Genomic DNA, 57,671 nt, shown 5'->3' with positions numbered 1-57,671 from the left:
ACTTCGTGCTGCACAACAGCCTGTTCCTGATTGCGCACTTCCATAACGTGATCATTGGCGGCGTGGTGTTCGGTTACCTGGCAGGTCTGACCTACTGGTTCCCGAAGGCGTTCGGCTTCAAGCTCAACGAAAAGCTGGGCAAGGCATCGTTCTGGTGCTGGATCATTGGTTTCTTCGTGGCCTTCATGCCTCTGTATGTGCTCGGCTTCATGGGCATGACCCGTCGCATGAACACCTACAACCACCCCGAGTGGGCGCCGTGGCTGTACGTGGCTGCGGTGGGTGCTGCAATCATCGGCATGGGTATCTTCTTGAACCTGGTGCAGATCGGTTACAGCGTGTGGAAGCGCAAGGAGCACATGGATTACACCGGCGATCCGTGGGATGGCCGTACGCTGGAGTGGGCAACCTCGTCGCCGCCGCCGTTCTACAACTTCGCCGTGCTGCCGCACATCGACGACCGCGACCAGTTCTGGGCCGACAAACAGAATGGCAAGGGCTGGGTGCGTCCGTCCAAGTATGAAGCGATCCACATGCCGCGTAACACCGGCGCAGGCGTCTACATCGGTGCCTTCAGTGTGCTGCTGGGCTTCGGTCTGATCTGGCACATCTGGTGGCTGGCCATCATCGGCCTGGTGGGCATGATCGGCAGCTTCATCGCACGTACGTTCGATGACGACATCGATTACTGGGTGCCGGCCGACGAAGTGGAGCGCATCGAAAACGCACGTTTCGCCCTGCTCGAACAGCAACAGGCGGCGCAGGCCGCGAAGGTGGTATGACCATGGCTTCCTCGACCACGCTTGACCACGCCGCCCACGCGGGCGGCCACGATCACGACCACGAGCATCACGACGGCGGTGGCAACACCGTCTTCGGGTTCTGGGTCTATCTGATGAGCGACTGCCTGCTGTTTGCCGGTCTGTTCGCCACCTATGCGGTGCTCTCCGGGGCCACGGTGGACGGGCCGACTGCCAAAGAGCTGTTCGACCTGAAGTTCGTGCTGGTGGAAACCTTCCTGCTGTTGTTCAGCAGCTTGAGCTTCGGCTTCGCGATGATTGCCGCGCACAAGCGCAAGATGGGCGGCCTGTACGGCTGGCTGGCCGTCACCGCGCTGCTGGGTATCGGCTTCTTATGCATGGAAGTCTGGGAGTTCAACCACCTGATCCATGAAGGTGCCGGCCCGAGCCGCAGTGCGTTCCTGTCGGCGTTCTTCACCCTGGTGGGCACGCACGGTCTGCACGTGGCCTCCGGCCTGCTGTGGATGGCGGTGCTGGTGATCCAGATCTCCAAGAACGGTCTGACCGCGCGCAACAGCACGCGTCTGGCCTGCCTGAGCCTGTTCTGGCACTTCCTGGACATCATCTGGATCGGTGTGTTTACCGTCGTCTATCTGCTGGGAGCGTTGTAATGGCCAATCACCACCACACCGAAACCGCTGCCGACGCACACGCCGGCGGGTTGAAGTCCTACCTGATCGGCTTTGTGATGGCCGTGATCCTCACCGTCATCCCGTTTGCGATGGTGATGAGCGGCGCGTTCTCCAAGGGCGTCACTGTCGTCGTGATCTCGGTCATGGCCGCGGTGCAGATGTTGGTGCACATGGTGTACTTCCTGCATATGGACCGCACCCCGGAGCAGCGTTCCAACGTGCAGGTGGGCTTGTTCTCGCTGCTGATCATTGGCATCGTGATCGTCGGCTCGCTGTGGGTGCTGCACAACATGAACGTCAACATGATGCATTGAGACGGCGCTACGCCGGATCGCAGCAATGTTGAAGAAGAGGCCGCCAAGTGATTGGCGGCCTTTTTTTTTACGGTCAATCGCCCGCAACATGACCAATGGCATACGGGGAAGCACAGGCAGGCGCTTAGCATCGTGGGCTTGCCTGTTCCAGGTCACCTGCGGAGTTGCGATGAAAATGCCCACCCTGTTGTCCATGTCGTTGTTGGCGGCGTTGTCGCTGCCTGCGGCTGCGCAAACCGCACCGCCGCAGGACGTGCCGTTCGACGGCACCTTGAAGATCGACGTGGATGCCACCGATCTGGCCCACCGCATCTTCAAGGTCAAGACCACTATGCCGGCCAAGCCGGGCTCGATGACGCTGCTATACCCGCAGTGGATTCCCGGCAATCATTCGCCGACCGGGCCGATCGACAAGCTCGCCGGTCTGGTGATCAAGGTCGATGGCAAGGTCGTGCCATGGAAACGCGACCAGTTCGATGTCTATGCATTCAAGGTGGACGTGCCGCAGGGCGCTACCGAGCTGACCGCCGAGTTCAAATTCCTCTCGCCGCAGGCCGGCAACCAGGGCCGGGTGATGATGACCCCGGAGATGCTCAACCTGCAGTGGAACACTACCGCGCTGTACCCGGCCGGTTATTTCGCGCGCAACATCAAGGCGCAGGCCAGCGTCACGCTGCCTGCTGGTTGGAGCTATGCCACCGCACTGGAAACCGATCGTCGTGTTGGCGACACGGTGACTTTCAAGCCGATCGATTTCGACGACCTGGTCGATTCGCCGATGTTCGCCGGCAAGTACTACAAGCGCGTGGAGTTGAGCACCGGCAAGCAGCCGGTCTATCTCAATGTGTTCGCCGATGAAGCCAAATCGCTGGAGGCCAAGCCTGAGCAGATCAAGGCGCACGCCGCGCTGGTGCAGCAGATGGACAAGTTGTACGGCGCGCGTCACTTCGACCATTACGAATTCCTGCTGGCGCTGACCAAGAAGCTGGGCGGTATCGGCCTGGAACATCACCGTTCCAGCGAAAATAGCGGCCCGCCGAACTACTTCACCGAGTGGGACAAGAGCTGGACCGGCCGCGATTTGCTGTCGCATGAGTTCAATCACTCCTGGAACGGCAAGTACCGCCGTGGCGCCGACCTGGCAACGCCGAACTTCAATGTGCCGATGGGCGACAGCCTGCTGTGGTTGTACGAAGGCCAGACCCAGTTCTGGGGCGAAGTGGTGGCTGCCCGTTCAGGCCTGTGGACGCAGGACCAGGCACGCGACATGCTGGCCGGCGTCGCGGCAACGTATGAGCGTGGCCGCCCCGGTATGACCTGGCGCACGGTGCAGGACACCACCAACGACCCGACCATGTCGATGCGGCGGTCGAAGGCGTACCGCAGCTATCAGATGAGCGAGGACTATTACTCCGGCGGCCAGATGATGTGGCTAGAAGTAGATAGCAAGCTGCGCGCGCTCACCAACAACAAGCGTTCCATCGACGATTTCGCCAAGGCGTTCTTCGGCATGAAGAACGGCGATTGGGACGTCAACCCATACACCTTCGACGACATCGTGAGCACGCTCAACGGCGTGGTGGCCTACGATTGGGCCAGCCTGTTGCGCGAGCGCATGGACGGGCACGGCTCGTTGAATGGCGGTATCGAAGCCAACGGCTGGAAGCTGGTCTACAACGACGAGCCGAACCTGGTCATCAAGACCTACGAGAGCAACGAAAACGACGTCAGCCTGACCTATTCGCTGGGCCTTTCGCTGGAGGGGTCGGGCGAGGTCAGCGAGGTGTTGTGGGACAGCCCGGCGTTCAATGCCGGCATCATCAATGGTAATAGCATCGTTGCAGTCAACGGCCGCGCCTTTAGCGCAGATGTGATCAAGGATGCGATCAAGGCGGCCAAGGGCACCACCGCGCCGATTGAACTGCTGGTCAAGCGCGGCGACCGCTACGAGACCGTGCGCCTGGATTACCACGGCGGTCTGTTGTATCCGCATTTGGAACGCATCGCCGGCAAACCGGATCGCCTGAGCGAGTTGTACAAGGCGCGCTAAGTGGCGCACTCCCACGTCGTTGACCGGCGTGGGATCATTGGAATCCAAGCGGCATGGCCGGTCGTCACCGGTCATGCCGTTGTTGTGTGAGCGCAGCTGGTAAACATTGCGCGATACCTCAGCACGTCGCCGATTCCCGATTCCCGATGCCGCAAAGCCCTGCGTCGCGCACGCTGAGACCGTCAGCCACTATCCTGCTGCTTCAGCAACGATGGGCAAAAACAATGGCGAAGGCGAAAACGGCCTATGTCTGCGGCGAGTGCGGCGCCGAGTACAACAAGTGGCAGGGGCAGTGCACCGAATGTGGGGTCTGGAACACGCTGAGCGAAATCGTGCTTGAAAGCGCGACGCCGGGCGGCAAGGCATCGCCAGCAGCATCGCGGCGTAGCGGCTGGGCCGGCAAGGCCGAAGCGCCCAAGATCACTGCGCTCAAGGACGTGCAGCAGTCCGAGCAGGCGCGCGTCTCCACGGGCATTGGCGAATTCGATCGGGTGCTGGGCGGCGGACTGGTGGAAGGGGCGGTGGTGCTGATCGGCGGCGACCCGGGCATCGGCAAGTCGACGCTGCTGCTGCAGGCGCTGGCGAGCATGGCCTCCACGTTGCCGGTGTTGTATGTCACCGGCGAAGAATCGCTTGCCCAGGTGGCCGGGCGTGCGGTGCGCCTGGATCTGCCGCTGGAAGGCCTGAACGCCCTGGCCGAAACCGGTATCGAGAACATCCTGCAGCACGCCAGCGTGGCGCGGCCTAAGCTGATCGTGGCCGACTCGGTGCAGACGTTGTGGACCGAATCGCTGACCGCAGCGCCCGGCTCGGTAAGTCAGGTGCGCGAGAGCGCAGCGCGGCTGGTGCGCTATGCCAAGGAAACCGGCACCGCCGTGTTTCTGGTCGGCCATGTGACCAAGGAAGGCGGCATTGCCGGCCCGCGCGTGCTCGAGCACATGGTCGATGCGGTGCTGTACTTCGAAGGCGAAAGTGGTAGCCGCTTCCGCTTGTTACGCGCGTTCAAGAACCGCTTCGGTGCAGTCAACGAGCTAGGCGTGTTCGCGATGGGTGAGAAGGGACTCAAGGAAGTCTCCAACCCATCGGCAATCTTCCTGTCCGGCGGCAGCACCCAGCAACCGGGCAGTTGCGTGATGGTCACCCGCGAAGGCACCCGTCCGCTGATGGTGGAGGTGCAGGCGCTGGTGGATGCGTCGCCATTGTCCAATCCGCGTCGTGTGGCGGTGGGGCTGGAGCAGAACCGGCTGGCCATGTTGCTGGCAGTGCTGCACCGGCATGGCGGCATCGTGGTGGGCGATCAGGACGTGTTCGTCAATGTGGTGGGCGGCATCCGTGTGCAGGAAACCGCGGCCGATTTGCCGGTGCTGCTGGCGGTGCTGTCGTCGCTACGCGACCGGCCATTGTCCGAAAAGACCATCGCGTTCGGCGAAGTGGGGCTGTCCGGCGAAATCCGCCCGGTGCCTAACGGCGAGGATCGCCTGAAGGAAGCCGCGACGCATGGCTTCAAGCGCGCCATCGTGCCGCGCGCCAATGCGCCCAAGACCACCAGCATCAAGGGGATGGAGATCATTGCGGTGGAGCGCTTGAGCCAGGCGCTGGAAGCGGCGGCCGACTGACGCTTATGCGGTCCGCTGCGGCGCGGACTTTGCAATTGGTGAGTTCAGCAACCTGCCGACAATGGCCGAGGCGCTGCCTCGGCCATTGTCGGCAGCGGCGTACTGGCATCGCTCCGGCCGGCTGCGGTCCGGTCATCGAAGATCGGTCGGCTAGCTGATAACCGCGGTTGCGGTGGCGATCCCCGGAACCGGCGGGCGAGAAATACACGGCGCGCCTCCAGGCGCCCCGAGGTCAGTGGATTGCCTTCGTTCGTTGCTTGCGATCAGACGCCCGCAAGCCGTTTGTCGGACAATCGCCAGAATTTGCATTTGCCTGTTGAGAAAGCGTTTTCAGAAAGAGTGCGGCTATGGCAACATGCGCAGCCCGTTGCACTGTGCACCGGATCACAGACACCGCTCACTGCCGTTTTCAGGAGAATCACGATGGAATGGATGTTGCTGCCGCTCAAGCGCTACGCCGACTTCAATGGTCGCTCGCGTCGCAAGGAATATTGGATGTTCGCGCTGATGCAGACGTTGGTGCTGATCGTGCTTGGCGGCCTGTTTGGCGTCGCAGCAGCATTGATGGGCGGCGAAAATGGTCCCGGCGCGCTGGCATGGCTGATCCTGGCGGTGATCATGCTCTTTGTGTTGGCGTTGATCGTGCCGGGCATCGCGGTGACGGTGCGTCGCTTGCACGATCAGGACAAGTCCGGCTGGTTTTATTTGATCTGCCTGGTGCCGTACGTCGGTGCGTTCGTCTTGCTGGTTTTCATGTGCATCGAAGGCACGCCCGGCCCGAACCAGTACGGCGAGAATCCCAAGCAGTAACTCGCGTTTCATGAAAACAAACAACGGCGCAGGGAATTCCCTGCGCCTTTGTCGTTTGTGGGGTACGCGGATCGGGCTGCTGCGCGGCGGCGGGTGTAGGCGCAACATCACTGCTTTGCACTCACGTTCGCCAGTAAGGCCGCGCTTTGCAGATCGGTACGTCCGCATCGGACCACAATAAAGGCACACGGCGACGCAGCCGCGTGCTCGCCGCAAGTTTGAATTTGGAGTCTCGTCGCAGCAGGTGGCGTCATTCGTCACTGCCATGCGCATTAGCAATCCACTGATGCAGCAATGCTGATCAGCAAGCGTACCGGGCTGTGTAATGAGCGATGCAGCTGAGTGGGTACAGACCGCACTGGATTCACGGCGCAGCACGCGGATGAAATGCGCCTGCAAATTATCCTGTCGTCGTTAGCGTGCCAACGCACGCAGTGTCATCGAAACGCTCGCTGCAGCGCACGCAAAGGTGAGCCATCGCAAGAGTACGCACCCCCAGATCGCACCTGCAGCGGTGGGCTTGCTCAGCAGGCAGCTGTGCGATGTGCCGGGCTGAGACTCGGGCTGACAGCCTTGCTCATCGTCGTTGCATCTTTGTCGTGCAGCGCGAGCTCCAACTTGTAGCCATGCGAATACACGGTTCTGATACGCACTGCGCCGTTGTGATTGCTGAGCTGCAATTTCTTGCGCAGCTTGTAGATGTGCTGCTCCATGGTGCGGTCGGTGAATTCGGTGTGGCTGCCCCACACTGCCTTGGCCAGCTGGCAACGCCGGAAGCACACGCCGGGGCTGGAAAACAGCAGCCATGCAATCGAGAACTCGCGTGCGGTCAACACGATCGGCGTGCCATGCAGGTACACCGTATTTTCGTCGCGTATCAACTGGTATGGGCCAACGCTGAGTTGCTGCGTTTCCGGGCAGGCATGCGTCACCGGTGACACCGCCAGGGCCGCACGCACTTGCAATTCGTGCGAATTGACGGGGAGTGCAAGTACCTCCTGCGCGCCCGCGCTATACCAGCTAAGAATGTCGTTGGCGCAATCGAAGCGTCCGAGCACGATCAACGGCGTGGGTTGACCGCTATGGCAGCGCTGCCAGGCCAGCAGCGAGCTGTCGTCGGAGGCAACGCAGCTGGCATCGAAGATCAGCAGCTCGCAAGGCGAATGTCGCAGCGAACGCAGGAGCTCCAGTTCATCGGAAAACACCGATACATTGCGCGACAGCGGTGCAAGGCTGGCGTTGACCTGTGAGGCCAGGCGCGCGTCCTGCGTCAACAGGAACGCCGACCCGTGTTTGGGGGGGCAATGGTCGTGCATCAGCCGGCCCTCCCGTGGCAGCGCACATTCCGCTCGCAGGCCGGATGCCCATGCAGTGCCGCCGATGCCATGACAAAACCCATATGAAGAGATCGATGCATCGTGGGACCAGTCGGCTGTCGAAGGGAGGTCCGGCGGAACCGGATGAATGGTATGTACCATTGCGAGAGCGGAAAGTTTCACCCTTGCGCACGCTTCTTCTGATTTGTGAGCAGCGGCTTTAGCCTGCGCTCATTTAGGCGTAACAGAGCTATTACATAAAGGGCATGTCTGGCTGGGCGCCTTGCTGCGCAGGCGTACTGGCGCTGCAGCGGTGACGGGTGCAACCAGAGACTTGGCTTACCAAGGTCTAGACCAATCTATTACGATTCGTGTAGCGATTGCGCGTTCCAGGAATATGTCGGTCGCGATGCGCCGGCGCGATATGCCTGCTCCCTTCGATCAAGCCAACTCCCCGGGCATGCGTGCGCGCAGTAGTCGGACATCGACACGACTGTGGCCGACGACGGCGATTGCGCACACAAGACGCGTGTTCGCAGACGTTGTCGGGGGGGGACGCATTATTAGCGCAAAAAGACATCCTCAATACTCGTCCGAATGGCGCGAGATGTCTGATGCGCGATACCGCAGGTGGTATGCAAAAAATCCCCGCATCCCGCGAAACGCACGACGTGCTTATTCGAGGGCAGAGTGAGATTTTTTGATTTTTTCAGTGTCTTCAAGTGAGAAATTCCATTGGATCCGCTGCATACAATCGTTTGCGCCAGCGAGCTCGGCGCCTGTTGTCTATTGCACCGCCCCCCCAAGAGAGAGACCGGCATGATCCTTTCCACCTACTTTGCAGCGATCTCTGCGTTGTCTTACGCAGAACGTCTTCCTACCTATACGAGCAGGATGTTAGTTGGTGCTTGGCCGCAGGGACTGCAACACCTCCAGCAGCGACGCGATGGACAGGGCACAGCCGATGGCGCCGACGATGAGGTCAGCCTGTTCGGGGCCAGCGGCGATGCGCTGCTGATCCTGGAATATCAAGAAGAGGCCGAAGACGCGTATCGGCAGGCCTTGAAGGCAATGCGCGGCCATCAGCGCCAATTACGCCTGCTGTCGTGTCGCAACACGGCCTGGTTGATGCTGAGCCAGCGGCGCCTGAGTGCGGCGCTGAATTGCTTCGCGCAGCTGGCAATGGATCGCGAAACGCCACCCACCTTGTGCGGCGAGAGTCTGCTGGGCAAGGCGCTCACTCACTTCCATCTGGGCCAGAGCACGCTGGCCTTGCAGACTCTGGAGCGCGCCAACGAGGTGCTGGCCGAACTGGAGATCGGTGCTTCCGATTGGTTGCGTATCGTCACTGCGCTGCGTCTGGACATGATTGCGCAGCTGCGCATCCGCCGCTCCGATCGCATGAGCGACCATGTGTTCTGGCAGGCGACATTGCGGCAGGAAGACGCCGCGCATGCCTTTGAACCCAACGACCTGCGCGCCTGCATCGCCGACCTGGCCGAGACCATTCCGGTGCTTGCGCAGCGCATGCGGCATGTGCGCAACGTGCTGCGCATCGCAGGCGGCGACACCTTTGGCTTCGATGCGCAGATCGATGCGCTTCCGGCTGCGGCCACCGGATGCCCGCCATGCGCGCGTCAGGACGCGCAGGTGGAGCTGGCGCTTGCCGCGTTGGCGGTAGGGCGGGCCGATCTGGCCGAACGCGCGCTGGCTGGTGCCGGCCGGCATCATGCGCCGCGCTGGAACCTGGAGTTCGAGTACTGCCAGGCCAAGATCAGCCAGGCGTTGGGACGCACGGAACAAGCCTTGTTGCTCTACAACCGCTATGCGCTGGGCGCGGTGCAATGCCTGCGCAGCGAAGTGCAGGCGCCGCGCTTGCTGGAAAGTGGCACCCCGGCACATGTCAGCGACGATATTTCCGCCCGCTTGCCGGCCAAATACCGGCGCGCCTACAGCTACATGATCACCAACGCGCACCGCTCGGATCTGTCGATCAATGAAGTGGCCGCACAGATCGGGGTGACCGGGCGCGCGCTGCAGCAGGCGTTTAAGTCCGCTACCGGGCTGTCGCCGACCCAGGTGCTGCGTCGTTACCGCATGCAGAGCATCCGCGACGAATTGCTGGCCGAAGGCGGCTGCGGCAGCGTGTTGCAGGCAGCCAGCCGCTGGGGCGTGGGCAGCCGTTCGGCATTGGCCAAGGGCTATCGCCAGCACTTCAACGAAGCACCGATGGAAACCTTGCAACGGTAATCTCTGCACGCCACGGCTTGGTAGCGCTACCGGCCGTGGCGGTTCGTTTTCGGCGGATGATGCGGCGGGCGTCACGGTGCGCAATGTAGGGCAGGAGCCGAATCTAGACGTGCGTGCGAGGTGGCTTGCGGCTATCCTTTCCGGCTGGCACTGGCATCCAGGGGGCGCGTCCGAGATGGGCGTCGTCGCCAAGGAAACGACGACCGATCATGCAAGATCACACTCCCGAGGCGACCGACGCCGCGCAGATCCGCCGTGCAGGCGTGGATCTCAATGGACTGATGTCGGTCCTCAGCAAGCATCTGTATTCCACCCCGGTGGTTGCGCTGCGCGAGCTGGTGCAGAACGCGCACGATTCCATCCTGCGCCGCCGTCTGGAACAACCCGATTGGCAAGGCGAATCGCGCATTGAAGTGCATGCCGATGCTGCCCAGGGCATCGTGCGCATCGTCGATACCGGCGCTGGGCTGACCCAGCAGGAAATCCACGATTACCTGGCCACCGTAGGCGTGGGTTACACGCGTGGGCTCCGCCAGGGCGGGCACGAGGACAGCGGGCTGATCGGCATGTTCGGGCTGGGCTTTTTGTCTGCCTTCGTGCTGGCGCGGCGGGTGACCGTGCGCACCACTTCGTACCAGTCCCCGACGTTGGGCCATTGCTACATCTCCAGCAACGCCGAGCAGTACACGGTCAGTCCGATTCCTGCGCGTGCGCAGGTGGGCACCGAGGTGGTGCTGGAATTGCACAGCAATTATCTGTCGTTGGCGCAGGAGGGGCGGCTGCGCGAGATTCTGTCGCGCTACTGCGCGCTTTTGCGCGAGCCGATCTGGATCGGCGCCGATGCGCAGCCGATCAATCCCGAGCCGCCGCCGTGGCGCATGCAGGACGCCGTGCCGTTGCATCCGGTGCAGGCCTGGCGCCGGCAACGCGAGTTCGCCGCGCGCTTCGAGCGCAATTTCGAACCGTTGTGCTGCATGCCGGTACGTGCGGAAGAGGGCAGCGATGCGGTCGGCTTGTTGTGGGTGCAGGACGGTGCCACCTATGGCACCAGCGACAACCGCAATCTGTCGGTATTCCTGCGCGGCATGTTGCTGGACGACAACGCGCGCGAACTGCTGCCGCCGTGGGCAGGTTTCATCGGTGGGGTGATTGAATCCAACCGGTTGACGCCCACCGCAAGCCGCGAGGATCTGCAGCGCGATACGGTCTACAGCGCGGTGCAGCACGCCTTGTCCGAAGCACTGGTGCAAGGCCTGGCCGATGTCGCCCGCCAGCAACCGGAGGCATGGCGACGCATCTTGCTGCGCCATAACGAAGCCCTGCTGGGCGCGGCGTTGTGCGATGAGCGCCTGTTTGTATTGCTGCTGGAACACGTGCGCGTGCCGACCTCGCAAGGCGATCTGCCGGCGCAGCAATTGCCGTCGCGTGGCGCGGTGCATGTGATCCTGGATAGCGACAGCGGTTTTGAAGAAATGCTGTTCCGCGCGATGGGCGTGCCGGTGGCCTATGGCAACCGCTATGCGGTGGTGCCGTTTTTGCGGCGCTGGGCGCAAGCCAAGGGTGTGCGCCTGGTCGAGCTGGGCACCGAACACGGCAACCGCCAGTTGTTCCATCTGGACACGCTGCCTGCTGACGAACTGGCGTGGCTGGAACAGCATCTGGGCGATGGCGAAGCGCTGGTGCCGGCGCGTTTCAGCCCGCAGGAATTGCCGCTGGTGGTGGTGCCCGATCGCGAGGCCGAGCTCAAACGTCGCCTGGAGCAGGACGAGAACGACAAGCGTGTCTCCACCGCCGCGTTGCGGCTGGCGCGGCAATTCACCGCGCGTATCGAAGCACGGCAGACCCAGCGCCTGTATCTGAATCTCGATAATCCGGCGCTGCAGGCCTTGCTGGCCGCGCAGCGTGCGGGCAATCCGCAGGCGGCGGTGGCGGCGCGCTTGCTGCGTTCGCTGAAGGTGATCGTCTCCGCGCAAGGGCGCACGCAGCCGCAGCCGCAGCCGGGCAGTACCGAAGCAGGCGTTTCCGAACTCAATAAGGCCTTCGGCGATTTTGTCGAGGCCGTGACCCAATTGCTGGCGCGCTAAGCGCCGCATCGCAGGAGCGACACGATGGAAATCTGGAACTGGGTAGAAAAACTGCAGGACGATCTGGGCGAAGCCGGGCAGCCGCAAAATGCGCAGCTGCTAACGCGGCTGACCGATTATATCTGCGATCTACAGATCGAACGCGCCGAGGCCTTGTTGCCGGAGGCGCGTGCGCTGGGCAAGACGCTTGCCAATCCGTGGCTGGAGGTGTTCGTCGGGCATTGGGAAATGCGTAACCGCGTCGGCAATCTATGCGAAGGCGAGCGCGCGTTGGGCGATGCGGTGGCACTGTTCGAACGTGCGCATCGCGCCGACGCAGTGGAGTGCCCGCAATCGGTCTGCGTGACCCAGGATCTGGCCGCGTGCTACGCCAACATCGATGGCCCGGGCTGGGTGGAGGAGCGCATCGAGGTGTGCGACGAAACCCTGGGCCGCATTGACCCAAGCTGGTCGTGTTACCAGTGCCTGAGCTGCGAAAAAGCCGATGCCTTGCTCGATGACGGGCGCGGCGACGCGGCACTGGATTATCTGGAGCAGCAATCACAGACCATCCTGGCGCACGGCGGAGAAATCTACGACGGCGTGCCGGACATGCGCATCTCGATCCTGCTTGCGCTCGGGCGTGCGCAGGACGCGCTGGCGCTGGTGGAGCAACGCGAACGCGACGCTGCGCGCGAAGGCGCCGAGTGGGCCAACTGCAGTCAGCCGCGACGCCTGCAGAAAGCGCGCGCGCTGGCGCTGTTGCAGCGCAACGATGAAGCCATGGAAGCGCTGCTGCCATGGCGCGAAGTTGCCCCGCGTTACCGCCTGCATTGGTTGCGTGCAGTGGCGGTGCTGGTGTCGCGTGCGCCGGAGCGCAATAGCTGGGATCTGGGCAGCCGCGTGCAGCTGATGCTCGATCATTACGCGCAGGTCGGCGCGCATCGCATGCTGATCGAAGCCGCTGAGCTGGCGATGCAGTTGGCGCTGCAGCGTGGCGCAGTGTGGACCGCGCGCCGGCATCTGGCGCTTGCGCGTGCGCATCTGCCCAAGCTACGTCAGGACCGCGGCGCCACCCAGTTGCTGGATGGGTTGGCCGCACGTATCGACGCCGCGCCTGCGGGCCAAGCCGCGCCGGTGCCAGCCGCACAATTGCTGGAATGGGTGAACGCGCGAGGCGACGATGTCGTGCGCAATCCCGAGCGCGAAGCGCAGTGGCTGCTGCAGGCCTTAGCGGAATGTCCGGACGATGCGGAGCTTGTCGACACCACTGCATCGGCATTGAGTGCTTGTGCGGCTGACGAGGAAGCGATCGCGTTGCTGTGGTCATTCGTGCAGCGGCATGCCGATCGCGAAACCAGCGCCACCTTCCGGCTGATAAATCTGTTGCTGGCCCGCGGCGATGAAGCAGGTGTGCGCCGGCTGGCGCAGCTGTACCGCCCGCAGGTGCCGGTGGCGGCGTTGTGGTGCGAGGCGCAACTGGCGCAGCGGTTGGCCGACTGGCCGGCGCTGGAACAGGCCTGCACCGCACTGCTTGAGCTGTCGCCTGGCTCGCATGGCGCGCGCGGCCTGTTGGCGCGCATGTACCTCAACACGGGCCGGTTTGCCGAGGCCGCCGCGGTCTACCGGCAACTCACCGAGCTGCTGGAAGAGCCGCGTTCTGCGCATTGGGATCACATGACGGCGGCCAGCGCGGCGCAGGATTGGGATGCGGTGCGTGCCTCTGCGCAGGCCATCGGCATGGAGCTGAGCAGCACCAGCGGCGTGGTCGAAGAGACCTGGGGCTGGGTGATCATTCGTTGCGTGGATGATGGCGAAGTGGCCGAGTATTACGCACGCCGCACCGGTCCGGTGACTGCGCGCATCATCGAAAACGCGCCTGCGCATCGGCGCCAGCACGTCGGCGACTGGGTGGTGTTCGATGCGGAGCTACTGTATCCGCCGCCGGAAGACAAGGCCGAACGCGAGCGCTTCGTGCCGACCTACGCGCAGGTGTATGTGTTGCAAGCCGGCGGCTATGCCAACAGCTGGCTGGTGGACGGCGTGCATCCCGGCGAAGAAGCGATCGATGCGCTGCGCGAAGATATCGAAGCACGCGGTTGGAAGCTGTGGTTGCACAGCCGCGACGACTATCGGTTGATCAACCCGGAAGATCCGGACGGCTTCGATCCGGAAGTGGCAGGCTCGGGTTTGCCGGGCGTGCTGTTTACCGTGGCCTTGCCGGAAGCGGCTGCGCCGCTGGAATTGCATCGCGCCTTGCTCGCAGCAACAGCGCAGTGGCCACACCCGATGTGCTGGCTGCGACTTGCCGAGGCCTGCGGCCAGGATCCGCAGCCGCATCTGGATGCGGTGGATCGTTACGGGTTGTAGGGCGGCGATTCGCTTTATATGGTGGCGGCCGATCATGCGATCGCCGCCGCGATTGAGGATTGGGCATTTGGGATTCGTGGCGTGCGCTCTGGCGTCACTTTTGATGCGTAGCGATGCATCTGGTGTCCGGGGATCCTGCCAATCCATCCATGGATCTGCCGGCGGCGTTCATGCCGCCACGCGGCGCCGCCCTGGCTGCAACACCGCGCTTTCAGCGTGCCTGCTGAATTGAGCGCATTGCGTTCGAGCGCAACGCGCAGCGAGATCGCCTCGTCGTTGCCGTAGCGCTTCGGTCCATGCGCCTACACCGGCGACAGCCGCCGCAATGGGCGGATGCTCGGCCTAGCGACAACACGCCGGTGAACTCCGCACTGCAGGCGAATGCGAGATGGGTTTGGCGGTTGTCTGCGGATAGTTGTCGTTTCGCCAGGTGCGTGCAGCGGCACAGCGCATATCCGCAGGCGTGGACCGGCGCACGTTCGGCGCGTGCGCTGCAATGTCACACTGCGCGCGATGCGGCGCGGATAACTGCTACAGGTTGGGTCGCTGGTTGCCCAATCTGAATTGCTTTACTCTGCTGCGCATCGGCGTGGGGGCGCCGCGTCAGTCAGGGCGCAGTCCAGCCCGCATGCCCAACCTCTTCTTCTTTTGGTGGGTGATCTCATGGTGGCATTGCAACAGCGCTCGATCGATGCGATTCGTGGCCAGGAAAGTGCGTTGTTGGCCGCATGGCTGGGTTCTAGCCTGGGCAACGATGCGCGTCTGTCGCGGCAGGAGTTCGAAGCGCAGGCTGGCGAATTCTTGCGCTTGCTGGTGACCTCGTTGAAAGACGATGGTAGCAGCCTGGACAGTGCCGAGTGGAGCGAAGTGCGCCGCTTCCTGGAAAATCTATCGCGCGACCGCGCCACCCGCGGCTTCGATTCGCAGGAAACCGCCAACTTCATCTTCTCGCTCAAGCGCGTGTTGTTTGCGCTGGTGCAGCGCGAGTACGCCGGCACGCCGGAAGACCTTGGCCAGCAGTTGTGGGCGTTGTCGGAATTGCTCGACCGCCTGGGCCTGTACACCGTCAAGGCGTTCCAGAAGACCCGCGAAGACATCATCGTGCGTCAGCAGGAAGAGATGCTGGAACTGTCCACGCCGGTGGTGAAACTGTGGGACGGCGTGCTGGCGTTGCCGATGATCGGCACGCTGGATTCGCAACGCACCCAGGTGGTGATGGAATCGCTATTGCAGCGCATTGTCGACACCGGCTCGGAAATCGCCATCATCGACATCACCGGCGTGCCCACTGTAGACACGCTGGTGGCGCAGCACTTGCTCAAGACCGTCACCGCCATCCGCCTGATGGGCGCCGATGCCATCATCAGCGGCGTGCGCCCGCAGATTGCGCAGACCATCGTGCATCTGGGCCTGGATCTGCAAGGCATCGTCACCAAGGCCAACCTGGCCGATGCGCTGGCGCTGGCGCTCAAGCGCACCGGCGTAAGCGTGAGCAAGGCGAGCTGACATGGAGCGCATCCCGATCTTGCGGATGGGCGATCTGCTGCTGGTCACCATCCAGGTAGACATGCACGACCAGCTCGCGCTGCAGCTGCAGGAAGATCTGTCGGAAAAGATCAGCAACACCTCCGCGCGTGGCGTGCTGATCGATATTTCCGCGCTGGACATCGTCGACTCCTTCATCGGCCGCATGATCAGCACCATCTCCGGGCTGGCCGCGATCATGGACGCCAAGACCGTGGTGGTGGGCATGCAGCCGGCCGTGGCGATCACGCTGGTCGAGCTGGGCCTGACCTTGCCCTCGGTTCGCACTGCGCTCAATGTCGAACGCGGCATGCGCCTGTTGCAGCAACCCGACGAGGCGGCATGACGACCGGCTCGCAACCGGTGCGTACCGAACAGGATGTGGTGCTCGCACGGCAGACCGTGCGCAAGCTGGTGGTGCAATGCGGCCTGCGGCTGGTCGATCAGACCAAGCTGGTCACCGCGGCCAGCGAGTTGGCGCGCAACACCGTGATTTACGGCGGCGGCGGCGACATGGATTGGGCGCTGGTGGAAAGCGGCATCCGCAAGGGCGTGCAGCTGACCTTTCGCGACCAGGGGCCTGGCATTCCCGATCTGGACCTGGCACTGACCGACGGCTGGACCTCCGGCGGCGGACTGGGCCTTGGCCTGTCCGGTAGCCGCCGGCTGGTGGACGACTTCGTCCTCGACACAGCGCCAGGCCAGGGCACACGCATCACCATCACCAAATGGAAGTGAATGTTGCCGGCCTGGTGACCCGTTCGTTTCGTGTCGACGAAACCAGCCAGGTCGGGCAGGCGCGCCGCGAAGCGACCGCCTTGGCGCAGACGCTGGCCTTCGATGAAGCCAGCTGTGGCCGCGTGGCGCTAGTCGCCACCGAACTTGCCACCAACATGGTCAAGCACGGGCGTGGCGGCGGCCTGCAGCTGTCCACGGTGGCCGCGCGCGACGGCGGCAGGGGCGTGGAGTTGTGTGCCATCGATGATGGCCCAGGCTTCGCGCTTGCAGATGGCCTGCGCGATGGCTATTCCACTGCCGGCACGCCGGGCACCGGCTTGGGTGCGATCAAGCGCCAGGCGCAGCTGCTGGATGCGTATTGCGATGCCAAGGGCGCGATTGTGCTGGCACGCGTGTTCGCTCAGCCGCGTGCAGAATTGGATCTGCCCTACGGCGCGCTGCGCGTTCCGCTGCATAACGAAGTGGTGTGCGGCGATGGCTGGCACCTGGCGATCGATGCGCAACGGGTGACCGTCAGCGTGATCGACGGCTTGGGCCACGGGCCAGGCGCGGCCGATGCCGCCGATGCCGGCACGCGCGCTGCGGCGCTGGCCGGTGGCGAACCCGGCCAGCGCATCGCGCGCCTGCATGCGGGCATGAGCGGCACGCGCGGTGGCGCAGCGGCAGTGATGCAGTTCGATGCCAGCAGCGGCCAGGTGCGCTTTGCCGGTCTCGGCAATATTGTCGCGTCGCTATGCGATGGCGATGGCGTGCGCGGCATGCCATCGCATCCGGGCATCGTCGGGGCGCAATTTCGCAAGGCGCAACCATTCGACTTTCCGCATGCGGCCGGCAAGTTGCTGGTGATGCACAGCGATGGCCTGCAATCGCGCTGGAACCTGCGCGATCACCCTGGCCTTTTCTCGCGTCACCCACGCATCGTGGCGGCGCTGCTATTACGCGATTACGCGCGCGGCCGTGATGATTGCTGTGTGTTTGTCATGCGCTTAGGAGGCATGCAATGAATCCCACCACGGATGTGCCGGCTCTCGATGCAACGGCAGAACTGGAACGCTTGCGACAGCAGAATCAGGCCTTGCGCGAGGAGCTGGAAGAAACCAACCAGGGCGTGCTGGCGCTGTATGCCGAGCTCGACCAGCAGGCCGAACAGCTGCGCGATGTGTCCGAACTCAAGAGCCGTTTCCTGTCGTACATGAGCCATGAGTTTCGTACACCGCTGGGGTCGATCCTGAGCATCACCCGCTTGCTGGAAGACGGCATGGACGGCCCGCTCAACGCCGAGCAGCTCAAGCAGGTGCGCTTTGTCAGCGGGTCGGCGCGCGAGCTCACCGAGATGGTGGACGACCTGCTCGATCTGGCCAAGATCGAGGCCGGGCGCATCACCATCTCGCCGGGCTGGTTCGATCTGATGGACCTGTTCGCGGCCTTGCGCGGGATGTTCCGCCCGCTCACCGATACCGGCAAGACCATGTTGGTCTTTGACGATCCACCGGTGTTGCCGATGCTCTACACCGACGACAAGAAGCTGGCGCAGATCCTGCGCAACTTCATTTCCAACGCGCTCAAATTTACCCCGCAGGGGCATGTGCGCGTGTTCGCTCAGCTGGAAGGCGACACCCACGTGCGTTTTGGCGTGCAAGATACCGGCATCGGTATTGCGGCCGAGCTTCACGAGGCCTTGTTCGAAGATTTTGTACAGGTGGACTCGCCGCTGCAAAAACGCCTGACCGGCACCGGTTTGGGGTTGTCGATCTGCAAGCGGTTCGCCGAGTTGCTGGGCGGCCGGGTGGGCGTCAACAGCGTGCCCGGGCAGGGCTCGGAATTTTACGTGGTGCTGCCGGTGACGCTGGCAGCGGAGGATGCACGTGGGCAGTAAGCAGCACATTCTGGTCGTCGACGACAATGCGGTGACGCGCTATTCGGTGCGGCGCGTGCTCGAACATCACCAGTTCGTGGTCGAAGAAGCCGCTACCGGCACCGAGGGGCTGACCAAGCTGGCCGCGCAGACGTTTGCCGCGGTGGTGCTGGACGTCAATCTGCCGGACATGAGTGGCTTCGACATCGTGCGCACGTTGCGCGCGGAACCGCGCACCTCATTGTTACCGGTGGTGCATGTCTCGGCCGCTTCGATTGCCACCGGCGACATGATCACCGGGCTGGAGGCCGGCGCCGACGCCTATCTGATTCATCCGGTCGACCCCAACGTGCTGGTGGCCACGCTGCGCACACTGCTGCGCGCCCGTCGCGCCGAAGAAGCGTTGCGCATCAGTGAGGCACGTTTCCGCGAAATCTTCGAACACATCAGCGCGCCGATTGCGGTGGTGGACGCCAACCTGCACACGCACGAAGCCAATGCCGCGTTTCAGCGCTTGGTCGGCAATGCCACGCCCGGCGCTGCGATCCACGCTGCCGGGCTGGATCAGGCCTCCACCGTGCATGCACTGACCACCGCGTTGGCGCAGCGCGAGCGCTGGAGCGGTGCGTTGACCCTGTTGCGCGATGGCAAGCTGTGCGAAACCGAATGGCGGGTGTCGCCGTACCGCGAGCCGGATTTGGGTTTGTTGATGGTGGAAGACGTCACCGAGCAACGCCTGCGCGAGCGTGAGCAGCGCCAGGAACTGGATACCGCCACCAGCGAGCTTGCGCATCAGATCGCGCAGCGCCAGCACACCGAAATCCAGCTGCTGCAGGCGCAAAAGATGGAAGCGCTGGGCAAGCTCACCGGCGGCATCGCACACGATTTCAATAATCTGCTGACCAGCATCATTTCCGGGTTGGACATGATCCAGCTGGCGGTGGAATCCAACCGCGTTGAACGCGTGCCGCGGCTGGCCGAGATCGCCACCGGCTCGGCGCATCGCGCGGCCGCGCTGACTCAGCGCATGCTGGCGTTCGCACGCAAGCAATCGCTGGATGCGCAACCGTTCGACGTCAACACCCGCGTGCGTTCGCTGGAAGACATGCTACAGCGCTCAATCGGCGAAAACATCGCGCTGGAACTGGAACTTGTATCCACGCCGCTGGTGGCGATTGCCGATGCCAATCAGCTAGAAAATGTGGTGCTCAACCTAGTGATCAATGCGCGCGATGCATTGAAGGGCCAGGGCACCATCCGCATCCAGAGCGAGGCCTACACCGCGCACGACGATCCGGAACTGGAGGATGGCGACTACGTTGCGGTGAACGTAATCGATAACGGCAGCGGCATCGAGCCGGCCATTCTCGATCAGGTGTTCGAGCCGTTTTTCACCACAAAACCCATCGGCGAAGGCACTGGCCTGGGTCTGTCGATGACCTACGGATTCGCGCGTCAATCGGGCGGTACCGCGCGCATCACCAGTACCGTGGGCCGTGGCACCACGGTGGCGTTGCTGCTGCCGCGTGGGCTCTCGGCCAATGAGGTACTGCCGGCACCGGCGCCGAGCGCGCCGCGCACACGTAACGAGCGCATCCTGCTGGTCGATGACACCGATGTGGTGCGCATGATGGTGAGCGAAGTGCTCGGCGATGCCGGCTACCAGGTGATCGAAGCCGAAGATGCCAACGGCGCTCTGGAGCAATTGCGCACCGACGTGCACATCGATCTGGTGGTGTCCGATGTCGGCCTGCCCGGCATGAACGGGCGCGACATGGCCGATGTGGCGCGCATGCTACGCCCAGGTCTGCCGATTCTGTTCATTACCGGCTACGCAGAAAACGCGGCGACGCGGCAGGAATTCCTGGCCGAAGGCATGGCCTTGTTGCCCAAGCCCTTCAGCCTCAACGATCTGCTCAACACGGTGGGGCAAATGCTCGACAGCAGCGTGCTGGCGCGGGCGTAGGGTGTCAGGGCGGCTACCAAAATGACTGCGCAGCCGTCAGGCGGCAGTGTCTTCGGCATGTATTGCGCGCGCACTCCGGTTCCCTGCGCGCCGTCCACGGCTACCTGATGGCCGCTCGCTATGTGTTGTTAGCCGCTTACAGACGCGTGGCGCGATGCACAGCAGTTGTGCAGGCGCCCGCACTCACCGCGCATATGCATACGGCCCGAATGTAGCGCCGACAAAACCACCGGCCGACTCGGTGCTGAGCACGCGCGCATCGCCCTGTTCAAGCAGCGTCTGCCATTGTCCTTCACCGACTGCGTAATCCACATGCACGCGCGCAGCATCCAGCGCGAAGCGCAGCTTCACCGGCTGCTTGAGATCGGGCAGTGGCGCGCGTGCCAGCTCGGTGCCGGTGTTTGGCTGCTGCGCTCCCGCACGGCGATATAGCACCACCGCGGTGCCGCTGCCTCGCGTACCAGCATGGGGGGCAGGAAGCTGCTCTCCTTGGCCACAATCGCCAGGCCGGCTTGTTCGCCAGGGTCCAGCGCACTGCCGTCCACGCTGGCGACCAAGGTGGCGTGGTGAGAGCCGCGCGTTGTGGGCGTGTCGCTCAACGTCAACTGGCAGTCATAGGGTGATCGGTTGACTGCAGTCACTGCGGCGTCAGCGCCGCAGTGATGTTTCGTGTGTGGATCCAGGCCAGCTGCGTACATGCGCAGCTGGCCTTTTTGTTGCGTTACCGATTGCTCAACACCGAACGCACCCAGCTGACGATCTGCGCGCTGCTCACCGCGCCCGAATGCCGGCCAAGCTCCTGCCCACCCTGGATGACCAGCAAGGTGGGAATGCTACGGATGCCAAAGCGCGTGCCCAGCGCCGGATGCAGGTCGGTATCCACCTTGGCCAAGCGCACCTGCGGTTCCAGCGCGGCGGCGGCCGCGGCAAATTGCGCCGCCATGCTCAGGCACGGCCCGCACCACGGCGCCCAGAAATCCACCACCAGCGGCAGTGCACTGCGCACCGCGTGCTTGTCGAAATCCGCAGTCGATAGGGCCACCGGCGTGCCCAGAAACAGCGGCTGATGGCAGCTGCCGCACTTGGGCGCATCGCGCAGGCGCGTGGGCGCGATGCGGTTCATCGCAGCGCAACTCGGGCAGGCGATCAGAAGCGATGCGTCGGTCATGTGGGTCTCCAGTAGGCGGCGCTGCCTGCGCTGCCCGGCTATCACTGGCCGCGCGCATGCTGCATGTCGCCAGTGTAGCTGCCACGCCCCAAGGCGCTGTGCCCAGGGCCAGCGGCTGTACCATTAAGCGGATGCGTGGCGAGCTGCCTGCGCGCCGTAGCGCGCTGCATCGCTCAGGCCGACTGGCCGAGCGTCACGATCGGGACGAAGCCGCCGTAGACCATGCGCTTCCCGTCGAACGGCATCGGGTTGACGGACGGATCCATGCGCGGGTCTTCCATCATCTTGCGCATGCCTTCATCGCGGGTGGCCTTGTCCGGCCATTCGATCCAGGAAAACACCACAGTCTCTTCATTGGTTGCGTCGACTGCGCGATAGAAGTCGGTCCACTGTCCTCGCTGGACATCGTCGGCCCAGCACTCCACTACGCGCAGCGCGCCGTACTCCATGATGACCGCATCGCCCATGCGGGCATGCGCGATAAATGCGTCTTTGTTGGCCGTGGGCACGGCAAGCACAAAACCATCGATATACGACATAACCACCTCCGCAGACAGGGCGCACGATGTGCACCCGAGGATGACCAAGGGATGTTGGTGCGACCAAGAACTGGAGAGCAGTGGGGCAGGAGCGTGCATCCAGCGCGCTGGCCGTACGAGCATACGGTGCATGCAGCGCGACAGCACTGCTTGAGTTGGCTGTCACGCGGGCTGACAGACGCGCTACTGCCGGGTTCGCTGGTGCGACGGTAGTCGATACGGCAGTCGTGGATTGTGTGTTGATTGATGGAGGCCCCTGGCCGCCAAATCTTGCTGGAGGAAGCGCCAAATGCGCGGCCAAACACGCGTTGGCCACGCAGCTTTACCATTCCGGCGTTATCTGCAATTGCTGAAGCGCGGCGAGTTGCTGTTCCGGCGCAACGCTTCAAGAGCATCCTGGCTGCGCGCTACGCGGGTGCAGTGCGCCCGTTCACGCCCGCTGGCATTGCGGGCGCTGTGAGACGTGCGGAGGTTAAGCCGCCAGGTTGTGGCGGCGCAGTCTGGCTTCGAACACCACGTCGCCGTCTTCGTTGCGCGCCTGCAGCGTGCCACCGTGTGCCTTGACGAATTGGTCGGCAATAAACAGCCCAAGCCCCAGTCCCTGGCTGGCATGGAAGCTGGCCTTGAACGGTTCGAACAGACGCGGCATCAGGCTGTCGGGAATGTGGCCGGCGTTGCGCACCGACAGGCGCAGGGTGTCGTGTTCGCGGCCATCCAGATGCACCTGCACCGGATGGCGGCCGCCGTGTAGCACGGCGTTGCCGACCAGATTGGACACCACCTGCGCCAACCGGTCGCCATCGCCATCGCCATCCAGGTCGCCCTCGGTGCGCAGGTCGATGGTGGTGTGCGGATTGGCCTGCGCCACTTCGCCCACCACGCTGTGCACCACCTCGCCCAGGTTGCATGGGCCGAACTGCATCGGCAGCCCATCGGTGCGCAGGCGCGAAAAATCCAGCAATTGCTCGACCATGCGCGACATGCGGTGCGCGCTGTTTTCCAGTTGTTCCAGCGTGCGCGCAGCCGAACTGTCGGCATCGACATCCAGGCCCAGTTTGTCGGCGCACAGCAGGATCACCGACAGCGGCGTGCGCAGGTCGTGGGCGAGCACGGCCATCATGGTTTCGTTGAGCGTGAGCGCGCGTTCCAGCGAGGCGTTGCGTGCCTTGAGCAACCGTCGCTGCTGGTACAACTCGATGAACACGTTGACCTTGCTCAGGATCACGTGCGGCTCGATCGGCTTGTGCAGAAAATCTACGGCGCCGGTTTCGTAACCCTGGAAGGCACGCATCGGATCGTTTGGCGAGGCGGTCAAGAAAATGATCGGCACATGCCGGGTGCGCTGCGAGCCGCGCATCAATTCTGCCAGCGAAAAGCCGTCCATTTGCGGCATGTGCACGTCCAGCAGCGCCAATGCCACGTCATGCTCGAGCAGCAGTTCCAGCGCCTGCGCACCGGACGCGGCGCACAGTACGCGGATGCCGTCGCGTTGCAGCAGCGCTTCCATCGCCACCAGATTCTGCGGCACATCGTCCACGATCAGGATCTTGGTGGATTCGGTGTCGTTGCTGCTTGCAGACTGGCCGGTCGCGGTGAGATTCATGCGTGAAAGGCTTCCAGTCGGGTGCAGATGGCCTGCAAGGTGAGCACCGCATCGGCGCCGGCGTGGGCGAGGGCGGAGGCGGGCATCAATGACGCAGCGGCGTCGTCGGGGCGCTGGATCCAGGCGGTGCCGCCCACAGCGCGCACCGCCGCCACACCGGCGCTGCCATCGGCGCTTGCACCGGTGAGCAGAATCGCCAGCAGGCGCTCGCCAAACACGTCGGCAGCCGATTCGAACAAGGGGTCGATTGCGGGGCGCGAAAACAACACCGGCGCATCCATCGACAACGCCAGGCTGTCGCGGGTTTCCAGCAGCAGGTGATAGTCGGGCGGAGCGACAGTGACGGTGCCAGCCAGCAGCGGCTGTTTGTCTTCGGCCTCGCGCACCGGAAGCGCGCAGCGCGCATCCAGTAGCTCGGCGATATGGCTGGAACGGTCGCGCGGCAGATGCAGCACGACCAACACCGGCATCGGTAAATCCGCTGGCAGCCCGGACAACAACGCCTGCAAGGCCATCACGCCACCGGCGGATGCGCCGATCACGATCGCGTCGAACTGCTGTGCATTCGGCATGCGGCTCATGCGGCCTTCCGATACAGCCGCTGCTCACGTGCGCACGCTTCGAACGCCTGCGCATGCGCGCCGAACTGCAGCGACTCCTTGCTGCCCAGCCCGAGAAAGCCGCGATGGACCAACGCATCGTAGAACAAGCCCACCGCACGATCCTGCAAGCTGCGGTTGAAATAGATCAGCACATTGCGGCACGACACCAAGTGCACTTCGGAAAACACCGTGTCGGTGGCCAGGCTGTGATCGGCGAATACGATATTGCGCTTCAAGCGCCGGTCGAACACCGCACCGTTGTACGCGGTGGTGTAGTAGTCCGACAGCGATGTGCGGCCACCGGCGTCCAGATAATTGCGGCTGAACTGCGCAATGCGATCGATGCCGTACGCGCCAGCTTCGGCCAGGCTCAATGCTTCCGGGTTGATGTCGGTGGCATAGATCACCGACTTTTCCAGCAGGCCTTCTTCGTGCAGCAGGATGGCCAGCGACCAGACTTCTTCACCGGTGCTGCAGCCTGCCACCCACAATTTGATCGAGGGATAGGTGCGCAACACCGGCACCGCATGCTCGCGCAGCATGCGGAAATACGCAGGGTCGCGGAACATCTCCGAGACCTGCACGGTAAAGAACTGCATCGCCTGCGCAAAGGTGTCCGGTTCGTGTAGCAGACGGTGCTGCAGATCGGCTACACGTGCGCAGTCGAAACGCGCCATTGCGTGGCGCATGCGCCGCCGCAACGAGGACACCGCATAGTCGCGGAAGTCGTAGTGATAGCGCTGGTACACCGCTTCCAGGAGCACACGCAGTTCCAGATCGAACAGCTCCACCGGGTTCATTGCCGCGAGCACCACACGCGGCACAGCGACACCAGCTTGTCCACATCGATGGGCTTGGCGATGTAGTCGTTGGCCCCAGCTTCCAGGCAACGCTCGCGGTCGTCGGCCATGGCCTTGGCGGTCAGCGCGATGATGGGCAGATCCTGCCACTGACGGTTGGCACGGATCTGCCGCATCGCGGTGATGCCATCCATCTCCGGCATCATGATGTCCATCAGCACCAGATCCACTTCGTGTTTGGCCAGGTGCTCCAGTGCCTCGCGGCCGTTGCGTGCAATCTGCAGCGTCACGCCCAGCGGTTCGAGCACGCTGGAAAGCGCGAAGATGTTGCGTACGTCGTCTTCTGCCAGCAGCACGGTGGCACCGTCCAGCACTGCATCGCGTCGGCGTGCTTCGCGCAGCAGGCGCTGCTGATCGCTGGGTAACGAGGCTTCCACGCTATGCAGGAACAGCGTCACTTCATCGAGCAGACGTTCCGGCGAGCGCACGCCCTTGATGATGATGCTCTTGGAATAGCGGCGCAGGCCTTGTTCTTCGTCGCGGGTGAGCGCACGCCCGGTGTAGACGATCACGGGCGGGAAGGCGACCGCATCGTTGCCGGCCATGCGTTCGAGCAAGTCGTAGCCGCTGCCGTCGGGCAGGGCCAGATCGGTGACCATGCAATCGAAGGTGGAACCTGCCAGCTGTTCCATCGCCTCGGCAATACTGCCCACTGCGACGATGTCCAACTGGTCGCGCGCCAGCAGCAACTGCAGATTCGCACGCAATGCGCTGTCGTCTTCGACGATCAACAGGCGGCGTACTGCACGCGCATTGGTTTCTTCCAGCTGACGGATCGCACCGGCCAGCAAGTCGCGCGTGGCCGGCTTGATGAGATAGCCGACCGCGCCAAGCTCCAGTGCAATCTGGCTACGTTCGAGAGCGGATACCACGTGCACCGGAACGTGGCGTGTGGCCGGGTCGCGCTTGAGGCGTTCGAGCACGCTTAGGCCAGACGCATCCGGCAAGCCGATGTCGAGCAGGATGCCGCTGGGGCGCAGCTCGGCTGCCAAGCGCAGTGCTTCTTCTGCGTTGGGAGCCACCACGCAATCGAAATCCAGTTCGTGGGCCAGGTCCACCAGCGCCTGCGCAAAACGGGTGTCGTCTTCCACCGCCAGAATCAGGCGGCCGGGACGGCTGCGTTGGTCGCGATCATCGTCAGCGCGCCGGATCGGTGCAGCACTGGGCGAAGCGATCGGCAGCGGGGCGATGTGGGTGGCCGCAAGAGAATGTGCGCCGGGTTGCGCGGCTGTTGACATGCCGCGGTGCTGTTGCACGGAGCCGCCCGCTGTCGAATGCGGTGCCGTGGCAGCATTCGCAGTTACATCCGCTGCGCTGATCACTTCCGCAGGTGCACCATCAGTTGGCAATTCCAGCGTAAAGCAGCTGCCGCGGCCCGGCTCGCTGTCCACACTGATACTGCCGCCCATGCGTTGCGCCAGGTCGCGCGAAATCGACAAGCCCAGCCCGGTGCCGCCATAGCGGCGACGCGTGCTGCCATCGGCCTGACGGAACGCTTCGAAGATCACTTCGCTCTGTTCGCGCGCGATGCCGATGCCGGTGTCGGTCACCGCAAAGCGCACACGGCCCGGCGCATGCGCCTGCACCGACAGACTGACCTTGCCGTGTTCAGTGAACTTGATTGCGTTGGCCAGCAGGTTCTTGAGGATCTGCTGCAGGCGCTGGTTGTCGACCACCAGCTGTGTCGGCGCATCGGCAACGGCTGCGATCTCCAATGCCAGGCCCTTCTGCCGCGCCAGCGGCTCGAAGGTTTCGCGCAGGCGTTGCAACACCGAAGTGGTGGCCACGGTTTCGTCGGCCAGTTCCACATGCCCTGCTTCGATCTTGGACAGGTCCAGGATGTCGTTGATCAGCGTCAGCAGGTCGTTGTTGGACGACAGGATGGCCTGCGCGTATTTCACCTGCTCGGTGCTGAGTGTGCCGTCCTTGTTGTCGGCCAGCAGCTTGGCCAGGATCAACGCGCTATTGAGCGGAGTGCGCAACTCGTGCGACATGTTGGCCAGGAATTCGGACTTGTAGCGCGAGGCGGTGGATAGCTCGTTGCTATTGCGCACCAGCTGATTCTGCGCAATCAGCAAGGCCTGTCTCTGCGCTTCCAGTGCCTGGGTGCGCTCTTCCAACTGCACGTTGGTCTGTTCCAATTCTGCCTGCTGCACTTCTAGATCGCTTTGCGATTGCTGCAGGCTGCGGCTCTGTTCTTCCAGTTCTTCGTTGGCGACGCGCAGCTCCTCCTGCTGGGTCTGCAGTTCTTCGCTCTGCCGCTGGGTTTCTTCCAGCAAGGCCACCAGCTGCGCGCGCAGCAAGGCGGTGCGCAGGGCAAGGCCGATGTTTTCGCCGCAGCGTGCCAGCAGTTCTTCTTCGCGCGACCCGGCGGTGAGTGGGTCGGTCACGCGACCGAGTTCGATGATGCCGATCACCCGACCATCGGCCGTAACCGGCGCCAGCAGCAATTCCTGGCAGCCGCTCTGGCCCAGCCCGGAGGCGATCTGCAGATGGCCGGCGTCCACGCCGCGTAGGCGCCGCACCGTGCCACGTTGCAGCACTTCGCCGAGTTGGCCGGCAGTGGTTGGCAGTGTCTGCGGAAGATCGGGCGGCAGCGCCGCACCACCGGTGAGCCGCAGGCGTTCGCCTTCAATGCGATACAGCGCGCCCACCTGCGCATCCAGCGTCTCGCACAAAGCGCGCGCCGCGGCGTCGGCCAATTCCTGCGGCGCCTGATTGCCGCGCAAACTCGCCTCAACCGTATTTTCTGCTTGCTGCAGCCACAGCGCGAATTCGGCCTGCCGGCGCGCGCGGATCGCCTGCATCACCACAAATGCCATGGCCAGAAACGACACGCCGCCGATGCTGCGGTTGACCGATGAAAAACTCGAGTTGGTGCTCGGTGGCGCAAGTTGAAAACCGATCGCCAGCAAGGCGCACGACAACGTGCCCACCACAAGTGGTACCTGCGGGCGGTTCTGAAACACCGTCACGCCGACCGCAACGAAGTAGGTCAGCCACACCGCATAGCCGAGCGGAGTGACCAACTCCATGCCCAGCGTGCCAGCCATCAAGGCCCCCGCGATGACCCAAATCCAGCGGTCGCGTGTGGTCGAGATGTTGGGCATAAGTCGCGCGGACCGAACTGAGAGGGCGGTCATGGTAGCCGATAACTTTCACGCGCAAATCGCCGGAAATTTGACGCTTTTGCTGCCGGGTTGGCTTGCACGCAACCTTCACGGACCCCTCACTAAGGTCGCGCGCTTTTCCGGGGGAAACATCGCGCGATGGATGCGGAAACGGCCGTCGACAGTGCAGGGCCGCTTTCTTACGACAGCCGGCAGTGTCAGCTGTTGGTGCAGAGCGTGTCCGATTACGCGATCTACATGCTCGATATCGGTGGCCATATCCGGAGCTGGAACCCCGGCGGCGAGCGGATCAAGGGCTACAGCGCAAGCGACGTGTTAGGCACGCATTTCTCGCGGTTTTATCTGCCCGAGGATGCGCAACGCGACGAGCCCAGCCGCAATCTGGAGATCGCCAGGCGCGAAGGACGCTTCGCTGCCGAAGGTTGGCGCCTGCGCAAGGATGGCAGCAGGTTCTGGGCGAGCGTGGTGATCGAACCAGTGTTGGAATTCGGGACGCTGGTGGGCTTTGCCAAAGTCACCCGTGATCTGACCGAGCGGTATGAGGCGCAGCATTTGCTGCAACAGGCGCAACAAGCACTGTTGCAGTCACAGAAGATCGAAGCGCTGGGTCGGTTGACGCTGGGCATGGCGCACGACTTCAATAACTTGCTCACTGTGATGGTGACCAGCCTGGATCTGATTGCACTGCGCGCAGGCGAGGATGCACGCACCCGCATGCTGATCGAAACGGCGCAAACGGCGGTGGATCGCGGCACGTTGTTGACGCGTCAACTGCTGGCCTTCGCGCGCGGGCAACGGCTGAATCCTGAGCGCCACGCCGTCAGTGACATCGTGACGCGTTCGTTAGCGCTATTGCGGCGTGTCTGCCCGCCGGCGGTGGATCTGTCGCTGCAGTTCGCCGATGCATTACCGGATGTGCGCGTAGACCCAGGCCAGCTGGAAGCGGCGTTGCTCAATCTGGTCTTCAATAGTTGCGATGCGATGCCTGCTGGCGGTGCAATCGCGTTGTTCACTTCTGCCGCGCAACGCACAGCGCCGTCAGATCCCAAAGGCATACGGCGCCGGTATGTCGCCGTTGCCGTACGCGACGACGGCCCAGGCATGTCGGCGCATGTTGCACAGCGCGCCAGCGAACCATTTTTCACCACCAAAGATGTCGGCAAGGGCTCAGGCCTGGGGTTGAGCCAGGTCTACGGCTTTGCATCTCAGTCCGGTGGCTTTGTTGAGCTTGAGACCGCACCTGGACGCGGCACCAACGTCACCGTGTTTCTCCCGGCCATCGAGGAGGCCGAGCATGACTGAATCCCTTCGCCTGCTGATGGTGGAAGACCAAGAAGAACTGCGCGAATTGATCGGCGAAGCGTTGCGCGATGCTGGCATCAGCGTCGATACCGCCGATGATGGCCACAGCGCCTTGCGCATGTTGCGCGACAGCGGCCCGTACGATGTGGTGTTTAGCGATATCCGGATGCCCAACGGCATGTCGGGCATCGAATTGAGCGAGCAGGTGGCACAACTGCTGCCGCAGGCGCGCGTCATTCTGGCCTCCGGCTTCGCCAAGGCGCAGTTGCCGCCGTTGCCGGCTCAGGTCGATTTCCTGCCCAAACCGTATCGCCTGCGCCAGCTCATCGACATGCTCAAGAGCACCGCAGCCAACGCATAAACGTTGGCTGCGCGTGCCGCATCAACGGCTCTGGTAGTACACCTTGCCGATGGCAATCTCCACCGGTGCAGCCGGCGGATCGGTCACCGGTAAAAGGGCTGTTCGACCGCCTGCAGATCCAAGTGCTAGAACGCGCCGAACTTTGCCCGTCCGCCACACTGCGGGCTGCGGCTCACCCTCCATTCGCCTGACGTGCGCCTGCCGCAGCCCACGTACGCGATCGCTCACTGCAGCTTGAGCATCACGATCGAATGCGCCGGCAGCGCCACGTTCAATGCCTTGCCCTGCACACGGGCGCCCTTGAATACCGCTGGCGCGACGGCACGTGGCTGGGCATAGGTGTTGTGCGTGGTGATCGCTGGTGCGGTCAGGATCTGGCCCTCCACCGCACGCAGCGTCAGACCATCCACCTGCACGCTGACAGTCGCCGCCGCAGTGGTGTCCAGGTTGGTCAACGCAATATACACATGACCATCCTCCGCCTTGACCGCCGAGCCGTGCACCGCCGGCACATGCGTACCGCCATGACGGTACTCCGGGGTCTGCAATTGCAGCGGCAGGTGAGTGGCATCCTGGTAGGGCTTGTACATTGCAAACACGTGATAGGTCGGCGTCAGCACCATCTTGTCGCCATCGGTGAGGATCATTGCTTGCAGCACATTGACCATCTGCGCGATGTTGGCCATGCGCACGCGCTCGGCATGCTGGCTGAAGATGTCGAAGTTGAGGGAGGCCACCAGCGCGTCGCGCAGGCTGTTTTGCTGCTGCAGGAAGCCAGGATTGGTGCCGGGCAATGGCGCGTACCAGGTGCCCCATTCGTCAACGACCAGGGCCACTTTCTTGGCCGGGTCGTACTTGTCCATGATCGCGCTGTGCTTGGTGATCAGCTCGTCCATCACCAGCGTACGCGACAGCGTCTGGATCCATGCGGCTTCGTCGAACGTGGTCGAAGAGGCGCGCGGCGGCCAACCGCCCGGAATGGTGTAGTAATGCATGCTCAGCCCATCCATGTACTTGGTGGCTTCGCGCATCATCACCTCGGTCCAGTGGTAGTCGTCATCGCTAGGGCCAGGCGCGATCTTGAGGATCTTCTGGTTGGCCGGCGATTTAACGAAGGTCTGGTAGCGGCGGAACACATCGGCTGCGTATTCCACGCGCATATTGCCGCCGCAGCCCCACAACTCGTTGCCCACGCCGAAATACGGCACCTGCCAGGGCGCGTCGCGGCCATTGGCGCGGCGCTCGTTGGCCAGGCTCGAACGGGTTGGCGCGGTCATGTATTCGGCCCACTGCGCGATCTCTTCCGGCGCAGCATCGCCCACGTTGCCGGCGACATAGGCCTGGGTGCCAAGCAGTTCGGTGAAATCCATGAACTCGTGCGTGCCAAAACGATTGGTCTCTTCCACACCGCCCCAATGCGTATTGACCCTGATCGGGCGCTTGGCCGGCGTGCCCACGCCATCGCGCCAGTGGTATTCGTCGGCGAAGCAGCCACCCGGCCAGCGGATGTTGGGCACGGCGATGGCTTTCAATGCGGCGACCACGTCGTTGCGATAGCCGCGCGTGTTGGGAATCGGCGAATCCTCGCCCACCCACACGCCGCCATAGATGCCGGTGCCCAGATGCTCGGCGAACTGGCCGAACAGTTGCCGCGATACCTGCGGACCGGGCTGGTCCACGCGCAAGGTGCCGCTGACTTTGACCTCTGCAGCGAAGGCAGCTGGTGTGCTGGCAAGTAAGACGGCGACGAAAACGGCATTCAACAGCTGTCTGCGCGATGTCCGCAACGCGAGGGAAATCCACTGCATCGGGTCGGTGCTCCTGTGCTGGTCGGTAGTCGGGCGGGGGCTGCTGCGAGGGAAGCGCGTCGTCAGCGTAGTGCGGGTGGTGGCACTTTGTATTGCTGCAGCGCGACCAGCGCATATCAGCGCAGACGAGCGCGGCAGTGCTTCGCGCGCTGCAGTCGCTTCGCAGGCCAGGATGTGCGCAGCAGCATGGTCGGCAGCGGCGTCGTGCGGCTATGCTCGCTGACTTCCCTCATCGGCAGGACGATCCATGCAGCGAGTGTTCGGGCAGTTGCCAGACGGTGTCGAGATCCACGCGCTCACGCTCCGTAGCGAGGCCGGTCTCGAGGCGGAAGTGCTCACCTACGGCGGCATCCTGCATACGCTGCAGTTGACCACCGCACAGGGCGTGGTGCCGCTGGTGCTCAACCTGCCGGACCTGCCCGCCTACGCCGCTGACGGCGACAGCCTCAACATTCTGGTCGGCCGCTTCGGCAATCGCATCGCCGGCGCGCGCTACACGCTGGACGGCGTCAGCCACGTGCTGGCAGCAAATGAGGGGCGCAACCAGTTGCACGGCGGGCTGCGCGGTTTCGGGCGACGCGTGTGGAGCGTACTGGAGCAAGCGCCAGATCAGGTGCTGTTGGGCTATGACTCGCCCGATGGCGAAGAGGGCTACCCCGGCAATCTGCAAGTGCGTGCGCGCCTGCAGCTTCATGGGCTGCAGCTGCAGCTGGACTTCGAAGCGCACTGCGATGCCGCGACTGCGTTGAACCTTACCCATCATCCATATTTCAATCTGTCCGGCGACCCACAGCTGCGTGCTGCAGCGCAGGTGCTGCGCGTGCCGGCCGATCGCTACCTGCCGGTGGACGCCGAATCGATCCCCACTGGCGAGATCGCGTCGGTGGCCGCTACGCCATTCGATTTCCGCCAGCCTGCCGCGCTAGCCGATAGCACCGATCCGGCGCATCCGCAGATCGTCCTCGGCAAGGGCTACGACCAATGTCTGGTGCTGGCCGCCGACGCGGACTGCGTTGCCGAGCTGTATTCGCCGCACAGCGGCGTGGCGTTACGCATCCGCAGCGATGCCCCTGCGGTGCAGTTGTACGAAGGCCAACATCTGGACGCACATCATCCGGGACTGGGGCGCGGCGTCTGCCTGGAGCCGCAGGACTACCCGGACGCGCCCAATCACGCCAATTTCCCTTCGACGATCCTGCGGCCCGGCGAAACCTATCGCCGCCGCATCAGCTATCACTTCGTCAGTGCGGGGCAGGACCAGCCCTGGGAGGCTGTGCGCGCCGCGCTGGATGCGTGAGGAGTTTTTAGAACGAAGGAGCTGGCTGGGCTGCGTCGTGCGGCACGCGCAACCCGATTCCGCTGATTGCGTTATGAGCTCTGACGGGGCGAGCGCGTCACTCGGCGTATGCCTGGATTGCCAGTGACCTTTGGTGGGCCTAAGCCCTAGCGGCCTGCAGAAGATCGAGTCATGCGCACGTGCCTGCGCGCAGCGGCTACCACGCCAGCCAGGATGCGCCGGATGCAGAGGTTGCACCCGACCACCTTGGACTTCGAAACAACGCCGCCGCTGTGCTCACACCACGCTTAGCGCGGCCCTAGCACCAGCTCGATGACGAACTTGCTGCCGAAGAACGACAGCACCAGCAACAGCATCGCGGTCAGTGTCCAGTGCACGGCCTTGGTGCCACGCCAGCCATTGCGCCAGCGGCCGATCAACAGCGCACCGAACACGATCCACGACAGTATGCTGAGCACGGTCTTCTGCAGCAGCCGTTGCGCCAGGAAATCCTGCACGAACAACAGGCCGGTCAGCAGGGTCAGGCTCAACAGCACAAAGCCCACCGCGATCGTGCGAAACAGCAGCGTTTCCAGCTCGGTCAATGGCGGCAGTGCGCGCAGCCAAGTGTGGAAATCGCGCCGACGCAGCGCGCGTTCCTGCAACCACAGCATGATCGCCAGCAGTGCCGCGATGCCCAGCGTGGCGTAGGCCAGCAAGGCCAGCCACGCATGCAATTCCAGCCGCCAGCCCAGGTCCGAGCTGGGCTCGTGGCCGTAGGCGTGATAGCTGGCCAGCAGAATCGCCGAGAGCGGGAATACCACCACGCCCACCGCGGCCATACGCCCGCGGCCACCGAACACGGCCGTCAGCGCAGCCATGCCCAGCCCGCACAACGACAACGCCGCGAAGAAATGCATGTCGGGCCCACCGGCGGTGCGCACGGCCACCAGCACGTGGTAGCCGGCGTGCAGCGCCACTGCGGCCAACGCCGGCGCCAGCCAGCGCGCCGGCGCCTGGTTGCCATCGCGCAACACCGCCCGAGTGAGCAGTGCCGTGGCCAGCAGATACAGGGCGAACGCGATGAGAACGATTGTCATCGTGGAAGTTTCGCATATTGATGGGGCGGGTATTGGAGATTCGGGAATTGGGATTCGCAAATCAGAAGCCGTGGCGCGCGAGGATGGGGGGGGGGGAATAAGTGGCTGGGGCAGGCCACTGATTTGAGCAACGTTGAATGGCTGTGCGGCTTGGGCTGGTTTGGCTGGGCGGACCAGGTCGGACCTGGACAAGAGCGGGGGCGGGCAGCGCTAGGTCGGGTCGGGCCACTGTCGGGGCAGGCCGCCAGCCGGTGCCGCTATAATCGGCACCCGTTTCCCCTCCGCGGTCCTTTGCGCATGTTCGAGTCCCTTACCCAACGTCTCTCCGGCACCATGGAGCGCCTGCGCGGCCGCGGTCGCCTGACCGAGGAGAACATCCGCGAAGCCACCCGGGAAGTGCGCATCGCGCTGCTCGAGGCCGACGTGGCGCTGCCGGTGGTCCAGGCGCTGATCGAGCGCATCAAGGTGCGCGCGGTCGGTCAGGAAGTGCTCAAGTCGCTGACCCCGGGCCAGGCGCTGATCAAGATCGTGCGCGACGAGCTCACCGCCGTCATGGGCGCCGCCGCTGCCGACCTCAACCTCAATGTGCCGGCACCGGCGATCATCTTGATGGCTGGCCTGCAGGGTGCGGGCAAGACCACCACGGTCGGCAAGCTCGCCAAGCACCTGAAGGAAAAGCGCAAGAAAAAGGTCATGGTGGTCTCGGCCGACGTCTACCGCCCGGCCGCGATCGAGCAGCTCAAGACCCTAGCCGAACAGGTTGGGGTGCTGTTCTTCGCCTCCGACGCCTCGCAGAAGCCGGTCGACATCGTGCGCGCCGCCATCAGCGATGCGCGCAAGTCGTTCGTCGACGTGCTGCTGGTCGATACCGCCGGCCGCCTGGCGATCGATGCGGCGATGATGGACGAGATCAAGGCGCTGCACACCGCGGTCAACCCCACCGAAACCCTGTTCGTGGTCGATGCGATGACCGGCCAGGACGCGGCCAACACCGCCAAGGCCTTCGGTGAGGCGCTGCCGCTGACCGGCGTGGTGCTGACCAAGACCGACGGCGACGCGCGCGGCGGTGCAGCACTGAGCGTGCGCTACATCACAGGCAAGCCGATCAAGTTCGTCGGTACCGGCGAAAAGACCGACGGCCTGGACGTGTTCCATCCCGACCGCGTTGCCAGCCGCATCCTGGACATGGGCGACGTGCTGTCGCTGGTGGAGCAGGTCGAGCACAGCGTCGATCAGGAAAAGGCCGCCAAGCTCGCCGCCAAGGTCGCCAAGGGCAAGAAGTTCGACCTCAACGACATGAAGGAGCAGCTCGAGCAGATGCAGAACATGGGCGGCATCCATGGGCTGATGGACAAGCTGCCGGGCATGGGCCAGATCCCGGATAACGTCAAGCAGCAGGTCACCGGCAAGGAAGTGCCGCGCATGATCGCCATCATCAATTCGATGACCAAGAAAGAGCGCCGCAACCCGGCCCTTCTTAACGGTTCGCGTCGCGCCCGCATCGCCCGCGGCTCGGGTATGCAGCCGGCCGACGTCAACAAGCTGATGAAGCAGTATCAGCAGATGGAAAAGATGATGGGCAAGCTGGCCGGCGGCGGCATGAAGGGCCTGATGCGCAACATGAAGGGCATGATGGGCGCCATGGGCGGCCGCGGCGGCATGCCGTTCCGCTGAGCAACCTGCGCAGGCCGCGCGCTGTGAAGACATCCGCAGGCGCGCACTGCGTGCATCTTGCGCTGGCCCTTGTGGTGGCGTGGCAGGCCACATCCGGCTGGGCAGTGGTCCCCGCAAGTATGGTGTTCTGGCTGTGTATCGCACTGGTTGCTGCTGGCATCGACCGCGTATTTGCGTCGCACCCTGCAGAAGTACAAGCGACACACTCAGCCTCTGGAGATACGGGCGACGGCAACCTTGCTGCGCAGGTGATCGTCCGCCTGCCACGGCTCGATGCAGCCGCGAAACGTGGCATCGAAAAAACCGTGCATGACGCCTTAGTGCGGCAGTGGCGCAGCCACATTGTGGACGTTACGCCTTACGAAGAAGAGCGCTATCCGCGGCAGGGCATCTGCACCACGGTCGAGTTGTTTCTGCGTGCCGGCGACCGGCTTGTACTCGCGTTTCATCCGGATGCGAACGCCAGTCCGCCTGCACCAGCGTGGCGCTGTGACCTATGGCCTCCCGGCGCTACGCATTCGCAGTGGCTGGACGTACCTGCTAATGGCGAGATGGACGTGCCGCTGACGCAGACCGGGGTGTATTCGATCGGCATTGGCCAGGCCTACGGCACTGCCAGGGGGTGATCGGGTTATGGTTGCGCGTACCCGAGCCGGACCGGCTGGCGTTGTCGCTGAAGCCGGCATTCGAGTCGACCCTGCGTTACGCACGTCGCGACGACGGCGCGGCGGTGGTGCATATCTAAAACGAAGCGCAGCTGTCGTCGCATGCGCGTCTCGAGAACGTACCTGTGCACGGCACGCCGGCTGGTGCGCCGCTGTTATTCGCCAGCACCGACGATGTATGGGATGTATCTGCATGCGCTGACCCTTGCAACGTCTTGGCCCGCAGAAAACACCCATCTGCACCGCTACTTCCTGCGCGTGACTCAAGGCAATGTGCTGACACTGGAACTTGCCCGGGCCGCCACGCACTTTGATCGCCCCTTGCCGCTGCCCGATCAATGCACTGGTCGCACGCAAGGCGAGGTGCGTTTATTCAAGTTGGTGCGTGGGCCGGAGTTGGAGCATATGCGGGCGAGCGCAAAGGCGGCCGATTGCACGCAGCTCACCTGTCCCGCCGATGGCGATGACTGCCTGGAATTGCGGCTGGTCGGGCCGCCTGCGTGGCGCACGCAACCGGTTTCGTCGTTCGTCGATTTGCGCTTGTGGGGCGCTTATCTACAGCGTCCGCACCGCTTGCGTGACTTTGCGTTGGAGAATGTCTGGGTCGAAGATTGGTACCAGCAACTCATGCCGGTGCCGAGGCATTAACGCAACAGGTGCGGCATGCAGTGCACTTGCGATTGAGCATTTTGCCTGTGCCGGCATCAGTGTCTCTCCATCGCGGTTACCATGCGCCATCCCATGGTGTGCGCAGTGGTTGATGACCAGATTCTCCAACGTCGATGCCTTTCAGCAGCGCTTCGGCCTACGCCTGCCGATCCTGCTCAGCCCCATGGCCGGCGCCTGCCCGGTGCCATTGTCGGCGGCGGTCGCGAACGCCGGTGGCATGGGCGCGATGGGTGCGGTGTTGTCGCAGCCGCAGGACATCGTGGCGTGGATGACCGCGTTCCGTGAGGCCAGCGCAGGGCCTGCGCAAGTCAATCTGTGGATTCCCGACCCGGCGCCTGCGCGCGATGCGGCTACCGAAGCGCGCCTGCGTGCGTTTCTTGCGCAGTGGGGACCACCGGTGCCGGAGGCAGCAGGCGATGCACTGCCTGCCGATTTCGATGCGCAATTCGAGGCCTTGCTGGCTGCGCGTCCAACGGTTGCGTCCTCGATCATGGGCGTATTTCGGCCCGATCAGGTGGCACGCCTCAAGAGTGCCGGCATCGCCTGGTTCGCCTGCGCCACCACGCTTGACGAAGCGCTCGCCGCGCAGGCAGCAGGTGCCGATGCTGTGGTTGCGCAAGGTGCCGAAGCTGGTGGCCATCGCGGTGCGTTCGATGCCGGCCGCGCAGCGCAGCAGATGACCGGGCTGTTCGCATTGCTGCCGCGTCTGGTCGATCGTCTAGATATCCCGGTCATCGCTGCCGGTGGCATTGCCGATGCACGCGGCATTGCCGCGGCGCTGACGCTGGGCGCCAGTGCTGTACAGATCGGCACCGGCTTGTTGCGCACGCCCGAAGCGGCACTGCCGAGCGCCTGGGCCGACGCGCTGGCCCAGGCCGAGCCGGAGCACACCCAGCCAACCCGCGCATTCTCCGGCCGGCTGGGCCGCGCCCTGACCACAGCGTATGTGCAGGCCGCTGGCGCTGCAGACGCACCGCCACCCGCGCCTTATCCGGTGCAGCGCGGGCTCACCGCGCCAATGCGGCAGGTTGCGGCGCGCGAGAACCGTCTGGAGGCGATGCAAGCCTGGGCCGGCCAGTCCGCCTGGATGGCGCCTGCACAAACGGCCGCGCAGGTGGTGACACAATGGTGGGAACAGGCGCAGGCGCTGCTGTGCCGCTGATCTTTTGCAACGGCGCGGCCGCTACCGTGCAGCAGCTCAGTGCTGCCGCGTTGAACAACTACGGCCACTTCACCACGCTGCAGGTGCGCGACAGCGCTGTGTTGGGGCTGGACCTGCATCTGCGCCGTTTGCGCCACGACAGCGCAGCGTTGTTCGGCACATCAATCGATGCAGAAGTCATTCGCACGCAGTTGCGCGCTGCGTTGTCGGTTGCCGGCAGCACCGATGCGAGCGTGCGCATTACTGTTTTTTCGCAGGATTTCGACCTGCGCGATCCATCGCGCGCCGTCGCACTGGATGTGCTGGTCTCGCTCGCGCCGGCCGCGCAGATGCCAGCCACTGCAACGCGCGTGCAGCCCGTCCACTACGTGCGTGAGCTGCCGCTGTTCAAACATGTCGGCACCTTTCCACTACTGCAGCTGCGCCGCCACGCAATGCTGGCCGGTTTCGACGATGCGCTATTGATCGATTCCCAGGAGCATCTGGTGGAAGGTGCGTTCTGGAATCTTGGCCTGTGGCAGCAGGGCAGGGTGGTATGGCCGCACGGGCCGGCCTTGCCTGGTACCCGGCAGCGTTTACTGCAGGCCGGGTTGCAGATGCTCGGGGTTGAGCAGGAAGTGCGTCCGGTCGCACTAAGCGAGCTGGACAGGTTCGATGGCGGCTTCAGCTGTAATGCCCGCGGGCAGCAGGCGCTGGCGGCGGTTGGGTCTGTGCACTGGTCGGCAGATTCCGCGCAGCTTGCGATCCTGAACCAGGCGCTGCAAACCCAGGCCTGGCAACGGATCTGAGCGATTCCTGGGTGACTTGGCTTCGCCACCGGAGCCCGCTATAATCACCGGCTTACCGCGCCACTCTGGCGACTGGGCAACTTAGGAAAACGACACCATGGTCAAGATTCGACTGACCCGCGGCGGCGCCAAGAAGCGTCCGTTCTACCACATCATCGTGACCGACGTGCGCAGCGCGCGCGACGGCCGCAACATCGAGCGTCTGGGCTACTACAACCCGGTTGCGCAGGGCGCAGAACCGCGCATTGTGCTCGATATCGCCCGTGTCGACCATTGGGTCGGCAACGGTGCGCAGCTGACCGATAAGGTGCGTAACCTGTATCGCGAAGCCAAGACCCAGGCCGTCGCGGCCTGATCTTAAGGGCCGGGTGTCACCACCTGGTCCAGAGTCGACACAGATGAAGCAGACCGAGCGCCGCATCCTGTTAGGCAGGGTTGTCGGCGCTTTTGGTGTAAAGGGCGAGCTGAAGCTCGAATCCTGGACCGAGCCACGTAACGCGATCTTCCGGTATCAGCCGTGGATCGTGCGCGCGCCATCGGGGCAGGAATCGGTCATCAGCGGCGTGCGTGGGCGCGATCAGGGCAAGAATCTGATTGCGGTGTTCCCGGACGTCACCGACCGCGACACCGTTGAAGCCATGCACGGTACTGAAATATACGTCGCGCGCAGTGCGCTGCCGCCACCCAAGCCCGATGAGTATTACTGGGTGGATCTGGAAGAGTTGCAGGTGGAAACCGTTGAGGGCGTCAAGCTCGGCACGGTGTCGCACTTGTTCTCCACCGGCTCCAACGACGTGGTGGTCGTGCGTGGCGATCGCGAGCGGATGATTCCGTTTGTGTTTCCGGATTTCGTCAAATCCGTGGACTTCGAGGCCAATCTGATCGTGGTCGACTGGGATCCGGATTTCTGATCAAAGCGGTGCCTCGGCTCTGCTCTTGCTCTACCCATTCCCCAATCCCGATTCCCGATTCTCCAGTGCGCATCGACGTCATCAGCTTGTTCCCCGAGTTCATCGCGCAATGCGCGGCGTTCGGCGTGGTCGGGCGGGCGCAGGAGCGCGGCTTGCTGGAATTGCAGGGCTGGAATCCGCGTGAGCATGCGCAGGGCAACTACCGCCGCGTGGACGACCGTCCCTTTGGTGGCGGGCCCGGCATGGTGATGCTGATCGAGCCATTGCGGGCCTGCCTGGATGCGGTGCAAGCCGCAGACGCGCGGCCGGCGCCGGTGATTTACCTCAGCCCGCAGGGGCGTCCGCTGACGCAGGCGTTCGCGCGCGAGCTGGCGCAGTTGCCGCGCATGGTGTTGTTGTGCGGCCGCTATGAAGGCGTGGACGAGCGCTTCCTGGCGCAGTCGGTGGATATGGAAATCTCCATCGGCGACTACGTGTTGTCCGGTGGCGAGTTGGGCGCAGCGGTTGTTGTGGATGTGGTGACGCGGTTGCAGGACGGCGTCTTGAACGACGCCGAATCGGCGGCCCAGGACAGTTTTGAAGGCCCGCAAGGCCTGCTCGACTGCCCGCATTACAGCCATCCGGCCACCCACGCATGGGGCGATGTGCCCGATGTGCTGCGCTCGGGCAACCATGCGGCAATTGCGCGCTGGCGCCGGCAGCAGTCGCTGGGCCGGACCTGGTTGCGTCGCCCGGACCTGCTCGACGAGGCGGGGCTGGACAAGAACGATCGCCGTCTGCTGGACGAGTTTCGCCGCAAACTCGCCCCGGGCGATGAGAAATAAGGGCTCCCCCCTAGCTCTTGCACGATTGATTGGGGTACAATATGCGGCTTGCTGGCCAGCCTTGCGTCTGGCCCTCCTACGAACCTCGAGCAATCGCCGTGCGGCGACTGCCGGTCCAATATCACCAGACACGCGGTGCCCATCATGAGCAAACTCAACAAGACCATCCTGGCTGACTTCGAAGCCGCCCAGATCCAGCGCAAGCTGCCGGAATTCAACCAGGGCGACACCGTTGTGGTGAACGTCAAGGTGAAGGAAGGCAGCCGCGAGCGCGTGCAGGCCTATGAGGGCGTCGTGATCGGTACCAAGAATGCCGGCCTGAACTCCGCATTCACCGTGCGCAAGATCTCGCACGGCTTCGGCGTCGAGCGCGTGTTCCAGACCCACAGCGCCATCATCGACTCGGTCGAAGTGAAGCGCCGCGGTAAGGTGCGCGCCGGTAAGCTGTACTACCTGCGTGGTCTGGAAGGCAAGGCTGCCCGCATCAAGGAAGATCTGGCCGCTGCTGCACAGGCCAAGGCTGCTCGCCAGGCTGCTGCCAAGGCTGAGTAAGTCACACTGGCGTGCTTGTCCCGCCACTGCCAAACAGCCGCCTTCGGGCGGCTGTTTGCTTTTGTGGGAATGCAATGTCAATGTCCCAGCGGTCTGAAGTGGCGTCGTGTGAGTAGCGACTGCCGCTTACGGAATCGGTGAAGCGACCGCACGTTCGCGAGCGACTGGTCGGTGTGGTGATCGGGGCGCTTGGTCCCATGACGATTTCAAGCAGCGCATGCGCGCCAAATCGACGTTCGCTTGCTATGTAGTTGTTGCTGGCCTGGTTGGATCAATGTCAGGCGGCAGATTGCAGCTGCATCCATCGCGTCGATGAATATGATCTCCTTGCATCTATCAAATCCGCACCGCACCCGAGCTTGGAAGGCCGTGCGTCTTAAGCTGCTGACGCTGGATGGCTAGTCACGCTTTAGCGTGGGAGCGCACTTCCCAGATAACTGCAGGTCCATCGGCCCCATTCGCACGCCGGCCACAACCGCCGACTATCGCTGCGGCGCTTGCGGTGATCGCTGCATGCCTTGTGCGGCGGTGAGCGGCGCGGGGTCGGCGACCGGTGATGCCGGATGCGCGGGGACTTCGGCTGCCGCTGCCAGTTCGGACGGATGCGTGGGCGTGGTCAACATGCGCGCCTTGCGCCAGCCGCCCCAGCGGTAATAGGCCAGCGACAGCAGCATCGAGCAGGTGGAGCTGATCGGAAAGCTCCACCACACCGCATCGGCTCCCAGATGCGGCAGCAGCACGTTGGCCAGCGGCACACGCACGCCCCACAGCGAAAACGCCAGGATCAACAATGGCGGAATCACCGCACCGGTGGCGCGCACCACACCCGAGAGCACGAAGCTGACACCGAACAGCAGGAAGGACCAGATTGCGATGTGGTTGAGGTGGCGCGCGACCTCCAGCGTGGCGCTGCCTTCAGGCAGAAACAGGGCCAGGGTCCAGCGATCGAACACGATCAGCAGCACGATCAGCAGGCCGGTCATCAAAAAGTTGGCGCCGATACCGGTGCGCGCGACGGCATCCACGCGCGGCCACAGACCGGCGCCGACGTTCTGGGCAGCCATGGTCGAGCAGGCGGCGCCCACTGCCATTGCCGGCATTTGCACGTAGTTCCACAGCTGCAGCCCGGCGCCGAACGCCGCAGCGGTTTCGGTGCCGAAGCTGTTGACCAGCGACAGCATGGCGATCATCGACAGCGAGATCACCACCATCTGCAAGCCCATCGGCACGCCTTTGACGATCAGCGCGCGCAAGATGGTGGTGTCGATGAGAAACAGGCGCAGGTCGCGCCGGCCCAACCACAAGACATGGCGTTTTTTGCGCAGATAAATGAGCAGCCCGGCGAGTGCGACGACCTGCGCGATCAGTGTGGCCCAGGCCGCACCGGCAATGCCCAATGCCGGAAACGGGCCGATGCCAAACAGCAGCAACGGGTTGAAGACGATATCCAGCAGCACCGACAGCAACAAGAAACGGAACGGTGTGCGTGCGTCGCCGGTGCCACGCAATGCAGCCGACAGGAAGGCGAAAAGATACAGCGTCGGCATCGCCAGGAAGATCACCCGCAGATAGTCTTCTGCCAGCGTTTGCGAGGCGGCTGGCGTACCCATCGCGCTAAGCAGGTGTGGCGCCAGATACCAACCGAGCACAGCGATCACGGCCGATAGCCCGCCGAAGAAGCTTGCGCTAGTGCCCATCACCTTGCGTGCCTGGGCGATATCACGTGCACCCATGGCTTGGCCGATCAGGATGGTCGAGGCCATGCCGATGCCGAACACCGAGCCGATCAGGAAGAACATGATGCTGTTGGCATTGGCCGCCGCGGTCATCGCTTCTTCGCCCAGATAGCGGCCGATCCAGATCGCGTTGACCGAGCCGTTGAGCGACTGGGCGATGTTGCCGGCCATGATCGGCAGGGCGAACAACAGCAGGTTCTTGCCGATCGGGCCTTCAGTCATGACAGCGGATTTGGGCATCGCAGTCGTATCGTCGCGCAGAAGCTGCGCACACTAGCATTGCGCGGGTGAGCTCGGATGTAAGCTGCATGCGGCTGCGATGCGACAGGGCCGGCGCGAGGATCGCTTGGTCTGGATGGTGTGGCTGGAGTGGGAATCGCAGTGTTGCTGCGCCTTCCCGGTGACGCTCCTGGTTCTGGCCGCTTGAGTTCTGCAGCGAGTGCCCAAATATCGGTTTTGGCAGAAATCATCGCTGCCGACCACGCCGGCAGTCACGCCGGCGTTCCGGAAGATCGCAGTGCTTGCGCGCATCCCACGATGTGCTGTGCAAGCCAGCCCACGACACGAGACCGCGAGACGCATGAATCTGGAACTGGAACAGGCGATAACGGTCAGGCTGGATGTCTGGCTGTGGGCGGCGCGTTTTTTCAAGACGCGCAGCCTGGCCAAGAACGCAGTGGAGACGGGCAAGGTGGATATGGCCGGTCAGCGCCCCAAGCCATCGCGCACGCTGCGCAGTGGTGAACAGTTGCGTATTGACCGCGGCGGCGAAATCTTCGAGATCACCGTTGCCGCGCTCAGCGATGTACGCGGCCCGGCACCCGCGGCACAGGCGCTGTACGTTGAAAGCGATGGCTCACGCGAGGCCCGCGCGCAATGGCGCCTGCAGCGCGCAGCCGAACGCACGGGCTATCGTGCGCCCGAGGGCAAACCGGACAAACGCGCGCGCCGGCTGATCACGGCACTGGGCGATATCGACGCGTTGTAGCGCGTAGCGCGGTTGGCAAACCTTGCAAACACAAACGCCTTGGTCACCCAGGGCGTTTGTGTTGTGGTGCTTACTCACACGCGTCGTGCAGATGCATGTGAGTGAAGATGCTTACGCCAGATCGAAACGGTCCAGCTGCATCACCTTTGTCCAGGCGGCGACGAAGTCGTGCACGAACTTCTCCTGTGCGTCAGCGCTGGCGTAAACCTCGGCCACCGCACGCAGGATGGAGTTGGAGCCGAACACCAGATCCACGCGCGTGCCGGTCCAGCGAAGTTCGCCGGTGCTGCGGTCGCGGCCTTCGTACTCGTCCTTCGCCTCCGAGGTGGCCTTCCACTCGGTGCGCATGTCGAGCAGGTTGGCGAAGAAGTCGTTGCTCAACACACCGGGACGGCTGGTGAACACACCATGCTTCGAGTCGCCGACATTGGCGCCCAGCACGCGCAGGCCGCCGACCAGCACGGTCAGCTCCGGCGCGGTGAGGGTGAGCAGCTGGGCCTTGTCGATCAGCAGCGCTTCGGCCGGCACTGCGTAGCGACGCTTGGCGAAGTTGCGGAAGCCATCGGCCACCGGTTCGAGCACGGCGAAGGATTCCACATCGGTCTGTTGCTGCGACGCATCGGTACGGCCGGGTGCGAACGGCACGGTGACCTGGTGGCCGGCGGCTTGCGCTGCATGTTCCACTGCGGCGTTACCGGCCAGCACGATCAGGTCGGCCAGCGAGATCTTCTTGCCACCCGATTGCGCAGCGTTGAAGTCGGCCTGGATGCGTTCCAGCGTTGCGAGCACCTTGGCCAGTTGCTCGGGCTGATTGGCCTGCCAATCCTTCTGCGGGGCCAGGCGGATGCGCGCACCGTTGGCGCCGCCACGCTTGTCCGAGCCGCGGAACGTGGAGGCCGACGCCCACGCAGTGGACACCAGGTGCGCCACGCTCAGGCCCGAGGCCAGAATGGCCTGCTTGAGCGCGGCGGCGTCCTGCGCATCGACCAGTGCGTGATCGACCGCCGGCACCGGGTCCTGCCACACCAACTCTTCAGCAGGCACGTCAGCGCCCAGGTAGCGCGAGCGCGGGCCCATGTCGCGGTGGGTGAGCTTGAACCAGGCGCGTGCGAAGGCATCGGCGAATTGTTCGGGATGCTGCTGGAAACGCCGCGAGATGGCTTCGTACGCCGGGTCGAAGCGCAGCGCCAGATCGGTGGTCAGCATCGTCGGGCGATGCTTCCTGGAGGCGTCGTGCGCATCGGGAATGATGGCGTCGGCGTTCTTGGCCACCCATTGGTCCGCGCCGGCCGGGCTCTTGCTCAGCTCCCACTCGAAACCGAACAGATGGTCGAAGTAATCGTTGCTCCACTGCGCCGGCGTGGTGGTCCAGGTGACTTCCAGGCCGCTGGTGATGGTGTCGGCGCCCTTGCCGCTTCCGTAGCGGTTATGCCAGCCCAAGCCCTGGCTTTCCAGCTCGCCGGCTTCGGGTTCGGCACCCACGTTGTCGGCCGGGCCGGCACCGTGGGTCTTGCCGAAGGTGTGGCCGCCGGCGATCAGCGCCACGGTCTCTTCATCGTTCATGGCCATGCGCGCGAAGGTGTCGCGGATGTCGCGCGCGGAGGCGATCGGGTCGGGGTTGCCGTCCGGGCCTTCCGGATTGACGTAGATCAGGCCCATCTGCACGGCGGCCAGCGGGTTTTCCAGGTCGCGGGTATGCGGCACCTAGCTGTCGTCGTCCTTCACCAGCACCCCATGCGCTTCGTCCACGCCCGGCGAACCGCGCGAGTAGCGGTCGTCGCCACCCAGCCACTTGGTTTCGCGACCCCAGTACAGGTCCTGATCCGGCTCCCAGGTGTCTTCGCGGCCACCGGCAAAACCGAAGGTCTTCAAGCCCATCGATTCCAGCGCGACGTTGCCGGTGAGAATCATCAGGTCGGCCCAGGAAATGGCCTGGCCGTACTTCTGCTTGATCGGCCACAGCAGGCGGCGCGCCTTGTCCAGGCTGACATTGTCCGGCCAGCTGTTGAGCGGCGCGAAGCGCTGCTGCCCACGTCCGCCGCCGCCACGTCCATCGCCGATGCGGTAGGTACCGGCGCTATGCCAGGCCATGCGCACGAACAACGGGCCGTAATGGCCAAAGTCGGCCGGCCACCAGTCTTGCGAGTCGGTCATCAACGCATGCAGATCCCGCTTGAGCGCCTGCAGATCGAGCCGCTTGAACGCTTCGGCATACTTGAACGACTGGTCCAGCGGATTGGACTTGCTCGAATGCTGGTTGAGCAGGTCCACGCGCAACTGCTTGGGCCACCAATCGCGATTGGTGGTTCCGGTACCGACGACGGCGTGGTTGAACGGGCACTTTGCTTCGGTGGTCATGGCGTTTACCTGTGTGCGTGAGCACTTGGGGAGCTGCGTGCTGAATGTTGCAGGCACGTGCTGGTGGAATCGAAGTGGCGAGCAGTGCTTAAAGCTGGGTCATCGGGAATGGGCAGGTGCGCGCGATGCCGATCTGACGTGGCTGCTGCGTTCGCCGATGCTAGCGCCTGGCTGGATGGCTCGGAATAGGGGACGGCGAGTTGGCAGGGATCGCAAACACACGCATCAGGCGGACTCATCACAGTGGCGTTGGCACACGATAAAGAGCATCGATCATTTGGTGAATTCGAATTATTCAACCATATAGATAGTGTGCCGCTATGGATAGCACGGCGGTGCCTGGCCTGACCAGCGTGCCGCGCGCTCGTTGTATCGGCGTTGCAGGCGGTCATTGGGCACCTGCAATGGAGGGCCGTGGATCAGGCCAACGACTCAGCGTTTGCCGAACAGGCTGCCGCCCAGCTTCATGACATCGCCTAGACCCAGTTGCCCGTCGCCGTCCTGGTCCAGCAGGCTGGTCAGCAGGCCGTCGGCACCGGGGTTGCTGCGCACCTGCTGATGTTCTTGCGCCAGCGCAGGGCCGAGTTGGCGACTGGCTGCGGCATCGCCGCCCAGAAAGCGCTTGGCCAGATACGCCATCACGATCGGAGCGAGTAGCTGCAACAACTGGCTGGCCTTGCTGGTTTCCAGCCCGGTGGCCTGGCCCAGACCTGCAGCGGCCTGCGGCGCCTTGTCGCCGAACAGATGGCCGACGATGCCGGCACCGTTGCCCTGTGCACCACTGGCCGAGCCACCGAGCAGCGAACCAAGCAGGCTGCCGATGTCCGGGCTGGCGGCATGGTCGCGTTGCAGCGCGCCGAGCAACGCATCGGTGCCGCCGGCCTGCTGGCTATTGCGGCCCAGCGCGCCCATCAGCAGCGGCAGCGCGGTCTGCACCGCCGACTGCGCCTGCTCTGGCGCAATGCCCAAGCGGCCGGCGAGTTGCTGCAGCTGCGGACCCTGCAGTTGCGCGGCAAGTTGATCGGTCAACGAAGCGGATGTGGTCATCGTGGGTTTTCCTGTTGGACGAACGTTGCGGCAGGGTGCACCCCAGGCGCCGACAGAGCAATCCACGCGGCCTTGCGGCGCGTCAGTCGGTGCGCACCGTACTCCGGGCGACCACCAGTTCCTGTAGCGCACTGCGTCCGCAAGCGCTGCAAGCCTCAGTCATGCAGCTACTCTCTTACGATTCCCGATTCCCGATTCCCGATTCCCGATTCCCGATTCCCGATTCCCAGCCCTCACAGCAACGCCTTCAACCGATACAGCGCCTCCAACGCCTGCTTCGGTGTGAGCTCATCCGGGTCCAACGCCTGCAACGCCTCCTGCGCAGCGGAGGAGGGCGCGGTGAATAGCCCGAACTGTTGCGGCGCATCCAGCGCGGTGGGCGCCATCTGCGCGCTGTGGCTTTCGCCGCCACGTTGTTCCAGCTCCACCAGCCGCCGGCGCGCCTGCGTCACTGCGGCCTTGGGCAGGCCAGCCAGCGCGGCCACTTGTAGACCGAAACTGCGATTGGCCGGGCCATCTTTCACTGCGTGCATGAAGACCAGGCGCTCGCCGTGTTCGACCGCATCCAGATGCACGTTGGCGATACCGCTGGCGCCACCGGCATGCGATTCGTCCGCCAGTGCGGTGAGCTCGAAATAATGCGTGGCAAACAGGGTGTAGCAGCGATTGGTATGCGCCAGATGACGCGCGACGGCATCGGCCAGTGCCAGGCCATCATAAGTAGATGTGCCGCGGCCGATCTCGTCCATCAGCACCAGCGATTGCGGCGTGGCGTGATGCAGGATGTAGCTGGTTTCGGCCATTTCCACCATGAAGGTGGATTGCCCGCGCGCCAGGTCGTCGCCGGCGCCGATGCGGGTGAGGATGCGGTCGATCGGCCCGATTACTGCACGGCTGGCAGGCACGTAACTGCCGATATGCGCCAGCAACACGATCAACGCGTTCTGGCGCATGTAGGTCGATTTACCGCCCATGTTCGGGCCGGTGATCACCAGCATGCGGCGGTCGCTGTGCAGGTCCAGATCGTTGGGCTCGAACGGTTGGTCGCGCACTGCTTCCACCACCGGGTGACGGCCGCGTTCGATGCGCAGGCAGGGCGCGCTATCCAGCTCTGGCTGCGACCAGTCCAGCGCCTGCGCGCGCTCGGCAAAGCCGGCCAATACATCCAGTTCGCTGAGTGCACCCGCGCAGCGCTTGAGGCCTTCCAGTTCGGTGCCGAGCGCGTCGAGCAGACCTTCGTACAGCAGTTTTTCGCGAGATAGCGAACGTTCGCGTGCGGACAGCACCTTGTCTTCAAAGCTCTTGAGTTCTTCGGTGATGTAGCGCTCGGCATTGGTCAACGTCTGCCGGCGGCTGTAGTGCAACGGGGCTTTTTCGGCTTGGCCCTTGCTGATCTCGATGTAGTAGCCGTGCACGCGGTTGTAGCCAACCTTGAGCGTGGCAATGCCGCTGCTGGCGCGCTCGCGTTGTTCCAGGTCGATCAGGAATTGATCGGCATTGGTGGACAGGCGGCGCAGCTCATCCAGATCGGCGTCATAACCGGTGGCGATGACGCCGCCGTCGCTGAGCTTGAGCGGCGGCATCTCGGCCACCGCGCTGATCAACAAATGTGCGGTGGCATCGTGCTCGCCGAGTTCGGCATGCAGTTTCTGCAGGCGCGGCGAATCCAACGGTGCAAGGATCGTGCGGACCTTCGGCAACAGCGCCAGGCCATCGCGCAAGGTGGAAAAATCGCGCGGTCGCGCCGAACGCAACGCCACGCGGGTGAGGATGCGTTCCAGATCGCCGAGCGCACGGAAGGCCTCGCGTAGGTCTGCATCGGCACCGGCATCGATCAAGGTGCCGACCGCATGATGACGCTGCACCAGCACATCGCGCAGGCGCAATGGACGGTGCAGCCAACGGCGCAGCAAACGCCCGCCCATCGGCGTGACCGTGCTGTCCAGCACACCGAGCAAGGTGTTGCGGGTGTCGCCATCCACGCGCGTGTCCAGCTCCAGATGCCGGCGCGTGGCCGCGTTCATCGAGATCGCCTCGCTCGCCACTTCCATCGCGATCGAGGTCAGATGCGGCAAGCGCTGTTTCTGGGTTTCTTCGACATACCCGAGCAATGCGCCGGCGGCGGCCGTGGCGCAGGGTTTGTCGTCGATGCCGAAGCCGGACAGATCGTGCAGTTTGAAGAACGCCAACAGCTGACGTCGGCCGCTGTCGGCATCGAACAACCACGGCGGCCGACGCCGCACGCCAATGCGCCCACGCAGGAATTCCGGCCAGTTGTCTTCGTCGGGCACCAGCAGCTCGGCCGGTTCCAGACGCGCGATTTCTGCTTCCAGCGCATCCACGCTGTCCACTTCGTTGACCAAGAAGCGCCCGCCGGCCAGATCGGCCCAGGCCAGGCCGTAACCTTGTTTGCTGCGCGAAATCGCCATCAATAACGTGTCGCGGCGCTCGTCCAGTAGCGCCTCGTCGGTGACCGTGCCCGGCGTGACGATGCGTACCACCTTGCGCTCGACCAGGCCCTTGGCCAGCGCCGGGTCGCCGATCTGTTCGCAGATCGCCACCGATTCGCCCAATGCGACTAAGCGCGCCAGATAGCCTTCATACGCATGCACCGGCACCCCGGCCATTGGAATCGGCGCACCGCCGGAGCTGCCGCGCTGGGTCAGGGTGATGTCGAGCAGCCGCGCCGCCTTGCGCGCATCGTCGTAGAACAACTCATAGAAATCGCCCATGCGAAAGAACAGCAGCAGATCGGGGTAATCCGACTTGGCTGCGAAGAATTGCTTCATCAACGGGGTGTGTTCGGGGACTTTCTCGGAGGTCATGGCGCCTTCGTGCGGACGTGCGGGGCGGCGGGCGCATGGGGCGCGCCGCCGCTGCGACAGGGGCATGGGGCGGCGGGGCCGCCCGTGGGGGAGGCAAGTTTAGTGGATCGAGGAGGTGGCCGGTCGGTCGCCAGCGCCGGCGGCATGCTCGGCGTCGGCGGGGGTGGCGCATCGGGCACGGAGCTTGGCATGGCGCGCTCCTTGCCGCTGCACTTGGCCTCCTACGGCAGCGCATCGGCAACGGAGAAGGCCCTTCCGAAGGCGTGGCGCTCGAAGCGTTCGATGTGAATCCCGCCAAAGCTGACGGTGAGACGCAAGGCGCTGTTGGCCAGGTCGCCCGGGTGTGCGCGGATCTGCTGGACCAGTCCGTTGCAGGTGGCCAGAAACGCCTGGGCGAAGATCCCGGGAAACGCGACCAGGAGTTCCTCGCCGCCCCGGCGCGCGGCAATGTCCGCGGCGTGGGCATTGCGCTTCAGGACCGCCGAGACGATCGGCAGAGCGCGGTTGCCGACACGATGGCCATGGGCGTCATTGAGGCGCTTGAAGTCGAAATCGAGCACCACCAGGCCCAGCCTGCCGCCGGTCGGCAGGCGCTCGATGGCATCGGCCAGGAAACCGCGGTTGTACTGCCGGTCGGTCCGTTCGTAGATTGTCGGTGCCTTGCGCCTGTTCCTGATGGCGGCGGCCAGGTGTCGGTGGCCGTATCACCGCGGGCCATGGGTGTCGCGCGCTGCATGCGCCAGTCGCAGGCTCGTCTTCACGCGGGTGCGGCGTTATAGATGTTGCGCCTTTAGCTGCAAATGCCATCTCGCCAAGCAAGGTGATATCGCCCTACAAGCGCCCTCCCGCCGGAGATCGGCGCGGTCCGGTTCGCCTCACGGCGCGTCGCCCAGCATGTACAGCGGCGGGTTTTCGGCGCCATCGACGGGAAGCAGGACTCCGGAAAGGAAGGCCGCCGCATCGCTGGCGAAGAAGGTCGCGACATTCGCGACGTCGGAAACTTCGGCAAAACGGCCGAGGGCAATGGTGCCGACAATGTAATTCATCAGCGGCGCGTTATCGGTGAGCTCGCGCGTGAGCGAGGTCTTCACCATTGTCGGGCATATGCCGTTCACCCGAATGTTGTATCTGCCGTACTCGAGCGCAGCGGACCGGGTCATCTGCGCGGCGGCAGCCTTCGACATGTTGTAAATTGCTTGCATGGGAGGCTGCCTGATCGCAGCGGTCGAAAGCATGTTGATGATCGATCCTCCGCCCGCGGAGATGAAATGCTTGGCCGCCTCCTGCATGCCGAACCACATGCCCTTGATATTGACGTCGATGGTCCTATCGAAATCGGCGTCGGAGAATTCGTGGAAGCGCTTGCCTACAATGCCGATCCCGGCGTTGTTGACCATGATGTCCAGGCGACCGAAAGACGCCAAGGCGGCTTCAATGGCGGCTTGTGCTGCTTCGCGCCTTGTCACATCGTAGTCGACGAAAATCGCATTGCCGCCGATCTCCGCGATCAGGTCGGCGGTCGACAGGTCGGGGCGTTCGTCGAAGCTCCCTGGCCTAGGCATTCTGATGATGTCGCCGACGACAACCTGGGCGCCGGCGCGCGCGAAGGCCACCGCGATGCCACGGCCGATTCCCGTCGTGGCTCCAGTTACGATCGCCACCTTCCCATCCAGCGAACCGCTCATTGTTCTTTCCTTCGTTTTGCGAATTTGGTTTTCAGCGAGGCACGCAGCGGCGCCTTGCCCTCCTCAACGCGCGGTCGCGCCCCCGTCGATCGCGATGGCGGCGCCATTGATGAACTCCGCCTCGTCCCCTGCCAGGAACGCCGCTGCCGCAGCGATGTCGCCGGCCGTGCCCAGACGCGAGAACGGCGTCGCCTGGCGGAACCGCGCGGCGGTCTCCGGATCCTCCAGCGCGGAGCGGGTCATTACGGTTTTAATGGGGCCGGGCATGATCGCGTTCACCCCGATCCCGTGCGGTCCGAAGTCGACGGCCAGTTGACGCGTTAGCGCAAGCACGGCGCCCTTGGATGCACAGTAGGCTGGCTCCAGCGGCAGGCCGGAAACGCCAGCCGCCGAAGCGATGTTGATCACGCGCCCGCGGGAACGGCCGGGCAGCGGCTCCTGCCGCATCATCTGACGCAAGGCGAATTTACAGCCCAACCAGACACTCTTGGCGTTGACCGCCATGGTCAGTTCATAGTCCTCTTCGGACTGTTCGATGATGGTCTCCAGTCGGGTAAAGATGCCAGCGTTGTTGACCATGATGTCGAGGCGGCCAAATAAAGACACCGCGGCATCCACAGCGCCCGATACCGCCGTAGACTGGGTGACATCGCATTGCGCGAAGGTCGCGCTTCCGCCGATTTCGGCGATGAGCTCTGCTGTCGTCAGGTCCGGTCGCTCGTCATAGCTTCCTTCCCTGGGCAGCCGAATGATGTCGCCGACAACAATCTTGGCGCCGGCCCGCGCAAGCGCAACCGCGATGCCGCGCCCAATCCCGGTAGTCGCTCCGGTGACGATCGCAACTTTTCCGTCCAATGCGCGCATCGCTTGGTTCCTCGACCGTACGGTTCAAGTGTTAGAAACAAAGGGGCGCACCCGCTTCGTCCTTCAGACTGCGGGACGGAGATGCCTGTCGAACCAGCCCAGTGAAGCCTTCGCGGTTTGGAAGAAGTAATCGTCGTAGCACGAGTAATGACCGCAAGGAAAAACGATGAGTTCCTTGACCGGGCAGCGCGCGCGTTCGAAGGCTTCCCGCGTCAGGGCGACGGGGATCAGGTCATCGTTCTCGGCGCCGATCAGAAGGAACGACCTAGGCGTGATCCTGCTGATATATGCCATCGGCTCGAAGCAGAACTGGGATTCCAGGCTGCGAACAGTGACTTCATTCCTCCAGTTCGGTGCGGCTGCCGCAACGCGCATGCACCATTCCCAGGAGTTCTTCGTGGGAAGAATGCATGGGGTACTGGCAGGATCTTCGGCCACAATGGCGACCGTTTGCGGCGCTTGGCCGGCGGCCCGCTGCCTGCGGTCGGTTTCGAACATTCGCAACATGTTCTGGCGTACTTCGGCGGGCAGCGTGTTCCAGATGGCGCCTCCGCTGAGGAACGGTACGGTGCTGACCAGGCAATGCACTCGATGGTCCATCGCCAGCGCTTGTACGGCAGTTCCGCCGCCATAGCTGGCGCTCCATACACCGACGCATTCAGGGTCGACGCCCGGCAGCGTCAGCGCAAAGGAAATGGCGTCCCTGAAATCGGCGATTTGCAGGAAGGGATCGATTTCCTGCCGAATACGTCCGCCGCTCTCTCCCAGGCTCCGCGGGTCGTAGGTCAACACGCCGAAGCCGGCCGCGGCAAAGTACTCTTCGAAGAAGTGCTCCGGATAGCCTTCCTTCACCGCACTGAAGCCATGGTGCATGATGATCAGCGGCTGCGGCCCCTTTTTCACCGATGCGGGAAGAAAGTGCCAGCCGCGCAGCGTGATGCCGTCGTCTGTCCTGAAGGCAATATCAATCCGCTCGTAAGTCCCCGTTGCATATGCCGATGACATAATCAGTTTCCTCATGAAGCTGGCGGTGCAGCGCTAAGGCTGCGGTTATACGTCTGTGCGCCTGTGTGGCCTGCCGACCGATCAAAAGGCTATCTGGCCCGTTCGCCCGAGTACGCGGCGAACGTCGAGTTGCGAGTCCGTGGTCCTTTTTTTCATTCTCTGTTCCTCTCCCTAAACGCTCCTGGCGACAGGTGCCCCAGGAAGAGACGGCTTCCTCTATCTGACCCGGCCGCGCGGCGGTTTGTTTCGATACCGGCAAGCATGTCTGCTTGCCGACGTCATGTCTTTGCACTGAAGGCCACTTGTATTTGCAATTTAGGAACTGGCAGCCGCAAACAAATTGACTGGAAGCTTCGAACCCTTCACGATCCCGGCGAGTTCAGCTGGGAGCTTCTAGTGAGGTCGCGCGCACCGAGGCGTTCGGACGAAATGATCCCGGTGAGCGGCGACTCTGCCGCTTGGGCGGCATCGCTTGGCCCCATCTTCGTCGAGCTCGAAGTGGAGCAGCTCGAGGCAGATCCGCCGATCGGGCGCATGTATCGCTACCCCTTCGGGGAGATGACGTTCATCCGCGCCATCACGCGCGGGGGTGCTCACCGCGCCGTGCGTTCCCAGCGATTGATTCAAGCATCGACAAAGAACGACTTCGCCATTGCGTTGCTGATCAGCGGCAGTGTGACCCTAAATCAAGGCTCTCGCCAGGCGTTTTTGAGGCCCGGAGATATGGCCATCTTCGATAGCAGTCGCGAGTACGCCATTGAGGTGTCGCGGGGATTCGACGCTCTGTGGATGGGCGTCCCCAGGCATCGCCTCGAAGGCAGGCTGGCTGTGGCCACCGAGGTTCTCGCCCAGCGCATCGACGGTGGCTGCGGCGTTGGCCATGTCGCAAGCAGCATGCTGCGCGCGGCGCTGGACGAGGCGCACCAGCTCCGCCCGGCCGAGGCAAACCGCATGGCCAATCACCTGCTGGATCTCCTTGGCTTGGCCCTTGCCTCGCCCCATCCAGATGCGCCTCAAGCGAGCCAGAGTCGCTACGCTTCTTCCACTCTCCGACGGGTACAGGGCTTCATCGAAAATCACCTCGACGATGAAATGTTAACGCCAGAGGTCATCGCGCAGGCGCATTACGTGAGTGTCCGTTATCTCAACAAGTTGTTCGAGCGCGAAGGAACGTCTGTAGCGCGCTGGATGCGCTTGCGCAGGCTCGAGCGCTGTCGGTCGGACATAGAGAGCGGGTCTCAAGTTCGGCAGAAAATCAGCGATATCGCTTACAGCCACGGCTTCAAGAATGTCAGTAGCTTCAATCGCATTTTTAAAAGCCACTTTGGTTGCTCGCCACGGGCTTTGCGTGACACCCCGTGAGTCGATAAATGGGGCCACGACGGACTAGCCGTAGTTGAACGCAGTGTTTGGCGTTCCGGAATACAAGTGGCGTTATCGCCTTGCCGCCGCGACCACGGCGACGTCTGCAGCGCCGCTTCCGCTTCCGGCGCGTCCTCGTTGTCCACTTCGTTGACCAGAAAGCGCCCGCCGGCCAAATCGGCCCAGGCCAGGCCGTAACCTTGTTTGCTGCGCGAAATCGTCATCAATAACGTGTCGCGGCGCTCGTCCAGTAGCGCCTCGTCGGTGACCGTGCCCGGCGTGACGATGTGCACCACCTTGCGCTTGATCAAGCCCTTGGCCAGTGCCGGGTCGCCGATCTGCTCGCAGATCGCCACCGATTCGCCCAATGCGACTAACCGCGCCAGATAGCCTTCATACGCATGCACCGGCACCCCGGCCATCGGAATCGGCGCACCGCCGGAGCTGCCGCGCTGGGTCAGGGCGATGTCCAGCAGCCAAGCGGCCTTGCGCGCACGTTCCGCGACATTGCGGGACGGTCAATCGGAGAGACAAGGGATGTCCGATCTGTGGACGGAACGTGTAATGCCACGTCCGCGTCACGTGCGATCGGGCCGTCCGGCGTCGACTGCAAGTGTCCATGGAAGCGGGAATCGGCGACAGCGCGCAGTGCGCTTCCAAGGCATGCGGCCAAGGATCGCCACATGTTCGACATTCTGCCCTTGAACGACCGTCCATCGCTTCGACGTAGGGCCGTTCTGCCGTTGGAAAAGCTAAGATCGAAGCTTGTGAAAAGTCGGAAGGCGCTAATGATCGATCGTCGTACCTTTCTTGCCACGGGTGTGGCGGCGGCCGCTGCTGCCAGCTTCAGTGCATCGGCGTCTCGCATCGCGCAGACGCCGCGCGCCAACGGGCCGGCACCGTGGGGGGCAGTGCCCAGCGCGCGCCAGCTGCGCTGGCATCGCTGGGAGCAATACGCCTTCGTGCATTTTGCGATGAACACCTTCACCGACAAGGAATGGGGCTACGGCGACGAGGATCCGCGCAAATTCGATCCCAGCGATTTTTCAGCCGATCAGATCGTGTCTGCTGCAAAGGCCGGCAATCTGAAAGGGCTTATTTTCACGGCCAAGCACCATGATGGGTTCTGTCTGTGGCCGACGCGCTTGACCGAGCATTGCATTCGCAATTCGCCCTACAAGAACGGCAAGGGCGACATCGTCGGCGAAATGGCAGCGGCGTGTCGCCGCGCTGGCCTGGCGTTCGGCCTTTACCTCTCGCCCTGGGATCGCAACCATGCCGAGTATGGTCGCCCTGGGTATATCGACTATTTCCGCAAGCAGATCGTCGAATTGTGCACAGGCTACGGCGATCTGTTCGAGTTCTGGTTCGACGGCGCCAATGGCGGCGACGGCTACTACGGTGGCGCGCGCGAGTCGCGCAAGATCGATGCGCCCGCGTACTACAACTGGCCGCGGATGATCGAGCTGGTGCACCAGCATCAGCCGATGGCCTGCACGTTCGATCCGCTCGGCGCCGATATTCGCTGGGGCGGCAATGAAGATGGAATCGCCGGCGATCCGTCCTGGCCGACCATGCCCAATGCCCCGTACACCCAGGAAAATGGTAATTCCGGCGTGCGCGGCGGGGCGCTGTGGTGGCCGGCCGAAACCAATACGTCGATCCGCCCGGGCTGGTTCTATCACGCCGATGAAGACGGCAAGGTGCGTAGCCCGGAGAATCTGGTGCGCTATTTCGACACCTCTGTCGCGCGCGGCACCAATATGAATCTCAATCTTCCGCCGGACCGACGCGGCCGCATTCCCGACCACGATGTGGCGGTGTTGCAGAGTTTCGGCGACGCGATCCGCGCCAGCTTCGCCATCGATCTGGCCAAGGGCGCCAAGGCCACTGCCAGCGCATCGCGCGGTGCTGGCTTCGAGCCGGCGCGCGTGCTCGACCGTCAGCCGGACACTTACTGGGCCACGCCGGACGATGTCACCACACCAACGCTGACGCTGGAGCTGTCGGCGGCGCACAGCTTCGACCTGATTCGGTTGCGCGAATATCTGCCGCTGGGCGTGCGCGTCACCCGCTTCGCGGTCGAAGCCGAGGTTGACGGTCAATGGCGGCGGTTGGCCGAAGCGCAGTGCATCGGCGCACAGCGCATCGTGCGGTTGGATCGGCCGATCACTGCACGCCGGGTGCGCCTGGTGGTGCTGGAGGCGCCGGCCTGCCCGGCGATCAGCGAGTTCGCGCTGTTCCGCGCGGTTGCAGCGGTGCCGGTCGCGCGGCCCACGGCGAATGCGCCGGACGTGCTGTCCGCGGCCGGCTGGCGCATCGTCGGGGCGAGCGCGCCAGGGGCAGAAAAGTTGCTTGACGACGATGCCAGCACCATCTGGGTCACGCCTGCGCCGACGCCGGGCCATCCCGTGCAAGCCACCATCGACCTCGGTGCGCTGCGCCAGGTCGCCGGTTTCAGCCTGACGCCTTCGCGCGCAGTGATGACCGGTGCGGCGCCGC

Annotated in this window: 46 protein-coding genes, 1 other RNA gene and 3 pseudogenes (2 of these 50 running past the window's edge); 31 read left to right on the top strand and 19 right to left on the bottom strand. The window is 63.7% G+C overall.

Annotated features, from left to right (window positions below; genetic code table 11):
* From cyoB to NX05_RS15250, 6 genes are all read left to right on the top strand, one after another.
* On the top strand, window positions 1–782 hold the 3' portion of the coding sequence (cyoB, locus tag NX05_RS15275; RefSeq protein WP_039435700.1) for a cytochrome o ubiquinol oxidase subunit I. The gene continues 1,219 nt to the left of window position 1, outside the view; only the last 782 of its 2,001 coding nucleotides appear in the window; its start codon lies off the left edge, out of view; its stop codon occupies window positions 780–782.
* A complete protein-coding gene (cyoC, locus tag NX05_RS15270; RefSeq protein ID WP_010380622.1) occupies window positions 779–1,411 on the top strand; it encodes a cytochrome o ubiquinol oxidase subunit III in 633 nt (210 codons plus the stop codon). The genes cyoB and cyoC overlap by 4 nt, the downstream gene beginning before the upstream one ends.
* Window positions 1,411–1,746, top strand: coding sequence for a cytochrome o ubiquinol oxidase subunit IV (cyoD, locus tag NX05_RS15265; protein ID WP_010365831.1), 336 nt, complete (start codon window positions 1,411–1,413; stop codon window positions 1,744–1,746). The genes cyoC and cyoD overlap by 1 nt, the downstream gene beginning before the upstream one ends.
* Window positions 1,747–1,915: 169 nt before the next feature.
* Complete coding sequence (locus NX05_RS15260) at window positions 1,916–3,796, top strand: M61 family metallopeptidase (protein ID WP_160113831.1); 1,881 nt, start codon at window positions 1,916–1,918, stop codon at window positions 3,794–3,796.
* A gap of 224 nt (window positions 3,797–4,020) precedes the next feature.
* On the top strand, window positions 4,021–5,412 hold the full coding sequence (radA, locus tag NX05_RS15255) for a DNA repair protein RadA (RefSeq protein ID WP_010365835.1): 1,392 nt from the start codon (window positions 4,021–4,023) through the stop codon (window positions 5,410–5,412).
* A 423-nt stretch (window positions 5,413–5,835) separates the two neighbouring features.
* A complete protein-coding gene (locus NX05_RS15250; RefSeq protein WP_039435697.1) occupies window positions 5,836–6,222 on the top strand; it encodes a DUF805 domain-containing protein in 387 nt (128 codons plus the stop codon).
* Between the two features lie 524 nt (window positions 6,223–6,746).
* Here the strand turns inward: NX05_RS15250 and NX05_RS15245 are convergent.
* On the bottom strand, window positions 6,747–7,538 hold the full coding sequence (locus tag NX05_RS15245) for a winged helix-turn-helix transcriptional regulator (protein WP_039435696.1): 792 nt from the start codon (window positions 7,536–7,538) through the stop codon (window positions 6,747–6,749).
* A gap of 894 nt (window positions 7,539–8,432) precedes the next feature.
* On the opposite strand from NX05_RS15245, the gene NX05_RS15240 reads away from it, so the two are divergent.
* The 10 genes from NX05_RS15240 (at window position 8,433) to NX05_RS22810 (ending at window position 20,438) form a co-directional block, all read left to right on the top strand.
* Window positions 8,433–9,788, top strand: coding sequence for a helix-turn-helix transcriptional regulator (locus NX05_RS15240; protein ID WP_172645740.1), 1,356 nt, complete (start codon window positions 8,433–8,435; stop codon window positions 9,786–9,788).
* 209 nt (window positions 9,789–9,997) lie between these two features.
* The gene (locus tag NX05_RS15235) at window positions 9,998–11,872 is read left to right on the top strand and encodes an ATP-binding protein (RefSeq protein WP_039438832.1); all 1,875 of its coding nucleotides are present in this window, start codon (window positions 9,998–10,000) and stop codon (window positions 11,870–11,872) included.
* Between the two features lie 24 nt (window positions 11,873–11,896).
* Window positions 11,897–14,221: a tetratricopeptide repeat protein gene (locus NX05_RS15230; RefSeq protein WP_039435685.1), complete on the top strand. Its 2,325-nt coding sequence runs from the start codon at window positions 11,897–11,899 to the stop codon at window positions 14,219–14,221.
* A 663-nt stretch (window positions 14,222–14,884) separates the two neighbouring features.
* On the top strand, window positions 14,885–15,727 hold the full coding sequence (locus NX05_RS15225) for an STAS domain-containing protein (RefSeq protein WP_017113039.1): 843 nt from the start codon (window positions 14,885–14,887) through the stop codon (window positions 15,725–15,727).
* Window position 15,728: 1 nt separating this feature from the next.
* Complete coding sequence (locus NX05_RS15220) at window positions 15,729–16,091, top strand: STAS domain-containing protein (RefSeq protein ID WP_010365855.1); 363 nt, start codon at window positions 15,729–15,731, stop codon at window positions 16,089–16,091.
* Window positions 16,088–16,483, top strand: coding sequence for an anti-sigma regulatory factor (locus NX05_RS15215; protein WP_010365857.1), 396 nt, complete (start codon window positions 16,088–16,090; stop codon window positions 16,481–16,483). The genes NX05_RS15220 and NX05_RS15215 overlap by 4 nt, the downstream gene beginning before the upstream one ends.
* A complete protein-coding gene (locus tag NX05_RS15210) occupies window positions 16,474–17,487 on the top strand; it encodes an ATP-binding protein (protein ID WP_039435682.1) in 1,014 nt (337 codons plus the stop codon). Before NX05_RS15215 ends, NX05_RS15210 begins: the two co-directional genes overlap by 10 nt.
* The gene (locus NX05_RS15205) at window positions 17,484–18,359 is read left to right on the top strand and encodes a sensor histidine kinase (RefSeq protein WP_039435679.1); all 876 of its coding nucleotides are present in this window, start codon (window positions 17,484–17,486) and stop codon (window positions 18,357–18,359) included. Before NX05_RS15210 ends, NX05_RS15205 begins: the two co-directional genes overlap by 4 nt.
* Window positions 18,349–20,304, top strand: coding sequence for a response regulator (locus tag NX05_RS15200; RefSeq protein ID WP_026112155.1), 1,956 nt, complete (start codon window positions 18,349–18,351; stop codon window positions 20,302–20,304). Before NX05_RS15205 ends, NX05_RS15200 begins: the two co-directional genes overlap by 11 nt.
* A 57-nt stretch (window positions 20,305–20,361) precedes the next feature.
* Window positions 20,362–20,438: non-coding RNA, sX9 sRNA (locus tag NX05_RS22810), on the top strand.
* 49 nt (window positions 20,439–20,487) lie between these two features.
* Here the strand turns inward: NX05_RS22810 and NX05_RS23850 are convergent.
* From NX05_RS23850 to NX05_RS15165, 7 genes and pseudogenes are all read right to left on the bottom strand, one after another.
* Window positions 20,488–20,873 (bottom strand): annotated as a pseudogene (locus NX05_RS23850) (beta-xylosidase family glycoside hydrolase); the annotation flags it as partial.
* 152 nt (window positions 20,874–21,025) lie between these two features.
* Window positions 21,026–21,472 (bottom strand): thioredoxin TrxC, encoded by a 447-nt coding sequence (gene trxC / locus NX05_RS15190; RefSeq protein WP_039435677.1) that lies wholly within the window; start codon window positions 21,470–21,472, stop codon window positions 21,026–21,028.
* A 173-nt stretch (window positions 21,473–21,645) separates the two neighbouring features.
* On the bottom strand, window positions 21,646–22,011 hold the full coding sequence (locus tag NX05_RS15185; RefSeq protein WP_039435674.1) for a DUF1428 domain-containing protein: 366 nt from the start codon (window positions 22,009–22,011) through the stop codon (window positions 21,646–21,648).
* Window positions 22,012–22,483: 472 nt separating this feature from the next.
* Window positions 22,484–23,614: a hybrid sensor histidine kinase/response regulator gene (locus NX05_RS15180; RefSeq protein ID WP_039435672.1), complete on the bottom strand. Its 1,131-nt coding sequence runs from the start codon at window positions 23,612–23,614 to the stop codon at window positions 22,484–22,486.
* Window positions 23,611–24,195 (bottom strand): chemotaxis protein CheB, encoded by a 585-nt coding sequence (locus tag NX05_RS15175; protein WP_039435670.1) that lies wholly within the window; start codon window positions 24,193–24,195, stop codon window positions 23,611–23,613. The genes NX05_RS15180 and NX05_RS15175 overlap by 4 nt, the downstream gene beginning before the upstream one ends.
* Entirely contained in the window at window positions 24,192–25,040 is an 849-nt protein-coding gene (locus NX05_RS15170; RefSeq protein WP_017116702.1) for a CheR family methyltransferase, read from the bottom strand. The genes NX05_RS15175 and NX05_RS15170 overlap by 4 nt, the downstream gene beginning before the upstream one ends.
* On the bottom strand, window positions 25,013–28,186 hold the full coding sequence (locus NX05_RS15165; protein WP_039435668.1) for a response regulator: 3,174 nt from the start codon (window positions 28,184–28,186) through the stop codon (window positions 25,013–25,015). The genes NX05_RS15170 and NX05_RS15165 overlap by 28 nt, the downstream gene beginning before the upstream one ends.
* A 159-nt stretch (window positions 28,187–28,345) precedes the next feature.
* Between NX05_RS15165 and NX05_RS15160 the strand changes: the two genes are divergently transcribed.
* Complete coding sequence (locus tag NX05_RS15160) at window positions 28,346–29,509, top strand: two-component system sensor histidine kinase NtrB (protein ID WP_039435666.1); 1,164 nt, start codon at window positions 28,346–28,348, stop codon at window positions 29,507–29,509.
* Window positions 29,502–29,870 (top strand): response regulator, encoded by a 369-nt coding sequence (locus NX05_RS15155; protein ID WP_010365887.1) that lies wholly within the window; start codon window positions 29,502–29,504, stop codon window positions 29,868–29,870. The genes NX05_RS15160 and NX05_RS15155 overlap by 8 nt, the downstream gene beginning before the upstream one ends.
* Window positions 29,871–30,094: 224 nt before the next feature.
* On the opposite strand, the gene NX05_RS15150 is transcribed toward NX05_RS15155, so the two are convergent.
* On the bottom strand, window positions 30,095–31,678 hold the full coding sequence (locus tag NX05_RS15150) for an alpha-N-arabinofuranosidase (RefSeq protein ID WP_039435663.1): 1,584 nt from the start codon (window positions 31,676–31,678) through the stop codon (window positions 30,095–30,097).
* A 247-nt stretch (window positions 31,679–31,925) separates the two neighbouring features.
* Here NX05_RS15150 and NX05_RS15145 point away from each other — a divergent pair, with 247 nt between their 5' ends.
* Entirely contained in the window at window positions 31,926–32,975 is a 1,050-nt protein-coding gene (locus NX05_RS15145; RefSeq protein ID WP_039435661.1) for an aldose epimerase family protein, read from the top strand.
* 287 nt (window positions 32,976–33,262) lie between these two features.
* Here NX05_RS15145 and NX05_RS15140 read toward each other — a convergent pair whose 3' ends face one another.
* Entirely contained in the window at window positions 33,263–34,054 is a 792-nt protein-coding gene (locus NX05_RS15140; protein ID WP_010365897.1) for a cytochrome C assembly family protein, read from the bottom strand.
* 297 nt (window positions 34,055–34,351) lie between these two features.
* Here NX05_RS15140 and ffh point away from each other — a divergent pair, with 297 nt between their 5' ends.
* The 9 genes from ffh to rplS all read left to right on the top strand — a co-directional run bounded on the left by ffh (window position 34,352) and on the right by rplS (window position 41,299).
* Entirely contained in the window at window positions 34,352–35,728 is a 1,377-nt protein-coding gene (ffh, locus tag NX05_RS15135; protein ID WP_039435658.1) for a signal recognition particle protein, read from the top strand.
* Between the two features lie 305 nt (window positions 35,729–36,033).
* A complete protein-coding gene (locus NX05_RS24990; protein WP_230597727.1) occupies window positions 36,034–36,354 on the top strand; it encodes a hypothetical protein in 321 nt (106 codons plus the stop codon).
* Window positions 36,355–36,495: 141 nt separating this feature from the next.
* Window positions 36,496–37,041 carry a hypothetical protein gene (locus NX05_RS24985; protein WP_249027766.1) on the top strand — a complete coding sequence of 182 codons (546 nt, stop codon included), beginning with the start codon at window positions 36,496–36,498 and terminating at the stop codon, window positions 37,039–37,041.
* Window positions 37,042–37,153: 112 nt separating this feature from the next.
* Window positions 37,154–38,224 carry an NAD(P)H-dependent flavin oxidoreductase gene (locus NX05_RS15125; RefSeq protein WP_039435656.1) on the top strand — a complete coding sequence of 357 codons (1,071 nt, stop codon included), beginning with the start codon at window positions 37,154–37,156 and terminating at the stop codon, window positions 38,222–38,224.
* Window positions 38,215–39,012, top strand: coding sequence for an aminotransferase class IV family protein (locus NX05_RS15120; protein WP_039435752.1), 798 nt, complete (start codon window positions 38,215–38,217; stop codon window positions 39,010–39,012). Before NX05_RS15125 ends, NX05_RS15120 begins: the two co-directional genes overlap by 10 nt.
* Before the next feature lie 97 nt (window positions 39,013–39,109).
* Window positions 39,110–39,367: a 30S ribosomal protein S16 gene (gene rpsP / locus NX05_RS15115; RefSeq protein ID WP_010365906.1), complete on the top strand. Its 258-nt coding sequence runs from the start codon at window positions 39,110–39,112 to the stop codon at window positions 39,365–39,367.
* A 43-nt stretch (window positions 39,368–39,410) separates the two neighbouring features.
* The gene (gene rimM, locus NX05_RS15110; protein ID WP_010365908.1) at window positions 39,411–39,923 is read left to right on the top strand and encodes a ribosome maturation factor RimM; all 513 of its coding nucleotides are present in this window, start codon (window positions 39,411–39,413) and stop codon (window positions 39,921–39,923) included.
* A 65-nt stretch (window positions 39,924–39,988) separates the two neighbouring features.
* Entirely contained in the window at window positions 39,989–40,747 is a 759-nt protein-coding gene (gene trmD, locus NX05_RS15105; protein WP_039435653.1) for a tRNA (guanosine(37)-N1)-methyltransferase TrmD, read from the top strand.
* 144 nt (window positions 40,748–40,891) lie between these two features.
* Window positions 40,892–41,299 (top strand): 50S ribosomal protein L19, encoded by a 408-nt coding sequence (gene rplS, locus NX05_RS15100; RefSeq protein WP_039435651.1) that lies wholly within the window; start codon window positions 40,892–40,894, stop codon window positions 41,297–41,299.
* A 482-nt stretch (window positions 41,300–41,781) separates the two neighbouring features.
* On the opposite strand, the gene NX05_RS15095 is transcribed toward rplS, so the two are convergent.
* A complete protein-coding gene (locus NX05_RS15095; RefSeq protein WP_039435649.1) occupies window positions 41,782–43,275 on the bottom strand; it encodes an MATE family efflux transporter in 1,494 nt (497 codons plus the stop codon).
* Window positions 43,276–43,615: 340 nt separating this feature from the next.
* On the opposite strand from NX05_RS15095, the gene NX05_RS15090 reads away from it, so the two are divergent.
* Window positions 43,616–44,023, top strand: a complete 408-nt coding sequence (locus NX05_RS15090; protein ID WP_039435647.1) for an RNA-binding S4 domain-containing protein — start codon at window positions 43,616–43,618, stop codon at window positions 44,021–44,023.
* Window positions 44,024–44,134: 111 nt separating this feature from the next.
* Here NX05_RS15090 and katG read toward each other — a convergent pair.
* The 7 genes and pseudogenes from katG to NX05_RS15055 form a co-directional block, all read right to left on the bottom strand.
* A pseudogene (gene katG, locus NX05_RS15085) lies at window positions 44,135–46,381 on the bottom strand (catalase/peroxidase HPI).
* A gap of 432 nt (window positions 46,382–46,813) precedes the next feature.
* On the bottom strand, window positions 46,814–47,428 hold the full coding sequence (locus NX05_RS15080; RefSeq protein ID WP_039435645.1) for a DUF937 domain-containing protein: 615 nt from the start codon (window positions 47,426–47,428) through the stop codon (window positions 46,814–46,816).
* 233 nt (window positions 47,429–47,661) lie between these two features.
* Window positions 47,662–50,253, bottom strand: a complete 2,592-nt coding sequence (gene mutS, locus NX05_RS15075; protein ID WP_017113032.1) for a DNA mismatch repair protein MutS — start codon at window positions 50,251–50,253, stop codon at window positions 47,662–47,664.
* A gap of 221 nt (window positions 50,254–50,474) precedes the next feature.
* Window positions 50,475–50,825, bottom strand: coding sequence for a diguanylate cyclase (locus tag NX05_RS15070; protein ID WP_230597733.1), 351 nt, complete (start codon window positions 50,823–50,825; stop codon window positions 50,475–50,477).
* Between the two features lie 303 nt (window positions 50,826–51,128).
* On the bottom strand, window positions 51,129–51,938 hold the full coding sequence (locus tag NX05_RS15065; RefSeq protein ID WP_039435643.1) for an SDR family NAD(P)-dependent oxidoreductase: 810 nt from the start codon (window positions 51,936–51,938) through the stop codon (window positions 51,129–51,131).
* 63 nt (window positions 51,939–52,001) lie between these two features.
* Window positions 52,002–52,802: an SDR family NAD(P)-dependent oxidoreductase gene (locus tag NX05_RS15060; protein WP_039435633.1), complete on the bottom strand. Its 801-nt coding sequence runs from the start codon at window positions 52,800–52,802 to the stop codon at window positions 52,002–52,004.
* Between the two features lie 63 nt (window positions 52,803–52,865).
* On the bottom strand, window positions 52,866–53,807 hold the full coding sequence (locus NX05_RS15055; RefSeq protein WP_080764587.1) for an alpha/beta hydrolase: 942 nt from the start codon (window positions 53,805–53,807) through the stop codon (window positions 52,866–52,868).
* Window positions 53,808–54,236: 429 nt separating this feature from the next.
* Here NX05_RS15055 and NX05_RS22805 point away from each other — a divergent pair, with 429 nt between their 5' ends.
* Window positions 54,237–55,169 (top strand): AraC-like ligand-binding domain-containing protein, encoded by a 933-nt coding sequence (locus tag NX05_RS22805; protein WP_039445830.1) that lies wholly within the window; start codon window positions 54,237–54,239, stop codon window positions 55,167–55,169.
* Window positions 55,170–55,279: 110 nt separating this feature from the next.
* Here NX05_RS22805 and NX05_RS22800 read toward each other — a convergent pair.
* A pseudogene (locus NX05_RS22800) lies at window positions 55,280–55,663 on the bottom strand (MutS N-terminal domain-containing protein); the annotation flags it as partial.
* Window positions 55,664–55,957: 294 nt separating this feature from the next.
* Here NX05_RS22800 and NX05_RS15040 point away from each other — a divergent pair.
* On the top strand, window positions 55,958–57,671 hold the 5' portion of the coding sequence (locus tag NX05_RS15040; RefSeq protein WP_039435628.1) for an alpha-L-fucosidase. 218 nt of this gene lie beyond the right edge of the window; only the first 1,714 of its 1,932 coding nucleotides appear in the window; its start codon is at window positions 55,958–55,960; the stop codon falls past the right edge of the window.

Origin of the sequence: Xanthomonas vasicola (genome assembly GCF_000772705.2) — a bacterium.
GTDB lineage: Bacteria > Pseudomonadota > Gammaproteobacteria > Xanthomonadales > Xanthomonadaceae > Xanthomonas > Xanthomonas vasicola.
Note: the sequence above shows the minus strand (reverse complement) of the source record. Positions and strands in the feature narration are given on the sequence as shown.

Coding starts and splice junctions, on each gene's coding strand:
- cyoC (WP_010380622.1), top strand. CDS start 779: ATGACCATGGCTTCCTCGACCACGCTTGACCACGCCGCCCACGCGGGC.
- cyoD (WP_010365831.1), top strand. CDS start 1,411: ATGGCCAATCACCACCACACCGAAACCGCTGCCGACGCACACGCCGGC.
- NX05_RS15260 (WP_160113831.1), top strand. CDS start 1,916: ATGAAAATGCCCACCCTGTTGTCCATGTCGTTGTTGGCGGCGTTGTCG.
- radA (WP_010365835.1), top strand. CDS start 4,021: ATGGCGAAGGCGAAAACGGCCTATGTCTGCGGCGAGTGCGGCGCCGAG.
- NX05_RS15250 (WP_039435697.1), top strand. CDS start 5,836: ATGGAATGGATGTTGCTGCCGCTCAAGCGCTACGCCGACTTCAATGGT.
- NX05_RS15245 (WP_039435696.1), bottom strand. CDS start 7,538: ATGCACGACCATTGCCCCCCCAAACACGGGTCGGCGTTCCTGTTGACG.
- NX05_RS15240 (WP_172645740.1), top strand. CDS start 8,433: ATGTTAGTTGGTGCTTGGCCGCAGGGACTGCAACACCTCCAGCAGCGA.
- NX05_RS15235 (WP_039438832.1), top strand. CDS start 9,998: ATGCAAGATCACACTCCCGAGGCGACCGACGCCGCGCAGATCCGCCGT.
- NX05_RS15230 (WP_039435685.1), top strand. CDS start 11,897: ATGGAAATCTGGAACTGGGTAGAAAAACTGCAGGACGATCTGGGCGAA.
- NX05_RS15225 (WP_017113039.1), top strand. CDS start 14,885: ATGGTGGCATTGCAACAGCGCTCGATCGATGCGATTCGTGGCCAGGAA.
- NX05_RS15220 (WP_010365855.1), top strand. CDS start 15,729: ATGGAGCGCATCCCGATCTTGCGGATGGGCGATCTGCTGCTGGTCACC.
- NX05_RS15215 (WP_010365857.1), top strand. CDS start 16,088: ATGACGACCGGCTCGCAACCGGTGCGTACCGAACAGGATGTGGTGCTC.
- NX05_RS15210 (WP_039435682.1), top strand. CDS start 16,474: ATGGAAGTGAATGTTGCCGGCCTGGTGACCCGTTCGTTTCGTGTCGAC.
- NX05_RS15205 (WP_039435679.1), top strand. CDS start 17,484: ATGAATCCCACCACGGATGTGCCGGCTCTCGATGCAACGGCAGAACTG.
- trxC (WP_039435677.1), bottom strand. CDS start 21,472: ATGACCGACGCATCGCTTCTGATCGCCTGCCCGAGTTGCGCTGCGATG.
- NX05_RS15185 (WP_039435674.1), bottom strand. CDS start 22,011: ATGTCGTATATCGATGGTTTTGTGCTTGCCGTGCCCACGGCCAACAAA.
- NX05_RS15180 (WP_039435672.1), bottom strand. CDS start 23,614: ATGAATCTCACCGCGACCGGCCAGTCTGCAAGCAGCAACGACACCGAA.
- NX05_RS15175 (WP_039435670.1), bottom strand. CDS start 24,195: ATGAGCCGCATGCCGAATGCACAGCAGTTCGACGCGATCGTGATCGGC.
- NX05_RS15165 (WP_039435668.1), bottom strand. CDS start 28,186: ATGCCCAACATCTCGACCACACGCGACCGCTGGATTTGGGTCATCGCG.
- NX05_RS15160 (WP_039435666.1), top strand. CDS start 28,346: ATGGATGCGGAAACGGCCGTCGACAGTGCAGGGCCGCTTTCTTACGAC.
- NX05_RS15155 (WP_010365887.1), top strand. CDS start 29,502: ATGACTGAATCCCTTCGCCTGCTGATGGTGGAAGACCAAGAAGAACTG.
- NX05_RS15150 (WP_039435663.1), bottom strand. CDS start 31,678: ATGCAGTGGATTTCCCTCGCGTTGCGGACATCGCGCAGACAGCTGTTG.
- NX05_RS15145 (WP_039435661.1), top strand. CDS start 31,926: ATGCAGCGAGTGTTCGGGCAGTTGCCAGACGGTGTCGAGATCCACGCG.
- NX05_RS15140 (WP_010365897.1), bottom strand. CDS start 34,054: ATGACAATCGTTCTCATCGCGTTCGCCCTGTATCTGCTGGCCACGGCA.
- ffh (WP_039435658.1), top strand. CDS start 34,352: ATGTTCGAGTCCCTTACCCAACGTCTCTCCGGCACCATGGAGCGCCTG.
- NX05_RS24985 (WP_249027766.1), top strand. CDS start 36,496: ATGCGCGTCTCGAGAACGTACCTGTGCACGGCACGCCGGCTGGTGCGC.
- NX05_RS15125 (WP_039435656.1), top strand. CDS start 37,154: ATGACCAGATTCTCCAACGTCGATGCCTTTCAGCAGCGCTTCGGCCTA.
- rpsP (WP_010365906.1), top strand. CDS start 39,110: ATGGTCAAGATTCGACTGACCCGCGGCGGCGCCAAGAAGCGTCCGTTC.
- rimM (WP_010365908.1), top strand. CDS start 39,411: ATGAAGCAGACCGAGCGCCGCATCCTGTTAGGCAGGGTTGTCGGCGCT.
- rplS (WP_039435651.1), top strand. CDS start 40,892: ATGAGCAAACTCAACAAGACCATCCTGGCTGACTTCGAAGCCGCCCAG.
- NX05_RS15095 (WP_039435649.1), bottom strand. CDS start 43,275: ATGCCCAAATCCGCTGTCATGACTGAAGGCCCGATCGGCAAGAACCTG.
- NX05_RS15090 (WP_039435647.1), top strand. CDS start 43,616: ATGAATCTGGAACTGGAACAGGCGATAACGGTCAGGCTGGATGTCTGG.
- NX05_RS15080 (WP_039435645.1), bottom strand. CDS start 47,428: ATGACCACATCCGCTTCGTTGACCGATCAACTTGCCGCGCAACTGCAG.
- mutS (WP_017113032.1), bottom strand. CDS start 50,253: ATGACCTCCGAGAAAGTCCCCGAACACACCCCGTTGATGAAGCAATTC.
- NX05_RS15065 (WP_039435643.1), bottom strand. CDS start 51,938: ATGAGCGGTTCGCTGGATGGGAAGGTGGCGATCGTAACTGGAGCCACG.
- NX05_RS15060 (WP_039435633.1), bottom strand. CDS start 52,802: ATGCGCGCATTGGACGGAAAAGTTGCGATCGTCACCGGAGCGACTACC.
- NX05_RS15055 (WP_080764587.1), bottom strand. CDS start 53,807: ATGTCATCGGCATATGCAACGGGGACTTACGAGCGGATTGATATTGCC.
- NX05_RS22805 (WP_039445830.1), top strand. CDS start 54,237: ATGATCCCGGTGAGCGGCGACTCTGCCGCTTGGGCGGCATCGCTTGGC.